Source organism: Burkholderia sp. SRS-25 (genome assembly GCF_004343765.1).
Taxonomy (GTDB): domain Bacteria; phylum Pseudomonadota; class Gammaproteobacteria; order Burkholderiales; family Burkholderiaceae; genus Burkholderia; species Burkholderia contaminans.
Window position 1 is genome coordinate 169,427 of the sequence record NZ_PTXM01000016.1, and the last position, 56,530, is coordinate 225,956.

The window sequence follows — 56,530 nt, forward strand, 5'->3', positions numbered from 1 at the left end:
CTCGGCGCCGGCGACGTGAACCAGGCGACGCTCGACCGCTTCGCGCGGCACGGCATCGGCGCGGACCGGCTGATCCTCGAAGGCGGTTCGCCGCGTGCGGAATACTTCGCCGCATACAACCGCATCGACGTCGCGCTGAGCCCGTTCCCGTATCCGGGCGGCACGACCACGGCCGAAGCGCTGTGGATGGGCGTGCCGGTGCTCGGGATGAAGGGCAGCCGCTTCGTCACGCACATTTGCGAGAGCCTGCTGCACGCGGCGGGCATGGGCGAATGGATCGCGGAGGACGAGGCGGCGTACCTCGCGAAGGCCGTCGCGTTCGCGCGCGACCGCGACGGGCTGGCGACGCTGCGTGCAACGCTGCGCGAGCGCGCGCTGGCGTCGCCGCTGTGCGATGCGTCGCGCTTCGCACGCAACCTCGAGGACGCGCTGCACGGCATGTGGGCCAGCTACGCGGCCGGAGACACGGCGCCCCGGGACGCGTGACGAGCGGGATCGCGCCATGGCTGGAAGCCGCGCTCGCGCATCGTCGGGCCGGCCGCCCGAGATGATCGAGGCGGCCGTCGAGTGCGCGACGCGGGCGTAGCCGGCGCGATCCGGCTCGCGCTCCCGCCTGCAGGCGAAAAAAAAGCCGCATTGAAGCGGCTCGACGGTACGGCGACAGCGGACCGCTCGACTGGCGGCGTCTTTTAATTCGAAATGCGCGGCGGGCAAGACGCCCGGCCGGTCACAGCATGCCGGCCTTCTGGTACTGGCTCGCGGCCTTGATCCGCTCCTGGGACTGCGCAAATTCCGCAGCCAGGCGGTCACGGTCGGTCTGCGCATGCTCCGTGATCGACGCGTCGATCGCCATGATCTGCCGCACGCGGTCCAGCGCCTCTGGCGTCTGCTCGCCGGACAGGTTCATCAGCAGCGGCGAGCGTTCGTCGACGAGGGCCGCGACGCGCACCCAGTCGCGCGCATCGGCAGCCGACTGCATGGCGCGGGTCAGGTCGAAGGCGCGGGACAGGGTGTCGTTCGTCATGGTCAGTTCCGTTCGGTGCGGTTGCGACTTACTTGTTGGTGGCCATCGCGCCGGCGCTGTTCTGGCCGCCGAACAGCTGGGTCAGGTAGCGGGTGTTGTTCGCCATCTGCGCCATCAGCGTGTTCAGCGCGGTGAACTGCGCGGTGTATTGCGTGGTCAGCTGGTTCGAGTAGGTCTGCAGTTGCGTGGCCTGATTCTGCACGCTCGTCAGGTCGGCATTGATCGCGGTGGTGCGCTGGTCGATCAGGCCGGACGTCTGCGTGTACGTGTTGATGTTCGCATTGAGCGCCTGGGCGATGCCGTTCGTCTGGTTGAAGATCGCCGCCACCGCGGAACCGTTCGACTTGAGCGCGGTGGTCAGCGCGGCGGTGTCGACCGACATCGCGCCGGTCGAATCCACGTTGATGCCGATGCTGCCGAGCGCATAGGTCGTGCCGCCCGTCGTGACGCCGCTGCTGAGCGTCGTCGCGAGCGTGTTCCTGATCGTGTTCATCATCGCGTCGCCGAGCAGCGGGCCGGCGGTCTTCGCGGTCGGGTCGTAGCTCGTCAGCGATTTCGCGGTATTCACGAAGTTGGTATACGCGGTCGCGAAATTGGTGATCGCGGTCGTTGCCGCGGCCGTGTCCTGCGACAGCGTGACGGTTTGCGTCGTGCCGACGGCGGCTTGCGACAGCGCCAGCGTGACGCCCGTCAGCGCGCCCGACACGTTGTTCGACGCGCTCGACACCGGCGTGCCGTCGATCGTCAGCTTCGCGTCGGCGGCCGGCGTGACCGTCGAGTAGCCCGACGTCAGTTTCGAATTGACGCCCGTACCCGAGATCGAAATCGTGTTGGCCGCGCCCGTGGCGTTCGACTGCATCACGAGATGCTGGCCGTCCGAACCGGTGATGACCGACGCGGTGACGCCGGCATTGCCGGATGCGGAATTGATCGACGACGCGATGTCGGACAGCGACGCGCCGGCCGCCACGTTGACGTTGAACGCGGGGTTGCTGCCGAACGTGATGCTCAGCGAGCCGGCCGAGATCGTGTCCGCCGACGTCACGCCGGCCGACGACAGCTTGTTGGCGGTCGCGAGCTGCGTGACATTGACCGAATACGAACCGGCCACCGCGCCGCTGCCGCTCGTGACCGTCGTCGCGATGCCGGTACCGCTCGCCGTCGCGGCCAGGCTGCCGAGCGTGGTGCCGTTCGAGAGGCCGGTGAGCGCGGTCTGCAGCGCGGACAGCGCACCCTTCAACTGGCCGATCGCGGACAGCTGCGTATTGTCGTTCGTCTGGCGGGTCTGCAGGGTCTGCAATTGCCCGGCCGTCTTCGCGTTCACCAGCGTCGTGACGAGCGTATTGACGTCGAGCGACGAATTGGTCGCGCCGCTGATGATCGACTGTCCGGCCTGCGACAGGAGGGTGCTGATGTCCGTGCTGCTGACGGGGGTCGTGGTGGCCATGCCGTTGCTCCGGTCGTCCGCGCAATCAACGTGCGCGATGCGGCGGGGCGCCGCGGTTCAATGCAAAGAGGGAGGCGTGCCTCCCTGGAGAATTCTGGTCCGGGCGGGTTCGGCGGCGTCGCGATGCGTCGCATGGTGACGCCGCCGTGCCCGGAGGCGGGCGGGCGCGTGGCCCGCCGCGCGTGCTGCTCGATTAGCCGAGGAGCTTCAGGACTTGCTGCGGCAGCGAGTTCGCTTGCGCCAGAACCGAGATACCAGCTTGTTGCAGCACTTGCGCCTTGCTCAGGTTCGCCGTTTCCGTCGCGAAGTCCGCGTCGGTGATCTGCGAGCGAGCAGCGGTCATGTTGGTTGCCTGGGTTTGCGTCGTCGAGATCGCAGCCTGGAACGTGTTCTGTGCTGCGCCCAGCGTTGCCTGGAACGTGTTGACTTGCTTCAGTGCCGCGTCGATCGCCGTGATCGCCGATTGCGCGCCCGACTGGGTGGCGACGCTCAGGGTGTTCACGCTCATGCCCGTGCTGTTCCAGTTCGCCGTGCCGAAGTCGACGGTGACGACCTGGTTCGCTGCTGCGCCGATCTGGAACGTGACGCTGCCCGTGCCGCCCAGGATGGTCTGGCTGTTGAACGTCGTTTGCGATGCGACACGGTCGATTTCGCCGAGACGCGTCGTCACTTCAGCTTGCAGGTTCGCGCGAGCGCTCGAATCCAGCGAGCCGTCGCCCGCTTGTTGCGCCAGCGTACGGATACGCTGCAGGTTGTCGACCGTCGATTGCAGCGCGCCGTTGGCGGTCTGGATCATCGAGATGCCGTTGTTCGCGTTTGCAACACCTTGCGTCAGCGCATTGATTGCCGCCGTTTGCGACGTCGAGATCGCCAGGCCTGCTGCATCGTCAGCAGCGGTGTTGATGCGCTTGCCCGACGACAGGCGGTTGATTGCTTGCGACAGTGCGCTTTGCGAGCCCGACAGATTCGTCTGCGTCGTCAGCGAAAGGATGTTGGTGTTGATGTTCAGCATTTGCTTCCTCGTTTTGGAAAATGGCTGGGATACAGACAGGTTCTGATTTCGGCGTTGCGCTTTATCGCGACTGGCGCTGCCCCGCCTTTCCTGGTTGACGGCGGCACCCGGCGAAAACTTTAGAGGGATGTTTGGGGAAATTCGGGACCGAAGGATCGCTGCCAGTCGAAAGGCCCGCCCGGCTTGGCCGGCCGGGCCGCGGGCGGGCGCCGCACGCGGCTCCGTTCGACGGGGCGATCGGCCGCGCCGCGCGGAGCGACGAACCGGGAGATGCAAAAGGATAGTTTTATCTGTGATTCTCTGCTATGATGGCGGGCTGAATTGAGATTTCTGTCAAGCCTCTGCCGTTTTCGGCACGTCTGCTGGCAGTCAAACGCGGCGCTGCACGCGGCTGTGAAGCGTACTCGCGGTGCTTTCCGCCTCTCTTTTCCGGCCTCCGAGGCCGTATTTCCGCTCGTTTCGCCTGTTTGTGGGGACGCTCGGATGGCCGGTGCGTGGCGCTTGGCCGCTACGTTTTTGACCGTTTAAGCAATTTAGGAACGACATGACGACGATTCTTCTGAAAGAAAACGAGCCGTTCGAAGTGGCGATTCGCCGCTTTCGCCGTGCTATCGAAAAAAATGGCCTGATCGCTGAACTGCGCGAACGCCAGTCCTACGAAAAGCCGACCGCAGTCCGCAAGCGCAAGAAGGCAGCAGCCGTCAAGCGCCTGCACAAGCGCCTGCGCAGCCAGATGCTGCCGAAGAAGCTCCACTAAGAGCGTCTTACGGTTCGCCGCGAAACGGCGGAGCGTGCTTCGAAAGAAGCCGCTCCGCCGTTTTGCTTTTGGGGTCCGGAAAATCCCGGTGCCTGGGCGAGCGGGGCGCGCTACCGGGCGGGCTACCGGCGGGCTCGCGACGTGGACTGACGCGAGGGCAGGTGAGGCCGACGGTCATGGCGGACAAACAATAATGAAACTAAGAATCATTCGCGATGACATAAAATGTCGCGCGTCGCATCAAAACCCGTCGGACGCGCAACTATTCCTCCATGCCGCGCGCAAGGGCATCCGGCCTCGCTAGCGGCGGCCGGCCCGCTCGTGCGCGGCGCCTGACCTCGAATGACCCGCATCCTGTTGAACCGGGGCCGCTCGCCGTCAGCCCGCCTTGCGCCGGCGTGCGGGCTGCTTGCCGCCGAGCGCCGCGCATTGCGCGTGGCACGGGCAGCCAGCTTCGTGATCGTTGACCATGCCGGTGGCCTGCATCAGCGCATAGCAGATCGTCGAACCGACGAACTTGCACCCATACGCCTTCAACGCCTTGCTGAGTGCATCGGACTGTTCGGTCGACGCGGGCGCGTCGCGGTACGACTGCCACGCGTTCTGGACCGGCGCATTGCCAACGAACGACCACAGGAACGCGGCGAGTGACCCGTGCTCTTCGCGGATGCGCTGCACGGCGCGCGCATTGGTGACCGCCGATTCGACCTTCGCGCGGTTGCGCACGATGCCGGGATTCTCCAGCAGCTTCTCGATGCGTTTCGGCGTGAAGCGCGCGACGGCATCGACGTCGAAATCCGCAAAGGCTTCACGGTAGCCTGCGCGCTTGTTCAGGATCGTCGACCACGACAGTCCGGCCTGCGCGCCTTCCAGGATCAGCATTTCGAACAGGTGGCGATCGTCGTGCGACGGCACGCCCCACTCGGTATCGTGATAGTGAGCATCCGCTTCCGTCTTCACCCAGTTGCACCGCTGCGACATCGCTTGCCTCGCTTTTCGTATCGATTCGATCGCGTCAGCATAGCGGAAGCCCTTTTCACGGAACAGCCGGCCGAACGGCAGATGGGCGCGCGGCGCCGATCCGGTTAAGCTTGGCGCCTGTTCGAATCAGCGGGATGAAGGCATGGCGGCACTACTTTTTGCGATCGGCATCGACGGAGGCGGCACGGGCACGCGCGCGGTGCTGGCCGACCGGCACGGGCGCGAGCTCGCGCAGGGGCGCGGCGGCCCGTCGGGGCTCGGGCTCGGTATCGAGCGCGCGTGGGCGTCGATCGGCGCGGCCTGCGCGGATGCGTTCACCCAGGCCGGTTATGCACTCGACTGGTCGCAGTGCGCGCTCGGCTGCGGGCTCGCAGGCGTCAACAATGCGGTGTGGCTGGCCGCGTTCCGCGCGCAGGCGCCGCTCGGCGCGCTCGCGGTCGAGAGCGACGCGTATACGACCGTCGTCGGCGCACACGGCGGCGCGCCGGGGCTGATCGTCGCGCTCGGCACCGGCAGCATCGCGGCGGCGCTCGATGCGGCCGGCGCGTGCCGGATCGCGGGCGGCTTCGGCTTCCCGTCCGGCGACGAGGCGAGCGGCGCATGGCTCGGCGTGCGCGCGCTCGCGTATGCACAGCAGGCGCTCGACGGCCGCGTGCCGCGCGATGCGTTCGCCAACGCGCTGCTCGCGGAAACGGGCGCGCAGGATCGCGACGCGCTCGTCCAGTGGTCGTGCGATGCGAACCAGACGATCTACGCGCGGTTGGCGCCGATCGTGTTCGCGCATCGTTCGCATCCGGTCGCGGGCGCGCTGATCGCGCAGGCGGGCGACGAGATCGGCAAGATGATCGATGCGCTCGATCCGCAGCAGGCGCTGCCGGTGGCGCTGTGCGGCGGATTGGCGGACGCCCTCGCACCGGCCGTGCCGGCGCGCCATGCCGCCCGGCTGCGCGCGCCGCTCGACGATTCCGCGCACGGCGCGCTGCGGCTCGCGCTGCAGGCGCTGCGGGCGGCGGAAGGGAACTGACGGCGTTTCGAGGCCGGAGGAAAGCACGCCGCAACCGCGCCGCTGGCGGCAGTCGACCGCGAACCGTCCGGCGGGCAACCGGGCACGACGTTAAAATGGCCGTTCCGCAGAGCCCTGAGCGCCACGCTTCCGTCCCATGTACAAAGTCATCGCCACCGATCTCGACGGTACCCTGCTGAACAGCGACCACCAGCTCGATCCTTACACGATCGACACCGTCCGCCGGCTCGACCGCGACGGCCTGCAGTTCGTGATCGCCACCGGGCGCCACTACGCGGACGTCGCCGGCATTCGCGACGTGCTCGGCATCCGGCCGTACCTGATCACGTCGAACGGCGCGCGCGTGCATGCGCCGGACGACACGACGATCCACGCGCAGGACATCGATCCGGCAATCGTCCGCGGCCTCGTGCAGCCCGATGTCGTCGGCGCGCACGGCCGCGTGATCGTCAACCTGTTCACCGACCAGGGCTGGCTGATCGACCGCGATGCGCCGCACCTGCTCGAATTCCACCAGGATTCGGGCTTCCGCTACGACGTGATCGACATGCCCGCGCACGACGGCGCGGATATCGCGAAGGTGCTGTACATCGGCGATCCGGCCGATCTGGCGGTCGTCGCCGAGCAGATGCGCGTGCGTTTCGGCGATGCGCTGTACGTCACGTACTCGCTGCCCGACTGCCTCGAAGTGATGACCGCGAACGTGTCGAAGGGCCGCGCGCTGCGCTCGGTTCTCGCACGTCTCGGCGTCGACACCGGCCACTGCATCGCGTTCGGCGACAACATGAACGATATCGACCTGCTCGAAACCGCCGGCCACGCGTTCATGATGAACAACGCGAATCCCGACCTGGTCGCGCGGTTGCCGCACATCCCGCGGATCGGCAACAACTTCGACGCGGGCGTTGCCCGCCACCTGCGCACGCTGTTCTCGCTCGAAGACAACGTCGCCGCATCCTGAATGTCCTGCCGGCGCGGAAATGAAAAACGGGCGCCAGTGGCGCCCGTCGAAATTACCTGCCTCGATCTTCTTTGACAGCGTGAGGCTCGCTGCTCTGCTCGCTTGACCCCGTAGTGTTTTATTCGATTGTGCGAGCCGATGCCGGCAGCAGGTCGACGGCGTTGTCACGCCCCGCGACCAGCGGGTAGATGATCCCGGCGAGTGCCGCGCCGATGATCGGCGCCACCCAGAACAGCCAGAGCTGACCGATCGCATCGCCGCCCACGAACAGCGCGGGGCCGGTCGAGCGGGCAGGGTTCACCGACGTGTTGGTGACCGGAATCGAGATCAGGTGGATCAGCGTCAGGCACAGGCCGATCGCGATCGGCGCAAAGCCGGCCGGCGCGCGCTTGTCGGTGGCGCCCAGGATCACGAACAGGAAGAAGCCCGTCATCACGACTTCGCAAATGAACGCCGAACCGAGTGCGTAGTGGCCGGGCGAGCGCTCGCCGAAGCCGTTCGTCGCAAAGCCGCTGCCGACGACGTCGAAGCCCGGCTTGCCGGTCGCGATCAGGTACAGCACGAATGCGCCGAGCGTCGCGCCGACCACCTGCGCGACGATGTACGGCACGAGATCGCGTGCGGGGAAGCGGCCGGCGACCGTCAGGCCGACGCTCACCGCCGGATTCAGGTGGCAGCCCGAAATGTGGCCAATTGCGAATGCCATCGTCAGCACAGTCAGGCCGAAGGCAAGTGCGACGCCGGCAAAGCCGATGCCGAGGCCCGGAAAGGCGGCGGCCAGCACGGCGCTTCCGCACCCGCCGAGCACCAGCCAGAACGTGCCGAATACCTCTGCAGCGAGACGCTGAGAAAGATTCATGTAAGGACCTCGTTCAAGTGGATTGAAGACAACCGGACGACGCGACGGATTTAAACCGTCACCCGGAATTGGTCTGGATTATAGGAAATGAATCGGGTGGGGGAGGGTCAACGATTGTTAAATTTGAATAGCTGACGAATGCCTTTTATTAGAATAAGTCCGCATTCTCGATATAGCCGAATCGGTTAAAGATGACAGCATTAATTTCGAAGGGCAGGGCGGCAGTGCGGATGGCGTAACGGATGTTGGTGTCCCGGCCGGATTCGCCGGGGCCGCATCATCAAAAGGGGAGTCGAAAAATGTCTCAATACGCGAAACTCAAGGCGCAGATCGCCGATCTGCAGGCTCAGGCGGACGATGTGCGCCGCCAGGAAGTGGCGGCGGTGATTGCGGAAGTCCAGCAAAAGATTGCCGAATATGGGCTGACTGCCCAGGATCTGGGCTTCGCGGAGCGAGCGAAGCGCGGGCGCCCGCCGAAGAAGGCGCCGCTGCCTCCGAAATACCGTGATCCGAAGTCGGGCGCGACCTGGAGCGGGCGCGGCAAGCCGCCGAATTGGATCGTCGGGAAAAACCGCGATCGTTTCCTCATCGAATGACCGAAAGCCCAAACAAAAGAGCCGCATCGAGATGCGGCTCTTTTGTTATCCGCGCCAATGTCGGCGCGGATTGGATTACGGAATATTTCCTTGCGGAATTCCGTGTCAGGCGCCGGCGACCCGGCGCAATGCCGGTTGACGGGCTCCCGTGCAAAGCGATTCGTAAGTTTCGACGTAGCGCTGCGCCATGGCCTTCGAGCTGAAGCGCGTATCGAAACGTTCGCGGATGGCGGTACGCGACAGGCTGTCGATCCGGTGCAGCGCGCCGACCGCGCCCTGCACGTCCTCGACGATGAAGCCGGTCACGCCGTCCTCGATCACTTCGGGCACCGAGCCGCGGTTGAACGCGACGACCGGCGTGCCGCAGGCCATCGCTTCGATCATCACCAGGCCGAACGGCTCCGGCCAGTCGATCGGGAACAGCAGCGCCTTCGCGCCGGACAGGAACGCGGGCTTCTGCGCCTCGTTGATCTCGCCGATGAATTCGACGTGCGCCTGGTCGAGCAGCGGCTCGATCACTTCCTTGAAATAGTCGGCGTCGGCCTTGTCGACCTTCGCGGCGATCTTCAGCGGCAGCCCGCTTTGCGCGGCGATCCGGATTGCGGTGTCGACGCGCTTTTCCGGGCAGATCCGGCCGAGGAACGCGAGGTATTCGGGCTTCACGCCCGGTTGCGGCGTGAGCAGCGTGTCGGGCAGCCCGTGATACACGGTGCCGGCCCATGCGGCCTGCGGCAGCGGCTTGCGCTGGTTGTTCGAGATCGACACGACCGGCGCGTCCGGGAACGCGTCGAACACCGGCTGCAGTTCCGGCAGGTCGAGACGGCCGTGCAGCGTCGTCACGTACGGCGTGTCGAGGCGCGACATCAGCGGGAACGGCAGGTAGTCGAGGTGGAAGTGCAGCACGTCGAATTCGTGCGCGACCCGGGCGACCTTTTCGAGGAGCCGCATATGGGGCGCCATCGAATCGCGGATCGACGGATCGAGCCGCAGCGCGCGCGGCCAGGCCGCCTCGAGTCGGGCCGACGTGACGGAGTCGCCGCTGGCGAACAGGGTCACGTCGTGGCCGAGATCGACGAGCGCCTCGGTGAGGTAGGACACGACACGCTCGGTGCCGCCGTAGAGTTTCGGCGGAACGGCTTCGTAAAGCGGCGCGATCTGGGCAATTCGCATGGATGCTCTCCTGTTTTGATCCGGGGGCGCGGTGGCGCCGATGCGGATCCCCTGCAAGGTTGCGAAACTCGCCGGCGTACGTGGTTGGCTGTACGTGGCCGTGCCCTGGGCGGGGTGCGCGGGGCGCCGGACGGCAAGCTGCGGGGCGGGCCGGCACGGCTCGCGCCGCCGCCCATTGGAGTCCATTATCGATATCGCCCTGCGGGGTTCGAGTGTTTTTTCAAACACTTAAGGCTTGTTACACGATGAAATACGCGAAAACCCCGAGAAAAAGGGCACGGAATCATGAATCGAGATAGCCACAACTATTGTTGCGCTATCGTGAAAAACCACTATAATTTTTACCGATCCGAATGTCGGCGGCCTTGCCGGCAAGCCTTTCGCCGCTTTGCGGAGGCCATCGGACACATCGCAGCCGGATCCGCGCTGTCACCCGCATTCCCCATTGCCCGCTTTCAATTCGCCTTGTCGGAAAAATTCCTACACGGTTTACAGACAAATCCTGCGTGGCATACGCCACTTCGCTGATACCGGCATAAATGCCGTTTAGCCAAAATTCGCCCTGTAAGACTATAAACGAGCCGACTGAGCGCCGAGGGCGCCCTGATCGAGCAAACGTTTTCATAACACGAATGGCCAAAGCAAAGCTCTTTAACGGGGGAATCATGAGCGCTACCAGCGAAATGCTCAGTGAGATCAAAGAGGTCAACCTGTCGTACCTCCTCCTCGCGCAACGCCTGCTGCGGGAAGACAAAGCGATGGGCATGTTCCGCATGGGAATCTCCCAGGAACTCGCCGACCTGCTCGCCAACCTCACGCTCGCACAGACCGTGAAGCTGGCTGCGTCGAACCAGATGCTGTGCCGCTTCCGCTTCGATGATCACGCGCTGCTCTCGTCGCTCGCCGACAAGGGCCGCAGCGATGTCGTCGCGCACGCCCACTCGGCCATCCTGATGGCCGGGCAGCAGGTCGAAGGCGTCCGCTGATCCATCCCGCCTTGCGTTTGTCCCGGCGTGCCGCGCCGGTGGGCAGCGTATTGGCCATCCATCCGAATCACGTCAAGCGGACGGTTATCACCATGGCAAGCAAAAGCGTCGTGATCGAGGTGAAGGAAATCACCCTCGCCATCGAACTGATCGAACTGGGCGCCCGGCTGCAGTTGCTGGAAGCGGAGACGAGCCTGTCGCGGGATCGTCTGATCAAGCTGTACAAGGAACTGAAGGGCGTGTCGCCGCCGAAGGGGATGCTGCCGTTCTCGACCGACTGGTTCATGACGTGGCAGCCGAACATCCACTCGTCGCTGTTCTACAACATCTACCGGTTCATGCAGGACCACGGCCGCTGCGAGCCGATCCAGTCGATCGTGAAGGCGTACCGGCTCTATCAGGAGCACGTGAACCTGTCCGGCGACGAGGCCGCGCTGAGCCTCACGCGCGCATGGACGCTCGTGCGCTTCTTCGATTCGGGGATGCTGCAGATGACCCCGTGCACGCGCTGCGGTGGGCACTTCGTCGCGCATGCGCATGATCCGCATCAAGGTTTCGTCTGCGGCCTTTGCCAGCCGCCGTCGCGCGCGGGCAAGACCCGCAAGGCCGCCGCCGCGCGCGCTGAACTGGCTGCCGCCGCGGCCTGAGCGCCATCTGGCGGGGCCGGGCGGGGCGTTCAGGCCGCGCCGGGCGGCGCGAATCGTCCGCGAATTGCTGGTAAACACCGTCGGGCCGCCGCCTGGCCGCCCGCGAAAGTTTTCCTGCCGACTGCCGTAAACCTGTTTAACGGCGGTCTCCCCGCCGGTCATTCGTGAGGGACAGGCAGTGCTGATTATCGTGGGAACACTCGTGACGCTGTTGTCCGTCTTCGGCGGTTATGCGCTGGCAGGCGGGCATCTGGGCGCCTTGATCCAGCCCGTCGAGATCCTGATGATCGTGGGCGCGGGTGTCGGCGCGTTCATCCTCGGCAACGGCGGCAAGACCATCAAGGCCACGCTGCGCGTGCTGCCGACGCTCTTCAAGGGCTCGAAATACACGAAGGATGTCTACATGGAGCTGATGGCGCTTCTTTACGTGCTGCTCGCGAAGGCACGCAAGGAAGGCACGCTCACGCTCGAGGCCGACATCGACGATCCGGAAAAGAGCCCGATCTTCACGCAATACCCGAAGATCCTCGCCGATCACCACATCGTCGAATTCCTGACCGACTACCTGCGCCTGATGGTGGGCGGCAACATGAATGCGTTCGAGATCGAGAGCCTGATGGACGAGGAGATCGAGACGCACCACGCGGAAGGCGAAGGCCCCGCGCATGCGCTGATGCGTGTCGGCGACGCGATGCCGGCGTTCGGTATCGTCGCGGCCGTGATGGGCGTCGTGCACACGATGGCGTCCGCCGACAAGCCGCCCGCGGTGCTCGGCGCGATGATCGCGCAGGCGCTGGTCGGCACGTTCCTCGGGATCCTGCTGTCGTACGGGCTGATCGGGCCGCTCGCGAGCCTCGCGGAGCAGCGCGTCGCCGAGTCGACCAAGATGTTCCAGTGCATCAAGGTGACGATCCTCGCGACGCTGAACGGCTATGCGCCGGCGATCGCGGTCGAATTCGGCCGCAAGGTGCTGTTCTCGACCGAGCGCCCGTCGTTCTCGGAGCTCGAAGAGCACGTGCGCCGCGTGAAGGCGAAGTGACGCGGAGCGCCCAATGAGCAAGAGCAAGGATCGCGCAATCGTCGTCAAGCGGGTGGCCCCGGCGAAGAAGGGCCACCACGGCGGCGCATGGAAGCTCGCGTACGCGGACTTCATGACCGCGATGATGGCGTTCTTCCTGCTGATGTGGCTGCTGAGCTCGGTCACGCCGGTGCAGCTGAAGGGGATCGCCGAATACTTCAACACGCCGCTGAAGGCCGCGCTGTTCGGCAGCGGCGACCGCAGCTCGCAGGATTCCAGCATCATCAACGGCGGCGGCCGCGACCTGTCGAGCGTCGACGCCGGCACGCTGCGCCGCACCGACGGCACGACGCAGCTCGCCGAGCGCCTCGCGAAGATGGGCGACGAGCATTCCCGCTCGCAGGCGCAGAACGCGCAGGCCGCGCAGGACCGGCTCGAGCAGGCCCGCCTGCACGACCTGCAGATCAAGCTGATGGCCGCGATCGAGGCCAACCCGACGCTGCGCCAGTTCAAGCAGCAGATCCGCATCGATTCGACGCTGATGGGGCTGCGCATCGAGATCGTCGATTCGCAGAAGCGGCCGATGTTCGCGATGTCGAGCGACCACGTCGAGCCGTACATGCGCGACATCCTGCGCGAGATCGGCAAGACGCTGAACGACGTGCCGAACCGCATCATCGTCCAGGGCCACACCGACGCCGTGCCGTACGCGGGCGGCGAGGGCGGCTACAGCAACTGGGAGCTGTCGGCCGACCGCGCGAACGCGTCGCGCCGCGAGCTGATCGCCGGCGGCATGGGCGAGGCGAAAGTGCTGCGCGTGCTCGGCCTCGCGTCGACCCAGAACCTGAACAAGGCCGACCCGCTCGATCCGGAAAACCGCCGGATCAGCGTGATCGTGCTGAACCGCAAATCCGAAGAGGCGCTGATGCGCGACGATGCGACGACCACGACGCTGTCGGCCGATGCGGCCGGCTCGCATCAGCTCGCGCAGCAGCTGGCCCCGGCGCCGGCCGTGCGCCCGGCGCTCGCGGCGTCCGCCGTCGCCGTGCCGAAACCCTGATATCGACAAGATTCCGAGACAGACATGATCCGAACGATTCTCGCCATCGACGACTCCGCGACCATGCGTGCGCTGCTGCAGGCAACGCTGATGCAGGCCGGCTACGACGTGACGGTGGCGCCGGACGGCGAGGCCGGCTTCGACCTGGCGGCCACCGTGCCGTACGACCTGGTGCTGACCGACCAGAACATGCCGCGCAAGAGCGGGCTCGAAGTGATCGCCGCGCTGCGCAAGCTCACTGCCTATACGGAAACGCCGATCCTCGTGCTGACGACCGAAGGCAGCGACGCGTTCAAGGACGCCGCACGCGACGCGGGCGCGACCGGCTGGATCGAAAAGCCGATCGACCCCGCCGTGCTGGTCGACCTGGTCGCGACGCTGTCCGAGCCGGCCGCTTCCTGACATTCACGCGACGCTTTCAACCCGGGACCGGGCATGACTCTCGACATCACTCAGTTCTACCAGACATTTTTCGACGAAGCGGACGAGCTGCTCGCGCAGATGGAGCAGTTGCTGCTGAACCTCGACGTCGGTTCGCCCGACCCCGAGGATCTGGCCGCGATCTTCCGCGCCGCGCATTCGATCAAGGGCGGCGCGGCGACGTTCGGCTTTTCCGCGCTGACCGATACGACGCACATCCTCGAATCGCTGCTCGACCGCGCACGCAACCATGAGCTGACGCTGACCAAGGAAATGGTCGACGCGTTCCTGGAGACCAAGGACGTGCTGTCCGACCAGCTCGTCGACTACCGCGCGAGCGCCGAACCGGACGCGGCTGCCGCCGCGACGATCTGCGCGAAGCTCGAACGGCTGAAGGCCGAGAGCGGCGCGGGTGCGCCGGCAGCTGCCGAGGCCGCGCCCGCGGCGCCGGTCGCTGCTGCCGTCGCACCGGCTGCGCCGGCCGCGGAACCGGCCGCCAGCGACGATCGCGTGCCCGACCACGTGATCGAGCAGGCCGTCGCAGCTGCCCATCCGGCGGCCGACGCCGGTGCGGACGAAGGCGGCCCGCACCTGAAGATCACGCTCGTGGGCGTCGATGCGAAGGATCGCGAACTGCTCACCGAAGAACTCGGCAACCTCGGCCGGATCGTGGGCCGCGAGGAAGTGGGCGCCGACCTGACGCTGTGGGTCGAATCGGACGTGCCGTCCGACGACATCGTCGCCGTGTGCTGCTTCGTGATCGACGAAAGCCAGATCCGCGTCGGGCACGGCACGGCGCCGGCCGCACCCGCTGCCGCGCAGGGCGCCGCGGCGCCGGCAGCAGAACCGGCCGCCGCCGCGCAACCGGTGCGCGCCGAGGTATTCGCGCCGCAGGCCGCGGCACCGCAACCGGCTGCATCGGCACCGGCCGCACCCGCGCCCGCCGCGCCCGCCGCCGCCGCGCAAGCGCAGCAGCCGGCTCCGCCGGCGCACGCCGACCACGCGCCGCAGGCCGCCGCGCATCACGACGACAAGCGCGCCCGCCCGGCCGCCGCTGCGGCATCGGGCGCCGAAGGCAGCTCGATCCGCGTCGGCGTCGAGAAGGTCGACCAGCTGATCAACCTGGTCGGCGAGCTCGTGATCACGCAGGCGATGCTGGCGGAAACCGCGAGCGCGTTCGATCCGGCGCTGCACGACCGCCTGTTCAACGGGATGGCGCAGCTCGAGCGCAACGCGCGCGACCTGCAGGAAGCGGTGATGTCGATCCGCATGATGCCGATGGACTACGTGTTCAGCCGCTTCCCGCGCCTCGTGCGCGACCTCGCCGGCAAGCTCGGCAAGCAGGTCGAGCTGGTCACGTTCGGCCAGGCGACCGAGCTCGACAAGAGCCTGATCGAACGGATCATCGATCCGCTGACCCACCTCGTGCGCAACAGCCTCGACCATGGGATCGAGACGGTCGACAAGCGCGTGGCCGCCGGCAAGGACGCGGTCGGCCAGCTGGTGCTGTCGGCCGCGCATCACGGCGGCAACATCGTGATCGAGGTGAGCGACGACGGCGCGGGCCTGAACCGTGAGCGCATCCTCGCGAAGGCCGCGAAACAGGGCATGCAGGTGTCAGACAACATCAGCGACGACGAAGTCTGGCAGCTGATCTTCGCACCGGGCTTCTCGACCGCCGAGACGGTGACCGACGTGTCGGGCCGCGGCGTCGGGATGGACGTCGTGAAGCGCAACATCCAGTCGATGGGCGGCCACGTGGAAATCACGTCGGTGGCCGGCCGCGGCACGACCACGCGGATCGTGCTGCCGCTCACGCTCGCGATTCTCGACGGGATGTCGGTGAAGGTCGGCAACGAGATCTTCATCCTGCCGCTGAACTTCGTGATGGAGTCGCTGCAGCCGTCGAACGACGACATCTACACGGTCGGCAACGGCGAGCGCGTGGTGCGCGTGCGCGGCGAATACCTGCCGCTGGTCGCGCTGCACGAGGTGTTCTCGGTCGACGATGCGCGCACCGACCCGACGCAGGGGATCGTCACGATCATGGAAACCGAGGGGCGTCGCTTCGCGATGCTGATCGACGAGCTGGTCGGCCAGCAGCAGGTGGTCGTGAAGAACCTCGAAACCAATTACCGCAAGGTGCACGGCATCTCGGCAGCGACCATCCTCGGCGACGGCAGCGTCGCGCTGATCGTCGACGTCGCGGCGCTGAACCGCGAAACCCGTGCGACGCACGGCGCCCGAGCCGGCGCCGAGCTCGCGATGTTCTGATGTCACTCGCCATTCAACCGATTGGGGGCAAACGTGTCTGCTGAAGTCCAAATGATCAATCCGGCCGCGGCGAACGCGGCAACGAGCCGCCGCGATGCAGAACAAGGCGACGCGACGGGCCAGGAGTTCCTCGTCTTCACGCTCGGCGACGAGGAATACGGGATCGACATCCTGAAGGTGCAGGAAATCCGCGGCTACGACAGCGTCACGCGCATCGCGAACGCGCCGGAGTTCATCAAGGGCGTGATCAACCTGCGCGGGATCATCGTGCCGATCGTCGACATGCGGATCAAGTTCCATCTCGGCCGCGTCGAGTACGACCACCAGACCGTCGTGATCATCCTGAACGTGTCGAACCGCGTGGTCGGGATGGTGGTCGACGGCGTGTCGGACGTGCTGACGCTGCAGACGGACCAGATCATGCCGGCGCCGGAATTCGGCGCGACGCTGACGACCGAGTACCTGACGGGCCTCGGCACGGTCGACGGCCGGATGCTGATCCTGATGGACATCGAGAAGCTGATGTCGAGCCGTGAAATGGCGCTGATCGAGACGCTCGGCGGTTAAGCGCGCCGCGCGCGCAGGAATTTCGGGAGAATCTGCAATGTTGCATAACTGGTCGATCCGCACGACGCTTACGGCGATCGGACTCATCCTCGTGGCGCTGGCCGCCGCCGTCGGCGGGCTCGGCCTCTACGCGCTCAATCACGCGAGCCGCTCGCTCGACGAGATCGCGCACGTCGACTTGCCGGCGATCCACGCGCTCGACGACACGGCCGCGCAGTTGCTGCGCTCGCGCGTGGCGCTCGATCGCTTCCGTACGCTGACCGAAGCCGGCAACGGGGCCGATGCCACGAAGGTGCTCGATCGCGCGCAGGAGCTGTTCGCGAAGTCGAACCAGAACTGGCAGGCGTTCCAGTCGCTGCCGAAGCTCGGCGTCGATCAGGCGCTCCTCGACGAGCTCTCCGCACGCTACACGACGATCGTGAAGGAAGGCGTCGAGCCCGAATTCGCGGCGGCGCGCGCGGGCGACATGGCGGCGTACCACGCGGTGGCCGACACGAAGATCAGCCCGATGTTCATCGCGTTCGACCAGACGGCGGCGGCCGTGATCGCCTCGCTGCAGAAGCGCGCGGAAGATCGCCAGGCCGCGACGCAGTCGCAGATCTCGCTGATGATCGGCCTGATCGCGGCCGGCATCGCGATCGCGTTCGTCGTCGTGATCGCGATCCGCTTTGCGCTGCGCGGCCTGATCGTGCAGCCGCTCGAAGACGCGATCGCGCACTTCGAGCGCATCGCCGGCGGCGACCTCACGCAGCCGGTGAACGTGTTCAGCACCAACGAGATCGGCCGCCTGTTCGGCGGCATCAAGCGGATGCAGGACGCCGTCACGACGATGGTGCAGGCCGTGCATCGCGGCACCGAGTCGATCGACGTCGGTGCGCGCGAGATCTCGACCGGCAACACCGACCTGTCGCAGCGCACCGAGGAGCAAGCCGCGTCGCTGCAGGAAACCGCGTCGAGCATGGAGCAGTTGACGGGCACCGTGCGGCAGAACGCGGAGAACGCACGGCAGGCCAGCCAGCTCGCGGTGAATGCATCGGACATCGCGACGCAGGGCGGCGAAGTGGTCGGCCAGGTCGTGTCGACGATGCAGGACATCGCGGCGAGCTCGGGCAAGGTCGTCGACATCATCGGCACGATCGAAGGCATCGCGTTCCAGACCAACATCCTTGCGCTGAACGCGGCGGTCGAAGCCGCGCGTGCGGGCGAACAGGGCCGCGGCTTCGCGGTGGTCGCGGGCGAGGTGCGCTCTCTCGCGCAGCGCAGCGCGAGCGCCGCGAAGGAAATCAAGCAGCTGATCGGCGATTCGGCCGAGAAGGTCGAAAGCGGGTCGGCGCTCGTGTCGCGCGCCGGCTCGACGATGGACGAGATCGTGCAGGCCGTGCGCCGCGTGACCGACATCATGGGCGAGATCAGCGCCGCATCGGACGAGCAGTCGACCGGCATCGAGCAGGTCAACCGCGCGGTCGGCCAGATGGATTCGGTCACGCAGCAGAACGCCGCGCTCGTCGAGCAGGCGGCGGCCGCGGCCGCGTCGCTCGAGGAGCAGACGCGCCAGATGAAGTCGATCGTGTCGGGCTGGCGCGTGGCGGGCGGCATCGTGCTCGCGCCGTCGCACAGTGCGGCGCGGCCGGCCGCGCCCGCGCTGACGTCCGAGGCGCGTTTCGAAGCGGCGCCAGTTGCCGCGCTGCCGTCTCCGCAAGCCAACGCCCAACCGGCACGGCGCGCCGCGCCGGCGCCGCGTGCTGCCGCTGCGGCTGCGGCGGCTGCGGCGGCTGCGGCGGGCACAGGCCATGAACCGAAGCGTGCGGCCGATACGGGCGCACACGCGCAGAAGGATGTACCGGCTTCCCGCGGCACGGCTGCGGGCGGCTACGGGCCGCGTCTCGCGAAAACCGCCGCGCCGGCCGACAAGCCGGCCGCGAAACCCGCGCTCGTGCGCCCGGCGCTGAACGGCGAGAAGCCGGCGCCGGCCACGGCCGGCACGTCCGATGACGATTGGGAGACCTTCTAAACCATGCCGCACGCGCGCGCGCCGTTTCGACCCGATGCACCGGATGCCTCGCCTCGCGCGGGCGAGCCGGGGCGCGACTTCGCGTTCACCAGCGCGGATTTCGCACGCATTCGCGCGCTGATCCATCAACGCGCGGGAATCTCGCTGTCCGAGCACAAGCGCGACATGGCGTACAGCCGTCTCGCGCGCCGCTTGCGGGCACGCGGCCTCGACACGTTCCGCGACTACCTCGACCTGCTCGAGCAGGAAGACGATCCGCTCGAGTGGGAAGCGTTCACCAATTCGCTGACGACGAACCTGACCGCGTTCTTCCGCGAGTCGCACCATTTCCCGATCCTGTCGGACTTCGTGAAGGGGCGGCCGGCGCCGGTATCGGTCTGGTGCTCGGCGGCGTCGACCGGCGAGGAGCCTTACTCGATCGCGATCACGCTGATCGAGGCGCTCGGCGAATCGGCCGCGCGCGGCGCGTCGATTCTCGCGACCGACCTCGACACGCAGGTGCTCGCGAAGGCGGAGGCCGGCATCTACACGTATGACCAGGTCAAGCACCTGGCGCCGGAGCGGCTGAAGCGCTTCTTCCTGAAGGGCACGGGCGCGCAGGCCGGCCGCGTGAAGGTGCGCCCCGAGCTGCGCGCGATGATCCGCTTCGAGCAGCTGAACCTGACCGATGCGGATTACGGAATCGCGAAGCCGTTCGACGCGATCTTCTGCCGCAACGTGATGATCTATTTCGACAAGCCGACGCAGGGGCAGGTGCTGTCGCGCTTCGAGCCGCTCGTGAAGCCGGGCGGGCTGCTGTTCGCCGGCCATTCGGAAAACTTCACGTATGTCACGCAGGCGTTCCGGCTGCGCGGGCAGACGGTGTACGAACTGACCCGCGACGCCGCACAGGGCGCGCGGCCGCGGGGCGCGCAGGCGCCTGCGATGCTGTCCGCCGCGCATGGGCGTGCCGCATCAGCTCCTGGAGTGCGCGGATGAGCGCCCTGCCGATCGCCACCAATCGCTACTTCGACAACCACTTCGGCCGTCCCGGCGTGAAGCTGCTGCCGAACGAGTTCTACACGACGTCCGAGGACATGGTGCTGATGACCGTGCTCGGCTCGTGCGTCGCCGCGTGCCTGCACGATCCGTACGCGGGCATCGGCGGGATGAACCACTTCATGCTGCCCGACGACGGCGCCGATCCGGGCGCGGCCGCGTCGGAATCGATGCGCTACGGCGCGTATGCGATGGAAGTGCTGATCAACGAGATGATCAAGGCAGGCGGGCGCCGCGAACGCTTCGAGGCGAAGGTGTTCGGGGGCGCCGCCGTGCTGGCCGGGATGACCACGATCAACATCGGCGACCGCAACGCGGATTTCGTGCGCCGCTACCTGGCGCTCGAGCGCATCCGCATCACGGCGGAAGACCTGCAGGGCGTGCACCCGCGCAAGGTCGCGTTCATGGCGGCCACGGGGCGCGCGGCGGTGAAGAAGCTGCGGCTGCAGGTGCCGGGCGTCACCGAACGCGAAGCCGCGCTCGCCCGCGAGGCCGATCGCGCCCGCAGCGCACGGCCGCGTCCGCAAGTCGAGCTGTTCGCGGCGAAGCGCCCGGCGCCGCCGCAGCCGGCGCGGCCGCGCATCGAGCTGTTCGGCGCGCGCAGCGCGGCGCCGGCCGGCGGCGTGCGGGCGGCGAACCTATCAAGAAAGCAGGAGGCATGACCGCAGTGCAGAAGATCAAAGTTTTGTGCGTCGACGATTCGGCGCTGATCCGCAGCCTGATGACCGAGATCATCAATAGCCAGCCCGACATGACGGTGTGCGCGACCGCGCCCGATCCGCTCGTCGCGCGCGAGCTCATCAAGCAGCACAACCCCGACGTGCTCACGCTCGACGTCGAAATGCCGCGCATGGACGGGCTCGACTTCCTCGAGAAGCTGATGCGCCTGCGGCCGATGCCGGTCGTGATGGTGTCGTCGCTGACCGAACGCGGCTCGGAAATCACGCTGCGCGCGCTCGAACTCGGCGCGGTCGATTTCGTCACGAAGCCGCGCGTCGGGATTCGCGACGGGATGCTCGACTACGCGGAAAAGCTCGCCGACAAGATCCGCGCGGCGTCGCGGGCGCGCGTGCGCCAGGCGCCGCAGCCGCAGGCCGCCGCGCGCACGGCGGACAGCCACTCGGCCGCGCCGATGATCAACAACCCGCTCGTCAGTACCGAGAAGCTGATCATCATCGGCGCGTCGACGGGCGGCACCGAGGCGATCCGCGAAGTGCTGACGCCGCTGCCGCCGGATGCGCCGGCCGTGCTCATCGCGCAACACATGCCGCCGGGCTTCACGAAGTCGTTCGCGCAACGGCTGAACGGCCTGTGCCGGATCGCGGTGAAGGAAGCCGAGCATGGCGAGCGCGTGCTGCCGGGCCACGCGTATATTGCGCCGGGCCACGCGCACCTGTTGCTTGCGAGAAGCGGCGCGAACTATATTGCGCAACTGTCGGACGAGCCGCCGGTGAACCGGCACCGCCCGTCGGTCGACGTGCTGTTCCGCTCGGCGGCGACGCATGCGGGCAAGAACGCGCTCGGGGTGATCCTGACCGGGATGGGCCGCGACGGCGCGGCCGGCCTGCTGGAAATGAAACGCGCGGGCGCTCACACGTTCGCGCAGGATGAAGCAAGCTGCATCGTGTTCGGGATGCCGCGCGAGGCGATCGCGCTCGGCGGCGCGGACGAGATCGTGCCGCTCGCCGAGATGAGCCGTCGCGTGATGGCGCGCCTGGCGACGATGGGCGACCGCGTGCAGCGCGTTTGAATGGAATGTCACGGGGCGCGTGCCACGATACGCGTCCCGACGAAAACGAATCTGGAAAGGAACGACGATGGACAAGAGCATGAAAATCCTGGTGGTGGACGATTTCCCGACGATGCGCCGGATCGTCCGCAACCTGCTCAAGGAACTGGGCTACTCGAACGTCGACGAGGCCGAGGACGGCGCGGCCGGCCTCGCGCGGCTGCGCGGCGGCGGTTTCGACTTCGTGATCTCCGACTGGAACATGCCGAACCTCGACGGCCTCGCGATGCTGAAGGAAATCCGCGCGGACGCGACGCTCACGCACCTGCCGGTGCTGATGGTCACGGCCGAGTCGAAGAAGGAGAACATCATCGCGGCCGCGCAGGCCGGCGCGAGCGGCTACGTCGTGAAACCGTTCACGGCCGCGACGCTCGACGAGAAGCTGAACAAGATTATCGACAAGATGGCGAAGACCGGGAGCTGACGTGAACGAGCCGATCCATGCCGCGCTGACCGGCGCCGGGTTCAGCGCCGACGGCCACGCCGAAGGCGCCGATTTCGCGAGCGACCGCATCCTCGCGCGCATCGGCCATGTCACGCGCACGCTGCGCGATTCGATGCGCGAGCTCGGGCTCGACAAGCATGTCGAGCGGGCGGCGGAAGCCGTGCCCGATGCGCGCGACCGGCTGCGCTACGTCGCCACGATGACCGAGCAGGCCGCCGTGCGCGTGCTGAATGCGATCGAGGTCGCGAAGCCGATGCAGGAGCGCATCCAGAACGAGGCCGAGGCGCTCGACGCGCGCTGGGCGCAGTGGTATGCGGCGCCGATCGAGCACGCGGAAGTGCGCGAGCTGATGGACGATACGCGCACGTTCCTGCGCACGCTGCCCGAGTCGGCTTCGGCCACCAGCGCGCAACTGCTCGAGATCATGCTCGCGCAGGATTTCCAGGACCTGACCGGGCAAGTGATCAAGAAGATCATGGACATGGTCTACCTGATCGAGCAGCAACTGCTCACGGTGCTCGTCGAGAACATCGCGCCCGAGCGGCGCGAGCAGTTCGCGGCCACCGCGGCCGCGCTCGCGGCCGAGCAGATCAGCTCGACCGGCAGCCCCGAGTCGCTGCTGAACGGCCCGCAGATCGCGCCGGAAGGCAAGACCGACGTGGTCCAGGACCAGGGGCAGGTGGACGACCTGCTCGCCAGCCTGGGCTTCTGACCCTGCCGCAGGCATCGGTGCGCCGCCTGTCGCGGCGGCGCCGATGCCCGCGCCACATCGTTCCCCGCACTGCTTCACCGCGCACGCGATTCCCGCGTGGCGCCGGGTCATCCTGCGTCAAATCGACACTTCGGCACGCTCAGCAGGCATACTACGCGTCAGCAGCAACGTAGCGTCATTCGTAGGATTTCATATGTTGGCCGGTGGCGCGGGCGCGATGGCCGCACCGCCGGCAACGAAGCCAGTCCCTTGGGGGGGAACGTGAAGCTGAAACGCTTGGGCTGGGCCGTCGCGCATGCGACGGCTGCAATGGGTGTGCTGTGGAGCGTCCACGCATACGCTGAACTGGGCGGCGCGCCGATGTCGCCGCCGGCGGACGATCAGGCCGCAACCGTGCGCGCCTTGCAGCGCGCGATGCGTTCGGCAGACGGCATGCAGACGAACACGGCCGCTTATACCGTCCGCGAGATCACGCTCGGATCGGGCACCGTCATTCATGAATACACGTCGGCCGCCGGCAGCGTGTTCGGCCTCGCGTGGCAAGGGCCGACGATGCCGGATCTCGCGTCGCTGCTCGGCAGCTATTTCCCGCAGTACACCGCAGGCGTCCAGGCGGCGCACAAGGCGCGCGGCTGGCGCGCGCCCGTGTCCGTCGACACGAGCGGCCTCGTGATCCGGACAGGCGGCCACATGGGCGCCTTCTCGGGCCAGGCGTGGCTGCCGGCGGCGCTGCCTGCCGGCCTGACCGGCACCGACATCCAGTGACAGCGGGAGAGCGATCTTGAGAATTCCTCGTACATTCAAGCGCTGGCTCGGCGTGCTGGGCCTCGCGGCGGCGACGGCCGTCCTCGTGACGGCATGCGGCGGCGGTGACGGCGGCGGCGGCAGCTCGGGCAACAACGGCAACAACGGTAACGGCGGCTCGGACGGCAATTCCGGGAACACGGCCGTCGTCACCGTCAACGCCGGCGTCGCGAACGTGATCAACATCCCGACCGTCAGCCTCAAGGTTTGCGTGCCGGGCACGTCGAACTGCCAGATCGTCAACAACGTGCTCGTCGATACCGCGTCCTACGGGCTGCGGCTCGTCGGCAGCGCCGTGTCGGGCGTGCTCGGCAGCCTCCCGCAGGTGACGAGCGGCGGCGCGCCGGTCGCCGAATGCGGCAAGTTCGTGTCGAGCTATACGTGGGGCTCGGTGCGCACCGTCGACCTGTCGATCGGCAGCGAGCAGGCAGCGTCGCTGCCCGTGCAGATCATCGGCGACCTCGGCACGACGAACGTGCCGAGCTCGTGCACGAACGGCGGCGCGTCGGCCAACTCGGCGAGCGCGCTCGGCGCGAACGGGATCCTCGGCATCGGGCCCGCGCCGGTCGACTGCGGTACGACCTGCGCGACGTCGACGTCGACGAACAACAACTATTACGCATGCCCGAACGGCAGCAACGCGAACTGCACGGTCGCGCTCGTGCCGGTGGCGCAGCAGGTGGCCAACCCGGTGCATCGCTTCGCCGACAGCAGCGGGGTGAGCGTGACGATGCCGAGCATCTCGAACAACGGACAGGCGAGTGCGACCGGGACGCTGACGTTCGGCCTGCCCGACCTGACCGGGAAGACGGTGATGACGTCGACCACGACGGGCGACGTCAGCGCGACGTTCCAGGGGCGCAACGTGACCGCGTTCTTCGATACGGGTTCGAACGCGTACTTCTTCAACGATTCGTCGGGCACGTTGCCGGCCTGCTCGAAGAACACGCAGTTCTACTGCCCGTCGACGACGACCAGCAATTCGGCGACGCTGACCGGCCAGAACGGCGTGAGCGGCACGGTGACGATGCCCGTCGTGAACGCGGATTCGCTGTTCTCGAACCCGTCGACGTTCGCGTTCAACGACATCGCGGGCCCGTTCGGTTCGTCCAGCTGGCTCGATATCGGCATGCCGCACTTCTACGGCAAGACGATCTACTTCGGGATGGACAAGACCGCGAGCGGCGGCGCGGCGCCTTTCGTCGCGTTCTGACGCAGCACGGCGGGATGCAGGAACAAGGGGGCGAGCGATCGCCCCCTTTTTTTATGCGATGGCCGCGTGCGGCACGACGGGTCCGACCGGCGGCCCGCCGCGCGCGGGCATAGCGCCTACGATGTAATACCGGCACCCATGCCGGCACGACATCGAGGAGGCAGCGCCATGAAGCCGCGCATACAACGCATCACGCCGTTCCTGTGGTTCGACCGCGACGCCGAGGCGGCCGCCGGTTTCTACGTATCGGTGTTCGACAACGCGCGCATCGTGCACGTCGCGCGCTACGGCAAGGCCGGCGCGCACGCGTCCGGCAGCGCGGAGGGCGCGGTGATGACCGTCGCGTTCGAGCTCGACGGGCAGGCATTCGTCGCGCTGAACGGCGGCCCCGTGTTCCAGATCACGCCGGCCGTGTCGTTCGTCGTCAATTGCCGGGACCAGGACGAAATCGACCGCTACTGGGCGCGCCTGTCGGAAGGCGGCGACGAGCGTGCGCAGCAGTGCGGCTGGCTGCGCGACCGTTTCGGCGTGTCGTGGCAGGTCGTGCCGGTGCAGATGAGCGAGCTGATGACGGGCGATCCGGCGCGCGCGGAGCGCGTGATGGCGCAGGTGATGACGATGAAGAAGCTCGATCTCGACGCGCTGCAGCGCGCGGCGGCGGGCTAGGGGCCGGGAGCCCGTTGCAGGCGTGAACCGGCGCCAGGAGCCGTGCAAGCCCGTGAGCGGCCGGAACGGGCGCTAGCCCGGTGGCCGGCCGTCGCGCATCAGGCGCGAGTGGTCGAGGAAACGGTGGCCGGGCCCGTACGCTGTGCTTTCGATCCGGACGGCGTCGGCTGGCGCGACCGGGCGCCCGGCGGCATCGACCGAAATCGATTCGATCTCGACGACCGGCACGCACCAAGCCGCGCGGGCGTGTTCCGCCGGCTCACCGCGCGTGTCGACGCAGCGGAAGGTGAAGCTCGCGGGGAAATCCTGCGCGCGCAGGGTTTGCGTCGATCCGTTCCACGCATGGTGCAGTGCGATCGCGCCGGGGTGCGGCGCGTCAGGCGCCTGCGCGCCGGGCGGCAGGGCCGGCGTGCCCGCGCAGCCGGCGGTCAGCGCGCAGGCAAGCGACAGCAATGGCGCGAGCGGATGACGAAGCATGGTGCGGTTCGACCGGAATCGGCAAGTCATGGCGAAGCGTAGCGCGCTTTGCACGCCCGCGTAATGCCGGCCGGTTAATCGAATGCGGCACATGGGCCGTCGATTATCGATTGCGCTCGATTTCATCTGGATGTAATCAAATGCTGGATTATCGGGGGCTGTCGTTTCCGTCAGGTCTTCAAGATTATTAAAATGACGCGGCATGCAAGCCGAGGGCGCCGCATTCCGCTGTTGCAGCCATTCCCGCGCCATTCCACCGTGGCGAGGGCCGGCGAGACGGCCGGTGCGCGCACTTCCCGGTATGCGAAAAGGAATGGAGTCCGTCGACATTCAAACATATAATGCCGGCGTAGTTTCCGGGGTCGTCTATATAAAACATGAGGGTAATAAAATGAATTTTTCCGAAGCCGTTCGTTCCGCACTCAATAAATACGCGACATTCGAAGGCCGCGCGCGTCGTGCCGAATACTGGTATTTCGCGCTGCTGACCTGCGTGCTGTCGATCGCCGCGCAGGTCATCGGCGCGGCCGGCCGTGACGCGGGCCTGATCACGCTGCTGCTGCTCATCGTGATCGGCCTGGTTTCGCTGGCGCTGATCATTCCGAGCATCGCGGTCAGCGTGCGCCGGCTGCACGATACGGGCCGCTCGGGCTGGTTCCTGCTGCTCGCGCTGATCCCGATCGTCGGCGGCATCCTGCTGCTCGTGTGGATGTGCTCGCGCGGCACCGAAGGTCCGAACCGCTTCGGCGCGGACCCGATCGTGGCGGCCTGACCGACGCCTGCCCCGACGCGCGCCGCCGCCGCGTCGGGGCCCGATTTCGTGCCGCATCCGCTTCACTGCTTCACCGTTTCCTCGCCTTTTCTTCGCCGCTTCTTCGCCTTTTCCCCGCTTCACGTCGTCGTCGCTCCGTCCGGAGCCGGCACCCCGCGTGTCGCACCGATTCGCACCGATCGGCGCGTTTTTCCGCCGCACCGTACACCGTTCCGCCCCCCGTCCGGCCCCGTTCGCGCCGGCTCTCCCGATTCCCCGAAATACCCCCCTTTCCCGGCTTTGCTCGACCGATCGGCGTTTGACGCCTCCATGAATAATCGGTGTCACTGGAAAGCGGCATTCCGCCGTACCCGACTGGAGGCCCCGTGGCAGACGAGAGCGATCTCGACAAGACCGAAGCCGCCACTCCCAGGCGCCTCGAGAAGGCGCGTGAGGAGGGGCAGGTCGCGCGTTCGCGCGAGCTGGCTTCGTTCGCGCTGCTCGCGGCCGGGTTCTACGGCGCGTGGCTGCTCGCGGGCCCGACGGGTGGGCATCTGCAGGCGATGCTGCGCGGCGCGTTCACGTTCGATCGCGCGATCGCCTTCGACACGAACCGGATGCTGTCGGCGGCCGGCAGCGCGAGCCTCGAAGGCTTCGCCGCGCTGTTGCCGATCCTCGCGCTCACCGGCGTCGCCGCGCTGCTCGCGCCGATGGCGCTCGGCGGCTGGCTGATCTCGTCGAAGACGTTCGAGCTGAAGTTCGACCGCCTGAACCCGATCTCGGGCCTCGGCCGGATTTTCTCGATCCAGGGGCCGATCCAGCTCGGGATGTCGTTCGCGAAGACGCTGGTCGTCGGCGGGATCGGCGGCATCGCGATCTGGCGCAGCAAGGACGAGCTGCTTGCTCTCGCGACGCAGCCGCTCCGCGTGGCGCTGCCCGATGCGATGCACCTGATCGCCGTGTGTTGCGGCACGACGGTCGCCGGGATGCTGGTGGTCGCCGCACTCGATGTGCCCTACCAAATCTGGCAGTACAACAAGAAGTTGCGCATGACGAAGGAAGAAGTGAAGCGCGAGCATCGCGAGAACGAAGGCGACCCGCACGTGAAGGGGCGGATCCGCCAGCAGCAGCGTGCGATCGCGCGCCGCCGGATGATGGCGGCCGTGCCGAAGGCCGACGTGGTCGTGACGAACCCGACGCACTTCGCCGTCGCGCTGCAATACACGGACGGCGAGATGCGCGCGCCGAAGGTCGTCGCGAAGGGCGTGAACCTCGTCGCCGCGCGCATCCGCGAACTCGCGGCCGAACACAACGTGCCGCTGCTCGAAGCGCCGCCGCTCGCGCGTGCGCTGTATCACAACGTCGAACTCGAGCGCGAGATTCCCGGCTCGCTGTACTCGGCCGTCGCCGAAGTGCTCGCGTGGGTCTATCAGCTCAAGCGGTTCCGTTCGGAAGGCGGCGCGTTCCCGGCGATGCCGGTCGATCTGGAGGTGCCGGCCGAGCTCGACAAGGGCGCGTCGGTGTCCGCCGAAGACGAGCGCGAAGAACAGGAAGACACGCTCGGCAAGGGAGGCACGGCATGAGCACCCCGACCGGCCTGTTCGCGAAGCGCCCGAACATGCTCGCGGGTACCAACCTGCGCGCGCTCGCGGGCCCGATCCTCATCTGCATGATCCTGGGGATGATGATCCTGCCGCTGCCGCCGATGCTGCTGGATCTGCTGTTCACGTTCAACATCGCGCTGTCCGTGATGGTGCTGCTCGTCAGCATGTACACGATGAAGCCGCTCGACTTCGCGGCGTTCCCGAGCGTGCTGCTGTTCTCGACGTTGTTGCGCCTGTCGCTGAACGTCGCATCGACGCGCGTCGTGCTGCTCGAAGGCCACACGGGCCCGGACGCGGCCGGCCAGGTGATCGAGGCGTTCGGCCACTTCCTGGTCGGCGGCAACTTCGCGGTCGGCATCGTCGTGTTCGTGATCCTGATGATCATCAACTTCATGGTGATCACGAAGGGCGCGGGGCGGATCGCCGAAGTGTCCGCGCGCTTCACGCTCGACGCGATGCCCGGCAAGCAGATGGCGATCGACGCCGACCTGAACGCGGGCCTCATCAACGAAGAGCAGGCGCGCAAGCGCCGCCTGGCCGTGTCGCAGGAAGCCGAGTTCTACGGGTCGATGGACGGCGCGTCGAAGTTCGTGCGCGGCGACGCGATCGCCGGCCTGATCATCATGGCGATCAACGTGATCGGCGGGCTGATCGTCGGGATGGTCCAGCACGACATGTCGTTCGCCGCGGCCGGCACCAACTATACGCTGCTGACGATCGGCGACGGCCTCGTCGCGCAGATCCCGTCGCTGGTGATCTCGACCGCGGCCGGCGTGATCGTGTCGCGCGTCGCGACCGACGAGGACATCGGCACGCAGATCACCGGCCAGCTGTTCACGAACCCGCGCGTGCTGAACATCACCGGCGCGATCATCGTGCTGATGGGGCTGATCCCGGGCATGCCGCACTTCGCGTTCCTCGCACTCGGCGGCGGCGCGATCTGGCTGGCCCGCACGCAGACCAAGCGCGCGGCGGCCCGCAAGGCGGCCGGCGACCTGACCGACATCGCGCCGCCCGCGGTGCTGCCGTCGGACAGCCACGAGGCGACCTGGGACGACGTGCAGCTGATCGACCCGCTCGGGCTGGAAGTGGGCTACCGCCTGATCCCGCTCGTCGACAAGAACAGCGACGGCGAACTGCTCAAGCGCATCAAGAGCATCCGCAAGAAATTCGCGCAGGAAATCGGCTTCCTGCCGCCGGTGATCCATATCCGCGACAACCTCGAGCTGCGGCCGAACGCGTACCGGATCGCGCTGAAGGGCGTCGAGATCGGCGTCGGCGAAGTGTTCCCGGGCCAGTGGCTCGCGATCAACCCGGGCCAGGTGACGGCTGCGCTGCCGGGCGCCGTCACGCAGGATCCCGCGTTCGGGCTGCCGGCCGTGTGGATCGACGTCGCGATGCGCGAACAGGCGCAGGTGTACGGCTACACGGTGGTCGACGCGAGCACGGTCGTCGCGACGCACCTGAACCATCTGGTCGTCCAGCACGCGGCCGAGTTGCTCGGCCGCCAGGAAGTGCAGTCGCTCGTCGAGCACACCGGCAAGGACGCGCCGTCGCTCGTCGAGGACCTCGTGCCGAAGACGATCTCGCTGACGACGCTGCAGAAGGTGCTGCAGAACCTGCTCGAGGAAGGCGTGCCGATCCGCGACATGCGCACGATCCTCGAAGCCGTGTCCGAACATGCGGGCCGCGGCGATGCGTTCGAGATCACGGCCGCGGTGCGGCTGTCGCTCGGCCGCGCGATCACGCAGCAGTGGTATCCGGGCGCCGGCGAGATGCAGGTGATGGGCCTCGACTCGAATCTCGAGCGCGTGCTGTCGCAGGCGCTCGCCACCGGCGCGAACCCGGGCCTCGAACCCGGCCTCGCGCACAACCTTCTGACCGGCACGCAACAGGCGATGCTGCGTCAACAGAATCTCGGGCTGCCGCCCGTGCTGCTGGTGCAGCACGCGCTGCGCGCGATGCTCGCGCGTTTCCTGCGCCGCAGCCTGCCGCAATTGAAAGTGCTGTCGTATGCCGAAGTGCCGGACACACGCACGATCAAAGTCGTTAACGTCATCGGGGGTTCCGCTTGAACATTCGCAAATTCACCGGCGCAACGAGCCGCGACGCACTTCGTCTCGTGCGAGAGGCGCTCGGCGCCGACGCGGTCGTGCTGTCGAACCGCACGCTCGATGACGGCAGCGTGGAAATCGTCGCCCTGGCAGATTCGGACCTGGCCGCCGTGACGCCGCCGGCCGCGGCGCGCCCGCGCGTCGCGGCGTCGCGCACGCCGGAATCCGTGCCGGCTGCCGCCGTGCCGGGCATCGTGTCGCGCCCGGGTGCGCCGCTGGGCCGCCCGACGGTCAATCCGTATGCAGCAGGCGAAGGCGGGCTGCCGGACGTGTTCTCGTCGGTGTTCGGCGCAAGCGCCGACGCGGAAGAGGCGACGGCGCAACCTTCGGCGATCGATGACGAAACGTCGGCCGCGGCAGCGCCGTATCCCGCCGCCCCCGCTCCGGCCGCCACCGCACCAGCCGCTGCCTCCGAACCCGCGCCGTGGCTCGTCGAGCACGCGAAGCGCCTGACGCAGCAGCGCGACGCGCTGATGGCGCGTGCGCAGGCGACGCCCGCCGCGCCGCAAGCGAGCGCACCTGCCCCGCAGGCCGCCGCGAGCGCGACGCCGCCCAACTGGGCACGCGACATCGTGCGCGACGCCGAACGCCGGATGCCGGCCGCCGCCACCCGCGCGCCCGACACGAACACGAGCGCCGCGCATGCCGCGAAGGCGGCCGAGCGCACGCGCCTGTCCGCCGACGCAGCCGCCGCGGTGGCCGACGCCGTGAAGTCGCGCATCGAGCGGATCGTCAACGATACGGTGATGCAGGAGCTCGGCGAACTGCGCGGGATGATGGCAGAGCAGTTCGACAGCCTGATGTGGCACGACCGCCAGCGTCGCAGCGCCGTGCATGGCGCGCTGACGAAGCACCTGTTCGCGGCCGGTTTCTCCGCGCAGCTCGTGCGGATGCTGGTCGACAACATGCCGGCCGGCGATGGCGCGCAGACCTTCGAACAGGCCGCCGAATGGGCGCAGTCGGTGCTCGCGTCCAACCTGCCGGTGCTCGACAGCGAAGATGCGCTGATGGAGCGCGGCGGCGTGTTCGCGCTGATGGGGCCGACGGGCGTCGGCAAGACGACCACCACCGCGAAGCTGGCCGCACGCTGCGTGATGCGCTTCGGCGCGAGCAAGGTCGCGCTGCTGACCACCGACAGCTACCGGATCGGCGGCCACGAGCAGCTGCGCATCTTCGGCAAGATCCTCGGCGTGCCGGTGCATGCGGTGAAGGATGCGGGCGACCTCGCGCTCGCGCTGTCCGAGCTGCGCAACAAGCACATCGTGCTGATCGACACGATCGGCATGAGCCAGCGCGACCGCGCGGTATCCGACCAGATCGCGATGCTGCACGGGGCAAACGCGCCGGTGCAGCGCCTGCTGCTGCTCAACGCGACGAGCCACGGCGACACGCTCAACGAAGTCGTGCAGGCGTACCGCAGCGCGGGCGAGCATCCGGACCTGGCCGGCTGCATCCTCACGAAGCTCGACGAGGCGACCCACCTCGGCGGCGTGCTCGACACGGTGATCCGCTACAAGCTGCCGATCCACTACGTGTCGACCGGCCAGAAGGTGCCGGAGAACCTGTACGTCGCCTCGACCAAATTCCTGCTGAAAAGCGCGTTCTGTGTCCCGCGCGACGGCTCGCCCTTCGTGCCGCAAGACGAGGACATGCCGACGCTGCTTTCCGCACTGACCGCACGTTCCACCGCCGAGCTTCACGAGGTGCGATTTGGATAAACGAATCATCGACCAGGCCGAAGGGCTGCGGCGCCTGCTGGCCGGGCGCGCATCACGCATCGTCGCCGTGGCGGGCGGGCCGGCGGGTGTCGGCTGCACGTCCGCCGTCGTGAATCTGGCGGCGGCGCTCGCGTCGCTCGGCAAGGATGTGCTCGTCGTCGACGAGCGTGCCGACGTGCATTCGGCCAGCGCGACGCTGGCGGGCGCGTGGCTGCGCGACGGCGAGCGCATGCGGGTCGCGGCCGGCTTCGGCCTGTGCGCCGCGGCGCGGCTCGCGCGCACCGGCTACACCGACGCGCAGCTGAGCGATTTCATCGACGGGCCGGCCGACATCGTCCTCGTCGACGCGCAGCTCGGCGCCGACGGTTCGTTATCGGCGCTCGCACGCGAAGCGCACGACGTGCTGGTCGTCACGCGGGTCGCCGCGCAGGCGATCACCGAGGCGTATGCGTACATGAAGCGGCTGCATTTCGCGCACGCGTTCGCGCAGTTCCGCGTGCTGACCAATCACGTCGGCAGTCATGCGGACGCGAAGGTCGCGTTCGACAACCTCGCGGGCGTCGCGAGCCGCTACCTGACCGTGTCGATCGCCGACGCGGGCTGCGTGAGCGCCGATCCGCTCGTCGAGCATGCACGCGAGCTGACGCGTGCCGCGGTCGACGCGTTCCCGTCGTCGCCCGCCGCGCGCGACTACCGGCAGATTGCCGCCGACCTGCTGTACTGGCCGATGCGCCCGCGTTCGGGTGCGGGTGCGGGCCGCGCCGTGCACGCGGGCGGCAAGCCGTCGTATGAGGCGGGCGCGGCACACGCCGCGTGAGCGCCATCGGAAGGAGAGAGCCATGATGTACAACGCTCAAGGAAAGATGTCCCAGGCCGACGTGCTCGCGCAATATGCGCCGCTCGTGCGACGCCTCGGGCTGCAGCTCGTCGCGAAGATGCCGGCGAGCGTCGACCTCGACGACCTGATCCAGGCCGGCATGATCGGCCTGATGGACGCGGCCGGCCGCTACAAGGAAGACCAGGGCGCGCAGTTCGAGACCTACGCGACCCAGCGCATCCGCGGCGCGATGCTCGACGAACTGCGCAGCAACGACTGGCTGCCGCGCAGCCTGCGCAAGACGTCGCGCGAGGTCGAGCACGCGGTGCACCAGGTCGAGCAGCATCTCGGCCGCTCGGCGAGCGAGACCGAGATCGCGCAGCACCTGAACATGCCGCTCGACGAATATCAGGGGATGCTGCAGGACCTGCACGGCAGCCAGCTGATCTACTACGAGGATTTCGACCGCGCGGCCGACGACGAGCCGTTCCTCGACCGCTACCGCGTCGATCACGCCGATCCGCTGTCGGCGCTGCTCGACGAGCACCTGCGCGAAGCGCTCGTCGAGGCGATCGAGCGGCTGCCGGAGCGCGAGAAGCTGCTGATGTCGCTGTACTACGAACGGGGTCTGAATCTGCGCGAGATCGGCGCGGTGCTCGAAGTGAGCGAATCGCGCGTGTGCCAGCTGCACAGCCAGGCCGTCGCGCGCCTGCGCGCACGGCTGCGCGAACAGGCGTGGGTCGGCGCGGAGTCCTGACCCTTTCCTGACGGCCGCGCGCACCGACGCCGCGCGTTTGCGCCGTCGGTGCGCCGTGCTTGCGCATTCTGCGCGCCGATTTGCTACAATCCTCTCCGCTTTCCGAGGAGCGTTGCGACGGGCCACTCTGTGTCCGCCAGGCTCGGAAGGCTTCACCAAGCAGCCGTGCGGCACAACCGCGTCGGCCCCGCTTCCTGAACGGCGCTCACGTCACCAATCTAGAAACTTTTTAGAAAGGAGGGCGTGATGAACGCCATTATCGATTCCAAAGCTACCCACGATTACGTCGTCGCCGACATGGCGCTGGCCGGCTGGGGCCGCAAGGAACTGAACATCGCCGAGACCGAAATGCCGGGCCTCGTGCAGATCCGTGACGAATACAAGGCACAGCAGCCGCTGAAGGGCGCGCGCATTGCCGGTTCGCTGCACATGACGATCCAGACGGGCGTGCTGATCGAGACGCTGAAGGCGCTCGGCGCGGACGTCCGCTGGGCCTCGTGCAACATCTTCTCGACGCAGGACCACGCCGCTGCCGCGATCGTCGAAGCCGGCACGCCGGTGTTCGCGTTCAAGGGCGAATCGCTCGACGAATACTGGGAATTCTCGCACCGCATCTTCGAATGGCCGAACGGCGAATTCGCGAACATGATCCTGGACGACGGCGGCGACGCAACGCTGCTGCTGATCCTCGGCGCGAAGGCCGAGAAGGACCGTTCGGTGATCGCGAAGCCGACCAACGAGGAAGAGGTCGCGCTGTACAAGTCGATCGCGAAGCATCTCGACGCGGACCCGACCTGGTACTCGACGCGCCTCGCGCACATCAAGGGCGTGACCGAAGAAACCACGACCGGCGTGCACCGCCTGTACCAGATGGAAAAGGACGGCCGCCTGCCGTTCCCGGCGTTCAACGTGAACGATTCGGTCACGAAGTCGAAGTTCGACAACCTGTACGGCTGCCGTGAATCGCTGGTCGACGGCATCAAGCGCGCGACCGACGTGATGATCGCGGGCAAGGTCGCGGTCGTCGCGGGCTACGGCGACGTGGGCAAGGGCTGCGCGCAATCGCTGCGCGGCCTGGGCGCGACCGTGTGGGTCACGGAAATCGACCCGATCTGCGCACTGCAGGCGGCGATGGAAGGCTACCGCGTCGTGACGATGGAATACGCGGCCGACAAGGCCGACATCTTCGTGACGGCCACCGGCAACTACCACGTGATCAACCACGATCACATGAAGGCGATGCGCCACAACGCGATCGTCTGCAACATCGGTCACTTCGACTCGGAAATCGACGTCGCGTCCACCCGCCAGTACCAGTGGGAAAACATCAAGCCGCAGGTCGACCACATCATCTTCCCGGACGGCAAGCGCGTGATCCTGCTGGCGGAAGGCCGCCTCGTGAACCTCGGCTGCGCGACCGGCCACCCGTCGTTCGTGATGTCGAACTCGTTCGCGAACCAGACGCTCGCGCAGATCGAGCTGTTCGTGCGCGGCAACGAGTACGAGAACAAGGTGTACGTGCTGCCGAAGCACCTCGATGAAAAGGTCGCACGTCTGCACCTGGCGCGCATCGGCGCGAACCTGTCCGTGCTGTCGGACGAGCAGGCTTCGTACATCGGCGTGCAGAAGGACGGCCCGTTCAAGCCGAACCACTACCGCTACTGATCCGATGCGCCGCTGCCGCGGTGCCGTGCGCGCGTCACTCGCGCGCACCCGGTACGGCGGCACGGCGCGGGATCGCCGGCTGCCGCGGCGCGCCTTCGGGCACCCGCGGCGGCCGGCGGCGGCCACTGATCGTACCGATCGACAACCGAACCGGAGCACTCCATGAGCGTCATCCTCACCTGGGTCATCAACGCGCTCGCGCTGCTGATCATCACGTACCTCGTGCCGTCGATCCACATCAAGAGCTTCGGCACGGCGCTGATCATCGCGGTCGTGCTCGGCCTGATCAACACGGTGATCCGTCCGGTGCTGATCCTGCTGACGCTGCCCGTCACGATCGTCACGCTCGGGGTGTTCATCCTCGTCGTGAACGCGTTGTGCTTCTGGTTCGCGTCGTCGCTGCTGAAGGGCTTCGAGGTGTCGGGCTTCTGGTCCGCGTTCTTCGGTTCGATCCTGTACAGCATCGTGTCGTGGCTGCTGTCCGCCCTGATCTTCGGTCAGCGCGACATCGGCTGAGGCACCAGGGCCTGTTCCATCAGAATCATGAAAACGATCGAACTCTCGTTTGAATTCTTCCCGCCGAAGACGGCGGAAGGCGTCGAGAAGCTGCGCGCCACGCGTGCGCAGCTGCTGCCGCTGAAGCCGAAATTCGTGTCCTGCACGTTCGGCGCCGGCGGTTCGACGCAGCAGGGCACGCTCGATACGGTGCTCGACATGCAGAAGGACGGCCTCGAGGCCGCGCCGCACCTGTCGTGCATCGGTTCGTCGCGCGACAGCCTGCGCGCGATCCTCGACCAGTACCGCTCGTACGGCATCCGCCACATCGTCGCGCTGCGCGGCGACCTGCCGTCGGGAATGGGCGAAGTCGGCGAACTGCGCTATGCGTCGGAGCTCGTCAGCTTCATCCGCGCCGAGCACGGCGACTGGTTCCACATCGAGGTTGCCGGCTATCCGGAGTACCACCCGCAGGCGCGCTCGCCGAAGGCCGATCTCGAGAATTTCGCGCGCAAGGTGAAAGCCGGCGCGAATTCCGCGATCACGCAGTACTTCTTCAACGCCGACGCGTATTTCCGCTTCGTCGACGATGCGCGCAAGCTGGGTGTGGACGTGCCGATCGTGCCCGGCATCATGCCGATCACGAACTTCTCGCAGCTGATGCGCTTCTCCGAGATGTGCGGTGCGGAAGTGCCGCGCTGGGTCGCGCGCCGGCTCGAGAGCTTCGGCGACGATCGCGAGTCGATCCGCGCGTTCGGCGCGGACGTCGTCACGAGCCTGTGCCAGCGTCTGATCGACGCGGGCGTGCCCGGGCTGCATTTCTATACGCTGAACACGGCGGCCGCGACGCGGACGATCTGTGAACGGCTCGTCATGTAAGCGCGCTCACGCGATTGCATGCGTCAAAGCCCTGCCGGCTGCGCCGGCGGGGCTTTTTTACGATGACGGCGGCGCGCGGCCGCGTGCGTCAGCGCTGCGCCTGCATCAGCGGCGGCCGGCGCTCGAACCACGGCCGCGCCTGTTCGAGCTGCCGGGCGAGCCGGAGCAGCAGCGCGTCGTCGGCGTGACGCGCGGCGAACTGCACGCCGATCGGTAGCCCGCGCGCGTTCCAGTAAAGCGGCACCGACATCGCCGGCTGGCCGGTCAGGTTGAACAGCTCGGTGCAGCCGGCCCACGTGAACGCCTTTTCCGACGACTTCGCGAGCATTTCCTTCAGCAGCGGCTTCACCGGCAGCGCGGCGAGCACTTTCATCTGCGCCGCTTCGAACGGCGTCGGCTGCAATTCGCCGATCTTCACCGGCGGGCCCGCGAGCGACGCGCACAGGATCGCGTCGTAGCGCGACACGAGGCCGGCCACCTGCACGGTGAGCTGACGCTGCCATTCGAGCACGTCCGGCAGGCGCGTGCGCGCAAGGCGCCGGCCGACCACGGCCATCGCCCACGTCGCGGCCTCGAATTCGCCGCGCTTCGGCGTGCGGCCGGTCAGCGCGCGCGCGCCGAACACCATCTCCTCGGCGATCGTCGCCCACAACGTGAGGAAGGTTTCGGCCGCACGCGCGTAGTTGACCTGCAGCGTCGCCGGCTCGACATGGTGGCCGAGCGATTCGAGCAGCGCAGCCGCGTCGTCGAGCGCCGCGCGCGTGTCGTCGGCCAGTGCCGGCGCGAGCATCGGGTCGAGCACGAGGCCGATCCGTAGCGAGCCGGGCGGCGTGTCGAGCTCGCCGAGGAACGTGCCGGGCGCGCCGGCCGGCAAGGTCTGGCCGGTCGTCACGTCGAGCAGCAGCGCGCTGTCGCGCACGCTGCGCGTGACCGCATGCTGGACGACCAGTTCGCCGTTCGACGGCAAGTCGACGAGTACCGGGTTGCGGCTCGGCTTCAGGCCGAACAACCCGCAGCACGACGCCGGAATGCGGATCGAGCCGCCGCCGTCGGACGCATGCGCGATCGGCACGATGCCGGCCGCGACGGCCGCCGCCGCACCGCCGCTCGAGCCGCCGGGCGTGTGATCGAGATTCCACGGGTTGCGGCACGCGCCGAACAGTTCGGGTTCCGTGTACGGCATCTGGCCGATCTCCGACGTGTTGGTCTTGCCGAACACGTTGAGACCGGCTGCGCGGCTGCGCGCGATCACCGGCGAATCGTCGTCGGGCACGAAATACCGGTAGTGCCGGCTACCCATCGACAGCGGCAGCCCGGCGACCGCCGCGCCGAGATCCTTCACGAGATAGGGAACGCCGGCGAACGGCGTGCCGGCGCCGCCGTCGGGTGTGGCGGCCGCACGCTGGCGTGCGGCTTCGTAGTCCTGCAGCACGATCGCGTTGATCGCGCCGTTGACCGCTTCGGCCTGGCCGATCGCGGCGTCGAGCAGGTCGCGCGGGCTCGCCTTGCGTTCACGTACCAGTGTGGCAAGGCCGATCGCGTCGTGCGCGAGATAGTCCGAATGCATCGCTGTCATCCCCGTTGTGACTCGTGGCGATGACAGCAGCATAACGCGGGCCCGGTGCGCAGGGGCCCGCGGCCGGCCGTTTTTAGAGGTGCTCGGCGAGGAAGGTCAGCGTGCGGCCGTGCGCGAGCGCCGACGCGCGCTGGTTGTACGACGCGCGGTCCGTGCAGTTGAAGCCGTGCTCGGCGCCCGGATACACGTGGAACGACGCATCGCCGTGGCGGGCGAATGCGGCCTTCACCTGGTCGACGGCCGTGAGCGGGATGGCGTGGTCGTCTTCAGCGTAGTGGAACAGGATCGGCTGCGTGATCTTGCCGGCGAGGTCGAGCGCGTTCTGGATGCCGCCGCCGTAGTAGGCCACGGCCGCGTCGATCTTGCCGGTCGCGGCCGCGCGGTACGCGAGCTGGCCGCCGAAGCAGTAGCCGATCGCGGCGATCTTGCCGGCCACTTCCGGGCGCGCGCGCAACGCGTCGGCGGCCGCGCCGATATCCGCGACCGCGAGACCCACGTCGGTCTTTTTCATCAGCTCGATGCCTTTGTCGCGATCCGCGCCTTCGTAGGTCAGCTCGACGCGCGGCTGCGTGCGCCAGAATACGTCCGGCGCGAGCGCGACGAAGCCGTCGGACGCGTACTGGTCGGCCACCGCGCGGATGTGCGAGTTCACGCCGAAGATCTCCTGGATGATGATGACGGCAGGGCCTTTGCCGCGCTTGGGCAGCGCGAGATAGCCGCCGAAGCTGTCGTTACCGGCGGGGATGTCGATCCATTGGGCAGTCACGTTCTGAACTCCTGGCGAACGGGGTGCGCGATGCGCGCCCCGGGGTGAAAGAGGGCGGCCTAGTGTGCCACCGATCCCGTGTCATTGCAGCGGACGCGCCCGCTTCTCGCGCAGCGATCGTTTCGATCTCGATTATTCATTTTTCGGCGCTGCGCCGCTTCGATAGAGTCGATGTGCCGGCCTTTACAAAGCGCTTTCGCGCATCGACATCGAAGGATTCGCCATGTCTGCCCGTCTGTTTTCCACGCCCTTTTCCGAACGCTTCGGCCTGCGCCTGCCGCTCGTGCAGGCGCCGATGGTCGGCGCGACCACGACCGCGATGGTCGCTGCCGCCTCGAATGCCGGCGCGCTCGGCAGTCTCGGCGCCGCCGCGTTCGCACCCGAGCGCCTCGCGACCGAAGTCGAAGCCATCCGTGCGGCAACCGATCGTCCGTTCGCGGTCAACCTGTTCGTGCTGCCCGATGCCGCGCCCGACGCGGCGACCGTCGCCCGCGCGCTCGCCGCGATCGACCCGCTGAATGCAGCGCTCGGGTTGCCGCCGGGCACCGCGCCCGCACGCTATGCGCCCGACTTCCGCGCGCAGCTCGACGCACTCGTGGCGTTGCGCGTGCCCGTTGCGAGCTTCACGTTCGGCGTGCTCGATGCGGCCGACGTCGCGCGCCTGAAGGCGGCCGGCACCTACGTGATCGGCACGGCGACGCACGTGGCCGAGGGCCTCGCGTGGCAGTCGGCCGGCGCCGACGCGCTGTCCGCGCAGGGCGCCGAGGCGGGTGGCCATCGCGGCACGTTCATCGGTTCCGCCGACGATGCGCTGATCGGCACGCTCGCGCTCGTGCCGCAGCTGGTCGACGCGACCGGCCTGCCCGTGCTCGCCGCGGGCGGCATCATGGACGGCCGCGGGATCGCGGCCGCGCTTGCGCTCGGCGCGCAGGGCGCACAGCTCGGCACCGCGTTCCTCACCTGCACGGAAAGCGCGATCGCGGCGGACTGGAGGGCGCGGCTGCTCGCGAGCGCCGACACGTCGACACAGGTCACGCGCGCGATCACCGGCCGCCACGCGCGCGGGCTGCGCAACACGTTGATGGCCCGGCTCGGCGAACGCGTGGCCGACGCCGCGCCGTACCCGGTGCAGAACGCGCTGACGCAGCCGCTGCGCCAGGCCGCCGCGCGTGCCGACGACGGCGACTACCTGTCGCTGTGGGCCGGACAGGGCGCACCGCTCGCGCGGCGGCGCGGCGATGCGTTGACGACATCGCAGCTCGTCGCCGCGCTCGATGCCGAATGGCGTGCGGCGGCTGCCTGAATCGTTCATGTCCGACGACGAAACGCGCGTTGTCACGCGCGTTTCATTCAATGATCACGGGCACAAAATACCGAATCGAAATGCCCCCGGAATGTTTTAAAACGACCTTTCAGGAAGTCGTCTGGAATTAGCGGAAACCCTTATCTGGCGGGGCTCGCAGCGATACTCGAGTAGTCGTTCCAAAGTGCGCATATCGGTAGTGTTACCACTACCCCAAAAAAGTCCCACAAATTAATTTGATCACCTACACTTGCGCGCAAGTACGGACGGGCGGCTGCTAAAAGCGGCGGTTTTCACGTGCTTGAGGCCAAGTGCATGAACGATGCAACCGGCGAATCGTCCAGTGATTGCAAACACAGGGATGGCAGCGGGGCACCGGGCGATGGCGTTTATTGGGACCGAAACTGGAGACTTACATGAATATCAAGATGCAAAAGCTGTTGCCGATCACCGCGGCCGCGATGCTGTGTGCTGCAGCTGCGGGCAACGCAGCGGCCGATCAAGTCGTCAAGATCGGCCACGTCGCGCCCTTGACGGGCGGCATTGCACACCTGGGCAAGGACAACGAAAACGGCGCACGTCTCGCAGTCGAGGAGATCAACGCCAAGGGTCTCACGGTCGGCGGCCAGAAAATCACGCTGCAACTCGACCCGCAGGATGACGCGGCCGACCCGCGGCAGGCCACGCAGGTTGCGCAGAAGCTCGTCGACGACAAGGTCGTCGCGGTGGTCGGCCACCTGAACTCGGGCACGTCGATCCCGGCCTCGAAGATCTACAGCGATGCGGGCATCGTGCAGATCTCGCCGTCGGCGACGAACCCGGCCTACACGCAGCAGGGCTTCAAGACCACGTACCGCGTGGTGGCCACCGATGCGCAGCAGGGCCCGGCACTCGCGAACTACGCGCACTCGAAGGGCATCAAGAGCGTGGCCGTGGTCGACGATTCGACCGCGTACGGCCAGGGTCTCGCGAACGAGTTCGAGAAGAAGGCGAAGGCGCTCGGCCTGAAGGTGATGTCGCATGACGCGACGAACGACAAGGCGGTCGACTTCCGCGCGATTCTGACCAAGATCAAGGGCGAGAATCCGGACGCGATCATGTACGGCGGCATGGACGCAACGGGCGGTCCGTTCGCGAAGCAGGCGAAGCAGCTCGGCCTGCGCGCGAAGATCTTCGCGGGCGACGGCGTGTGCACGGAAAAGCTGGCCGACCTGGCCGGCGACGCGACCGACAACGTAGTGTGCTCGGAAGCCGGTGCTTCGCTCGAGAAGATGTCGGGCGGCGCAGCGTTCAAGGCGAAGTACGAGAAGCGCTTCGGCCAGCCGATCCAGATCTACGCACCGTTCACGTATGACGCCGTGTACATCATCGTCGATGCGATGAAGCGCGCGAACTCGACGGATCCGGCGAAGATCCTCGCTGCGATGCCGGCGACGAACTACTCGGGCGTGATCGGTACGACGACGTTCGACTCGAAGGGCGACCTGCAGCACGGCGTGATCTCGCTGTACAACTACAAGGGCGGCAAGAAGTCGCTGCTCGACGAAGTGAAGATGTAACGATACAAGCGGTCAACAGAAGGGGTGAAAGCGCGCATGCGGCAACGCATGCGCGCTTTCTTTTTGGCCGGCGCCGGCCGTGCCGTCAGATCTTCAGCCGCGCCAGCACTTTCGGCGCGACGGCCGCGACGAGCGCCGCACACAGCGCGACGACGGACAGGCCGATCGTCAGGTTCGAGGCTTGCGCGACGGCGCCGATCACGACCGGACCGAACAGCATGCCGAAATACGCGAGGCCGGCCACGTGTGCGAGCCCTTCGGCCGCATGGATGCCTTTCACGCGCGCGGCGGCCGCGAACAGCACCGGCATCATGTTCGCGAGGCCGATGCCCATCAGCGTGAAGCCGGTCAGCACCGTGGCCGGATACGGCAGCAGTAGCGCGCCGATCATCCCCGCGCAGGCGAGCGACGCGCTCGCGAACACGAGCTGCGGTGCGCCGAAGCGGGCACGCACGGCGTCGCCCGCGAAGCGCGCGATGGCCATCCCGCCCGAGAACGCGGCATAGGCGGCGCTCGCGAGCGCGGGGCTCGCCACGACGACGTCGCGCATGTAGACCGTCGCCCAGTCGTACATCGCGCCTTCGGCGATCAGTGCGACGAGCGCGATGCCGCCGAGCATCCACAACGCCGGCGAGCGCCAGCGGTTGCCGCCGTCGTGCGCGTGCTCGTGGTGCGGCACATGCGGCAGCACGGCCGGGCTGGCGGCCACGAGCACCGTCGCGCTGGTCGCCGCCGCGAGCGCGAGATGCACGGCCGGCGCCATGCCGGCCGACAGCAGCGCGCCGCCGGCGGCCGCCCCCGCCATCCCGCCGATGCTGAACATGCCGTGCAGCGACGACATGATCGGCCTGCCGATCGCAATTTCGACCGCGCTGGCCTCGGCGTTCATCGCGACGTCGAGCGTCGCCATCGAGAAGCCGAACAGCGCGAGCACGGCGAGCAGCATCGGGTAATCCGGCACGACGAGGATCAGCGCCGCGCAGGCCGACATCACGAGCCCGCCCGCGAGGCACGCGGTGCGCGAGCCGACCCGCGCGATCCAGCGCGCGATGGTCAGCATCGCGGTGATCGAGCCGACGGCGACCGCGAACAGCGCGATCGACAGCAGCCCGGGGCTCAGCGCGAACTTGTCGCGCACGGTCGGCACGTGCACGCCCCACGACGCGAACATCATGCCGGCGACGAAGAATAGCGCCATCGACGCCGCGCGCGCCCGCTGGCGGGCCGGCAGCGGCAGCACGCGATGCGCGTCGGGCGGCACGGCGAACGGAGACGACGATTCGGAAGAGGAGGATTCGGACACGATGACGCTCGTCAAAAGAAATGCTCGGACGCACGCGGCGCCCGTCGGATCCGTCCGATTCTATCGAACCGCTTACGATCGTGCCGGCCGCTGGCCGTTCGGTCGATGATCCGGCGATTAGCCGGTGACCCGCGTTCGGTCGCATCGACTGCACTGGCCGTTCGGCCGATGCGCGGCGCGGCGCGCCCGCGAGTAACATCGGAGCGCATGGCGTGCCCGGCGCGCCGCCCTTCGACCGCAGGAGTCCTCTTGAACATCGATCCCGCTTTCGCCGTGCATCTGCTGCACCGCTGCGCGCTCGGCACGCTCGCCACCCATTCGCGCGATCCGCAGGGTTTCCCGTATCCGACGGTCGTCCCGTTTGCACCCGATGCAAGCCATCGTCCCGTGATCCTCGTGAGCGGCCTCGCGGAGCACACGCGCAATCTGGCCGCCGATCCGCGCGCGGGCTTCCTCGTCGTCGACGCGCCCGGCGGCGACGTGCTGAACGCCGAGCGCGCGACGCTGCTCGGCCGGTTCGTGCCGCTCGGCGACGATCCGCACGTCACCGCGCGCTACTGCCGTTATGAGCCGGATGCCGCGCGCTATCTCGCGCTCGGCGATTTCACGTTCCGGGCACTCGACGTCGAGCGGTTGCGCTATATCGGCGGGTTCGGGCGCATGGGCTGGGTCGACGGCGCGCATCTCGATGCGCTGCCGCCGCTCGCGTTCGACGAGGAACAGGCGTTATGGGACGCGTACGACGCCGGCGCCGCGCGCCGCGACGGGCTCGAATTGCTCGGTGTCGATCGCCACGGCGCCGACTGGCGACATGACGGCCGCCGCGTGCGCACACCGTTTGATGCGCCATTGGCCGACGCGGGCGAATTGCGCGAGCGGCTGATTGCGTGCGCGCGGGATGTGACGTGACGTGACGTCGCGGATACCGGCCGGTCCTCGCTTTGCCCGTTTAGCGAGTCGCGCCATCCGATTTTCGTAAAACTGTCGTCCGATGAAAGCTTCTATTTTTCAAATGCAGGGTAATTGCGTATGTTGATAGACCTAATAGGCAATCGCTAATGTCCTAATCTCTGTGTAGGAACGTAAAAATTTGAGAAAAGGCCGCGACCGGTCAAAATGACACACGTGAATTTCAATTGATCTCGGGATTTTCATGAATCTCGCTTCTATCAAATCTTTTTTGTGCTAATCTCTGCCTTCGAAAATCCGAGGCACATATATTTCATGAATGGTGAGCTGGCAGCAGACCGGCGCCATTGGTCAGATAGAAAGGGAAACTATGTCTTCTTACAAGGACCTGCTGGCCCAGCGGGAGAAGCTGGAGAAGCAAATCGAAGAAGCAAAGTCGCGTGAATACGCTGAAGTGCTGAATGACGTGAAGCAGAAAATTGCCGACTATGGCTTTTCGCTCGCCGAACTCGGTCTCAGCCGCGCGAAGGCAGGTAAGGTTGGCCGTCCGCGCGCAGGCGTTGCCGCGAAATATCGCGATCCGGAAACGGGCGCGACGTGGTCGGGCCGCGGCAAGCCGCCGCGCTGGATCGCAGGCAAGAACCGCGAACAGTTTGCGATTTAAACGCCTGTTTAAGTAGCCTGCTCTTCAAAAGAGCCGCGTATCCGTCAAGGAGCGCGGCTTTTTTGTTTTCAGCGGTCGCCGGTTACATGTTGTTGTCATGAAAATGTAATAATCCGGCGTGAATGAAAATGCGACACGTTCGCATAAGCGATTGATTTAAATAAGAAATTTGTGGGTATTGGCGGGGTTTGCGGGGCGCCCTTGATAGAATCGGGTTTCGCACACCGATATCTCATATTTCATGTCCACGTTTTCCGGCGACGCGCAGAGCGCAGATAAGCACGCGGTTGCACGCAAGAGCACGTTCGTCAGTATTGTGCTGAATGTCGTGCTTGCGACATTTCAGATCGTCGTCGGCGTGATCGCACATTCGCAGGCATTGATTGCCGACGGCGTGCATTCGATTTCCGATTTGATCTCGGATTTTGTCGTGCTGGTTGCGAATCGGCATAGCGGCGCATCGCCGGATGCCGACCACAATTACGGCCACAGCCGCTACGAGACCGTCGCCTCGCTGTTTCTCGGCGCGATCCTGATTGCGGTTGGCGTCGGCATGCTCTGGCGGGCCGGCGACCGTCTCGTTAATCTCGAAAACATTCCGGCGGTACATTTTTCCGCGCTGCTCGTCGCGTTGACGGTGCTCGTGTCGAAGGAAGCGCTGTTTCGCTACATGCTGCGCGAAGCGCGGCGCGTCCGTTCGGCGATGCTCGTCGCGAACGCATGGCATGCGCGTTCGGATGCCGCATCGTCGCTCGTCGTTGCGATCGGCATCGTCGGCAGCCTCGCCGGCGTGCGGCTGCTCGACCCGATCGCGGCGGCGATCGTCGGCTTCATGGTCGCGCGCATGGGCTGGACGTTCGGCTATGACGCGTTGCAGGACCTCTCCGATCGCGCGCTCGATACGACCGATACCGCCGAGATCCGCGCGCTGCTCGTGGCGACGCCGGGCGTGCGCGACGTGCACGACCTGCGCACGCGCAAGATGGGCGATGCCGCGCTCGTCGACGCGCACATCCTCGTCGATCCGAAAATCTCCGTTTCCGAAGGGCACTACATTGCCGAGACCGCGCGTGCGCGCGTGCTGACCGACCCGCGCGTGCTCGATGCGCTGATCCATGTCGATCCCGAGAACGACGCGGCGCGCCGTCCGGCGCTCGCGCTGCCGCCGCGCGGCGAGATCGTGACACGGCTCGAGGCCGCGCTCGCGCAGCGCGGGCTGCATGCGGCGGCCATCGACCTGCATTACCTGAGTACGGGGCTCGAGATCGACGTGACGCTTGCCTGCGATACGCACGATACCGACGCGGCGCTGGCCGGCCGGCTCGACGCCGACGCGCTGAAGCGCGAGTTCGGTGCGCACCGGATCGGCTTCACGCGCACGGTGCCCGCGCAGGCGTGACCCGCCGCGGGCTCACGGGATGGAAGGCCGCCGGCGCGTTACAGCGGCAGTTGCGTGTCGAACTTGATCTCGCGCAGCACGACGCTCGTGCGCACTTGCGACACGGCGGGGATCTTGAAGATGCGTTCGTGCAGGAACACGTCGTAGGCCTTGATGTCCGGCGCGACGATCTTGAGGATGTAATCGGCTTCGCCGGTCGTGCTGTAGCACTCGGTGACTTCCGGGCAGGTCGAGATCTCGCGCTCGAACTGCTCGACGCCGCCTTCGTTGTGGCGGGTCAGGTGCACGTGCGCGAGCGCGCAGACGTGCAGGCCGAGCTTCTCGCGATCGAGCAGCGCCGTGTAGCGCTGGATCACGCCCGACTGTTCCATGTCCTTGATACGGCGCCAGCACGGCGTGCTCGACAGGCCGACCTGGTCCGAGATTTCCTGGACCGAGCGGCGCGCGTCGAGCTGCAACAGGCGAAGGATTTTTTGCGAAAAGGAATCGAGCGTCACCTGCGCCTCCATGCGGCAGCTACAACACGCTGAATGTTAGAGGGCCGGGAAAGGAAAGGCAATCTGGCGTCGCGTTGTTGAGCGGGATTCGCTAATTTGCTCGCGGATCCGTGGGATTTTGTCCCGCGCCTGCATTTTCCGAACGATCGGTGTCCGACACCGCGAGGCCGGCGAGCGCAGCCTGCTGGCGGCGCAGGTCGGCAAGCATGTTGCAGAACAGCGCGCCTTGCTCGATCGCGTCGTCGAGTGCGACGTGCGTGTGCGGATGGTCGTCGAACCAGTGCTTCGGAAACCGCGGCTTGATCGCCTTGCGGTACGGCAGGCCCGTCATCGCGAACGCGAGCGTCTTGATGTCGAGCGCCGACCACGAGAACGGGCAGCGTCCCGCGAAGCGCATCATGTACCAGAACATGAACGTGAAATCGAAGCCGGCCGGCATCGCGACGAACACCGGCTTGCCGGGCAGCGCCTCGACCCAGTCGACGTACGCGAGCAGCGCCGCTTCGGGCGCCTGCAGATCCTTTCGGCACGCGGCCCATGCTTCGGGCTCGGTCTTCCACCATGCTTCCTGCACCGGGTGCGCCTGCGCGCCCGGCAGTGTTTCGAGGTTCGCCGAGAACGTCGCGATCAGCTGCTTGTCCTCGGTATAGGCGGCCGAGGCAAAGCTCAGCATCGAATGCGGACCGGGAATCGGGCCGTCGGCCTCGACATCGGTGCTGACGTAGATTTCCGGGATGGCGGTCTGGTTCATCCGAACACCTTGTCGGACACGAACGGGTTCGTGCGGCGCTCGTCGCCGAACGTCGACACCGGGCCATGGCCCGGCACGAACGTCACGTCGTCGCCGAGCGGCCACAGCTTCTCCTTGATCGACCGGACGAGATCCTCGTGATTGCCGCGCGGGAAATCGGTACGACCGATCGAGCCGGCGAACAGCACGTCGCCGACGATCGCGACGCGATGCGCGCGGCTGAAGAACACGACGTGGCCGGGCGTGTGGCCCGGGCAGTGATAGACCTCGAGCGTCTCGTCGCCGAACTGCACGGTGTCGCCGTCGTTCAGCCAGCGATCCGGCTCGAAGGTGTCGGCGGCCGGAAAGCCGAAGCGTTCGCTCTGCATCGGCAGCTTCTCGATCCAGAAGCGCTCTTCTTCCTGCGGCCCCTCGATCGGCACGCCGTAATGCGTCGCGAGCGTCTTCGCGCCCGCGCAGTGATCGATGTGCCCGTGCGTGAGCAGCACCTTCTCGACCTGCACGTTCTGCCGCGCGACTTCCTGTTCGATCCGGTCGAGATCGCCGCCCGGATCGACGACGGCGGCGCGGCCCGTTTTTTCGCAAACGAGCAGCGAGCAGTTCTGCTGGAACGGCGTGACCGGAATGAGCGTGACTTTCATGGAGGCACCGGCGGCTAAAAGGAGCGATTGTACCGGTCGCGCGTGCCGCCTGCCGGTCGCGCGACATGCGTCACGGTGGACGCCTCCGGGCATTCCCGGAGCATGTCGATTGTTACACCCATAGTGAGAATCAATGGTCTGCCGGGGGTGCTTTTCGAGATGACCTTTTGGTTTATGTATAATGCGCCCCATTGAGCGTGAATTTCACGCAATTCGCTGGTGTTTCGGCCCCGTTAAAAGAGGGCGTCGGAGGCACCGTCAAGCATCAGCCGCCGGGGAGTCCGGCGGTGTATCCAGCACCGAATATTCGGTGCTCACGTCTTGTCCGGCCGGGTGCTGCGCGCCCGCCTGCGGCCCTGCTGCCGCGCCGCCGGATGAGGCCTGTGCCGCCGTTCCTGTGAGTCGGTCGTTTCGACGCGCGCGAACGTGGAGCCATGTTCGATGGCGGCATGTGGGGTCTGGTCAGGCTGTTGGGGACAGGTTGCGCCAGACGTGAAAACTAATCAGGACGGTTGCGGCCTAGACGAAAGCCGCGCCCATGCAAGCCGCCTGCTCGCATCCGAGCGGGGCGTGCACGCATTTGCCGTCCGGGCCGCATGTCTGCGCTGTGAATCGGCGTGACGACGGAGCGGCCCGAACCAGAAGGCGACACGTCGATGAATTTACGTTTTCCGAGTCGATTCGGGACCATTGCATTGTTTTTTGCGCTGACGGGCTGCGCGGTGCCACCCAGCCAGACCACCAGCAGCGCGAACCAGAAGAAGGCGGTCGACAAGACGGCCGCTGCCGCGAAGGCGGACGACGACAAGCAGCAACTCAGTTTTGATTCCGCGCTGGCGTCGATGCCGGCTGGCGACAGCAAGGACGCGAAGAAGTCGTCGCTGGCGGACGCCGAGCCGATCGATGGCAAGGATGTGTCCGATTTCCGCCAGACGGGCCGCGCATCGTGGTACGGGCGGGATTTCCACGGCCGCCGCACCGCGAACGGCGAGCGCTTCAACATGAACGCGCTCACCGCCGCACACCGCACGCTGCCGCTGTCGTCGTACATCAAGGTGACGAACGCGTCGACCGGCAAGTGGGTCGTCGTGAAGGTCAACGATCGCGGGCCGTTCAAGCGCGGCCGCGTGCTCGACTTGTCGTATGCGGCTGCCAAGATGATCGGCCTCGTGCACGCCGGCACGGGCCGCGTGAAGATCGAAGGGCTGTCGCCGCAGGAAGCGCGCGAGGCGCGCGACGAAATGTTCGCTTCGGTCTCGGCGAAGTAACGCAGCGGCTCGACCGCTCATGCAAAAGGGCTGCCCGCGGGCAGCCCTTTGTCTTATCTGCGCGGCGCGATGCCGGCGCCGGCTTCCCGGTGCCGGCCGCCTCGCGCGTCAGCTTTCGTCCTTCAGCACGAGCGCGCGCGCATAGAGCGTGTTGCGCGACGCGCCCGTCAGCGCGGCCGCGAGCTTGGCCGCGCTTTTCACCGGCACCTCTTCCAGCAGCAGCTTGAGCAGCGCGTCGTGTGCGGTGTCGTCGGCTTCGCCGCTCGTCGCCGGTGCGCCCTCGACCACCAGCACGAACTCGCCGCGCTGCCGGTTCGCATCGCCGGCGAGCCAGGTCTGTCCTTCGGCCAGGGTGCCCTGGAACAACTGCTCGTGTAGCTTGGTGAGCTCGCGCGCAATCAGCAGCCGGCGCGCGGGGCCGAATGCGTCGGCGAGTGCGGCGACGGTTTCGGCGATCCGGTGCGGCGCTTCGTAGAACACCAGTGCATACGGGTGCGATACCAGCGCCTGCAGCGCGGTCGCGCGTTGTTTTGCCTTCGGCGGCAGGAAGCCCGCGAACGTGAACGCGCCGGCCCAGCCGCCGGCCACGCTCAGCGCGGTCACCGCCGCGCTCGCGCCCGGCAGCGGGATCACCGCGAAGCCGGCGGCGCGCACCGCGTCGACGAGCCGCGCGCCGGGGTCCGAGATGCCGGGCGTGCCGGCGTCCGAAACATAGGCCACGCGTTCGCCGCCGCGCAGCAGTTCGATCACGCGTTGCGCGGCTTCGCGTTCGTTGTGCTCGTGCACGGCGACGAGCGGTTTCGAGATTCCGTAGCGGGCGAGCAGCTGGCCCGTGTTGCGGGTGTCTTCGGCCGCGATGCGGTCGGCGAGGCCGAGCACGTGCAGCGCGCGCAGCGTGATGTCGGCGGTGTTGCCGATCGGCGTGGCGACCACGTAGAGCGCGGCGTCCGGGTAGTGCTGCGTGCGGGCGAGTTCGAGGAGGGCAGTCATGGCAGGCAATGCGCGCAATCGCGGCGCAAGCGGAACAAGGACGGCATTGTGCCACGCGGCGCCGGCCCGGCCGGGCGGCGGGCGCGGTTTGGTACGCGCCGGCGACAACTTTTCGGATGCGGCGCGATCCAAACCGGTCGGCGCGGCGTTCGAGCTCCGTGCGCGGCAGTTTCTCGAACGCCGCGGCCTCGTGTTCGTCGCGGCGAACGTGACGATGCGCGGGGGCGAGCTCGATCTCGTGATGCGCGAGCCCGACGGCATGCTCGTGTTCGTCGAGGTGCGCGCGCGGCGCAGCGTCCGGCATGGCGGCGCGGCCGCGAGCGTCGGCTGGCGCAAGCGGCGTCGGCTGGTGGCGGCTGCGCTCCAGTTCTGGGCGCGGCACGGCGCCGGCGCCGCGTGCCGCTTCGACGTCGTCGCGTTCGAGGCCGGCCGGCTCGTGTGGTTGCGCGACGCATTTCGTGCCGACGATGCGTAGCCGCGAGCTGTGACGAGATGTAAAGAGTTCTTGCCGGACCCCCGGAGAGGGTGCCGGAGTACGGTAAACTCGCCGCACCCACGATGTCGCGCGATGCGTGCCGCGCGCCCAGTTCACCAGGAATCGATGTCAGTCGAACGTATTCAGCAACATTTCCGCGACAGCGCCGCGCTTCACGCCGAAGCTGCCGACGCGCTGTCGCTGCCGATCGCAGCCGCGGTCGATGCGATGTTCGCCGCGCTGGCGAACGGCAACAAGATCGTCGCTTGCGGTGACGGCCCGTCGGCCGCCGCCGCGCATTACCTCGCCGTATCGCTCGTCGGCGGCTTCGAGCGCGAGCGCCCGGGCCTGCCCGCGATCGCGCTGGCCACCGATGCGTCGCAGGGCGGCCTCGCGGGCGCGGTGTCCGCCGATCAGCTGTTCGCGCAGCAGGTGCGCGTGCTCGGCCAGACCGGCGACATCCTGCTGGTGCTCGATCCGGCCGGCGCGTCGCCGCGCGTGCTGGCGGCGATCGACGAAGCGCACGAGCGCGAGATGACCGTCGTCGCGCTGACGGGCGGCGAAGGCCACGCGGTCGCCGCCGCACTGTCCGATACCGATATTCCGATCAGCGTGCCCGCCGTTCGCGCGGCGCGCATCCACGAAGTCCATCTGCTGACCATCCACTGCCTGTGCGACGGCATCGACGCGATGCTGCTGGGTGAGGATTGAACGAAGGAGAGCCGTCGATGAATCAAAGCCGCGTCAAACAGACGCTCGTCAGAACCACGCTGCTCGCTGCGTTGACGGCGGGCCTCGCCGTGTCGCTGCAGGGTTGTGTGCTCGGGGTCGTGGGCGCAGCGGCCGGCGGCGGCGCGCTGATCGCGACCGATCGCCGTACGCTCGGTGCGCAGACGGAGGATCGCGAGATCCAGGTCAAGTCGCTCTCGCAGATCAACAACGGGCTGCCCGACCAGTCCCACGTGAACGTGACGGTGTTCAACCGCCGCGTGCTGCTGACGGGTGAAGTGCCGAACGATGCATCGAAGCAGCGCGCCGAGGAAATCGTGCGCGCCATCAACAACGTGAACGGCATCGTCAACGAGCTGTCGGTCGAGCCGGCGTCGTCGCTGTCGTCGCGCGCGAACGACTCGTACCTCGAAGGGCGCGTGAAGTCCGAGCTGATCGCGACGAAGGGCATCTCGGCGAACTACTACAAGGTCGTCAGCGAACGCGGCAACCTTTACCTGATGGGGCTCGTGACGGTCGACGAGGGCAATCGCGGTGCGGAAGCCGCCAGCCAGGTGCCGGGCGTCGAGAAGGTCGTGAAGGTGTTCCAGTACGTGAAGCCTCAGGACGCGCAGGCGCTGCAGAACGCATCGCCCGCAAGCGGCGCATCCGGCGCGCAGGCCGCCGCCGCGCCGGCGGATACCGCGACGGTGGGCGCCGTGCCCGACGCGTCGGTGCAGTCCACGCCGCTGCAGCCGCCCGCACCGATCTCGAATTCGTCGAACGTGCACCCGGGCAACCCGAAGGCCCCGTCGCAATGAAGAACAGGCAGATGAAGCAGATGAAACAGTGGACGGTGCAGGGCGCCGCAATCGCGGCGCTCGTGGTTGGCACGCTGGGCGTCGCGCACGCGGATGTCGGTGACGGCCTGAAGGTCGCGCGCGGCAACGCGTGCATGGGCTGCCACGCGGTGGACCGCAAGCTCGTCGGCCCGTCGTTCAAGGATATCGCCGCCCGCTACAAGGCTGATCCGCAGGCCGTGGCCAAGCTGTCGAAGAAGGTGAAGGAAGGCGGCTCGGGCGTCTGGGGCGCCATTCCGATGCCCGCGCACCCGCGCATGAGCGACGCCGACGTGCGTTCGGTGGTCGAATGGGTGCTGGCTGGCGCGCCGTCAAAGTAAGGTTCGAGGGGCGATTCAACCCCTATTGCCAAGCGCAGAAATGCGTGTGTATGATTGTTGACTGTTGGGGCGGTAGCTCAGCTGGGAGAGCGTCGCGTTCGCAATGCGAAGGTCGGGAGTTCGATCCTCCTCCGCTCCACCAACGGGATTCGAAGGGCCGATCGCGTCTTGAGGCAGGAAGGGTAATGCTGCACCGGGTGCAGCGTTGTGCTTCCCCCGGGCGTACAGCCTTATGTATCGCAAACAAAAAGCCGGCCTCGTGTCGGCTTTTTGCTTTTCTGCTCGACATCGGCGTGTGTGCACGTTGCTTCGTCGACTTCCTCTTCAGCCGCGTGTTTTTCCGCGCGAATCGCTCGATCCCCTCGGGCTGCGGTCGGCGCCGCCCCCGCGTGATGCCGGAATCCGTCATTTTTCGTCAGATTGTGTCGGCAGCCGGCATGGATACACGTAGGGTGCCGAAATATTTCCGTTAATTTGATATGCTCGCTGTCACAAATCGGTAGTGTGACCGCGCGATGACGCGCGTCGCGAAGCCGAAGCCAACAGGTCGACAACAATATTGAGAGAGCGGCTGTGTCGATAAACGAAACAATAAGCAGCTTTGCATCGGGGGTGGTCGACTGGAACCGTCGACCAGTCGCCTTGAATTTCGGCAAGGCGCAAGACGCACTGGGGCACTTGCTTGCGCTGCAGCACGCGCACGTGCACGAAGGGTTGATGACCGGCATTCGCGGGCATCTGACCTGCGTGTCGGCGCGCCACAACCTGCCGCCGCGGCTGTTTCTCGGCGTCCCTGTCTCGATCCGGCTCGTCACCGATCGGGGGCAGTTGCACTTCGTCAACGCGATCATCCAGGACGTGCAGATCGGCCAGAGCGACGGCGAGCTGTGCGTGTACCAACTGACCGTATGCGATGCCCTGTCGTTGATGGACAAGCGCACGAATTCCCGCGTATTCCGTCAGAGCAGCGTCGTCGACATCCTCTCGACACTGTTTACTGAATGGCGTCAGCGCAGCCCGGCGCTGGCGGCGGCCTTTGAGTTCGACCTGTCGGGCTTGAGTCGCGACCGATATCCAGCGCGCGAACTGACACGCCAGGTCAACGAATCGGATGCGAAGTTCGTGCGCCGCCTGTTGCGACGCGAGGGCATTACGGTGTTTGCCAAGGCCGGCGCGGGCAAGGGCAATAGCCACGATGACACGCCCGCGCATACGCTCGTGTGCTGTGACGATCCGATGTCGTTGCCCCAGGCGCCGGCCGGTACGGTGCGGCTGCATCCGCGCGACGCCGCGACCGAGGAGCGTGACACCGTCACGTTGTTCGCCCTGCATCAGCGTCTGACACCCGGTCAGGTCGGTCGCCCGTCGTGGGACTACAAGAAAGCGCGTATCGACGAGTCGATGGTCGCGGCGAGCCTCGACCAGGGCGAGGCCGGCAACGACCTGGCGCAATTGCTGACCGACGTCGCGATCGACATCCCGCATGCGGGCGACTCGTGGAGCGATCACGAGCGCCTCACGCGCGCCCGGATGCTCGCGCATCAGTTCGAAGCCGAGCGTTACGACGGCGTGAGCAGCGTACGCGACCTTGCCGTCGGCACATGGGTCACGCTGACCGGGGATCCCGAACGGGACATGCAGCCCACCGACCAGCGGCAGTTCGTGATCACGTCGATCGACCACGACGTCTGGAACAATCTGCCGAAGGGGCTGACCGACCGCGTGCAGGCGCTGTTTGCGGCGAGCCGGCACCTGGCTTATCCGTCGCCATTGCAGCAGCCTGCCGCAGCGACCGAGCCCGACACGCGCTACGAGAATCATTTCACCTGCGTGCGGCGTGGCGTACCGCTGGCGCCCGCATACGACCCGAAGATCGACCTGCCGCCCGTGCATCTGCTGACCGGCACGATCGTCGGCCAGCAGGGCGAGGAAGTGTTCTGCGATGCCGATGGCCGCGTCCGCGTACGGATTCACGGGCTCGATCCGGCCGACCATGCACACGCGCAGGGCGCGGGCACGAACGACAACGCCGGCGACAGCGCGCCGATCCGTGTCGGGGCGAGTCTCGCCGGCGGAAGCTTCGGCGCGCTCTTTCTGCCGCGTGTCGGCATGGAAGTCCTGATCGGCAGCCTCGGCGGCGATCCGGACCGGCTGGTCATCATCAACGTGCTGAGCAACGGCGTGAATCCGCCGGCGGCATTCACCCATATCGGCAATCTCCCCGGCAACCGCTATGTGTCGGGGATCAAGACCAAGGAAATCAAGGGGAGCCGGTATAACCAGCTGCGTCTCGACGATACGCCGGGACAGATTTCCAGCCAGCTGGCGAGCGAGCACGCGCACTCTCAACTGAATCTGGGGTACCTGACGCAGCCCCGCCAGGACGGCCGGGGCCAGGACCGTGGAGAGGGCGCGGAATTGCGTACCGACGCGGCTGCCGCGCTGCGGGCCGCGCAGGGGATTCTGCTGACGACCTATGCACGCTCGCAGGCGAGCGGCGGGCAGCTCGATCGTGACGAGTTGTTGCGACTGCTCGGCGAGTGCACCGAGTTGTTCAAGTCGCTGGGCGACTACGCCGGTCAGCATGGCGGTCAGGCCGCCGATACGGCGGGCCAGCAGGCCGTTGCCGCTGCGTTCAAGGGGTGGACGCCCGGCAGCGGCGCGTCGGGCACCACCGGCACTGGCGATGCGGCCGGGTCGCAGGCGCTGATGGCGTTCGGCGCGCAAGCCGGTTCGGTTGCGATCACGCCGAAGACGCACGTGACCTACGCCGGCGAGAACATCGACCAGGTCGCGCAGCAACATGTCCAGCTGACGAGCGGGCAGCGCATCGCGTTGCACGGCGGGCGCGGCGTTGCGATGTTCGCCCACAGCGATGGCGTGTCGGCGATCGCGAATCAGGGCAAGGTGACGCTGCAGAGTCAGAACGACGACACGCAGATCGATTCCGCGAAGAACATTCAGTTCACGGCGGCCGGCGGCAAGCTCGCAGGCATGGCGAGCGACGAGGTGGTGTTCACGACGTCCGGCGGCGCGTACCTGAAACTGCACGGCAGCGATATCGAGCTGGGGTGCCCGGGCAGTTTCACGGTGAAGTCCGCTGGGCACTCGTGGCAGGGGCCGGCGAGCATGAGCACGGACATGCCGAAGTTCGATCATGCGCCGCTCGGGCGTGTGCCGAAGCTCGTGCGGGCGACCGATGGGCAGGCCGTCGAGGGCATGCAGGCGGAAATCACGAAGGCGTCGGGCGAAGTGATCAAGGGGCAGTCCGATGCCGCGGGCAAGCTTGCTCCTATCCAGAGCAACCAGTTCGAGCCGTTCGTCGTGAATTTCTTCAAGAACAAGATCTGACCGGGGATAAAAGTAATCATGGCAGACACAGCCGATACTGCACCGGCTAGTCCGGGTGCATCTGAAAACAATCCGCCGGCGCAGGATGCAGCGAGTGGCGGTGGCGGTCTCGATCCGCGTACGCCTGCGGGCGGGGGAACGTCGGGAGGCGGTGACGATTCGCAGAATCGCTATCTGGTCGCCAACGGCAATGGCGTGGTAACGCTCAACCAATCCGACTACCTGTGCGTGATGCAGATGCCGTTGCCGGGCATCGTGATTTTCGTGCACGGGGTCAACTCGGAAGGGGAGTGGTTTGAGCCGGGTGAGGAGGGGCTTTGTGCGGGCTTGAACAAGCGCCTTGGGCGTGAGGAAGATCAGTTGACGCACCGCGGGCCGCAGGGCGGCCAGATGGGTCCGATGCATTACACGGCGAGCCTAACGGATGATGGA

The 56,530-nt window shown here is 67.0% G+C and carries 56 protein-coding genes, 1 tRNA gene and 1 riboswitch (2 of these 58 cut by a window edge); of the genes, 43 read left to right on the plus strand and 14 right to left on the minus strand.

Annotated features, from left to right (window positions below):
• Positions 1–486, plus strand: the end of a protein-coding gene (locus C5O79_RS22815) for a tetratricopeptide repeat protein (RefSeq protein WP_131931779.1). It extends 2,001 nt beyond the left edge of the window; 486 of the gene's 2,487 nt are visible here — the last part of the coding sequence; the start codon falls outside the window, past its left edge; it ends in the stop codon at positions 484–486.
• A 241-nt stretch (positions 487–727) separates the two neighbouring features.
• On the opposite strand, the gene C5O79_RS22820 is transcribed toward C5O79_RS22815, so the two are convergent.
• The 3 genes from C5O79_RS22820 to C5O79_RS22830 all read right to left on the minus strand — a co-directional run bounded on the left by C5O79_RS22820 (position 728) and on the right by C5O79_RS22830 (position 3,483).
• Positions 728–1,024 (minus strand): flagellar protein FliT, encoded by a 297-nt coding sequence (locus C5O79_RS22820; protein ID WP_039346848.1) that lies wholly within the window; start codon positions 1,022–1,024, stop codon positions 728–730.
• 28 nt (positions 1,025–1,052) lie between these two features.
• Positions 1,053–2,471, minus strand: coding sequence for a flagellar filament capping protein FliD (gene fliD / locus C5O79_RS22825; protein WP_047851464.1), 1,419 nt, complete (start codon positions 2,469–2,471; stop codon positions 1,053–1,055).
• Positions 2,472–2,664: 193 nt separating this feature from the next.
• A complete protein-coding gene (locus C5O79_RS22830; protein WP_011350581.1) occupies positions 2,665–3,483 on the minus strand; it encodes a flagellin domain-containing protein in 819 nt (272 codons plus the stop codon).
• Between the two features lie 544 nt (positions 3,484–4,027).
• Here C5O79_RS22830 and rpsU point away from each other — a divergent pair.
• Positions 4,028–4,240 carry a 30S ribosomal protein S21 gene (rpsU, locus tag C5O79_RS22835; protein ID WP_006401410.1) on the plus strand — a complete coding sequence of 71 codons (213 nt, stop codon included), beginning with the start codon at positions 4,028–4,030 and terminating at the stop codon, positions 4,238–4,240.
• A gap of 378 nt (positions 4,241–4,618) precedes the next feature.
• On the opposite strand, the gene C5O79_RS22845 is transcribed toward rpsU, so the two are convergent.
• Positions 4,619–5,221, minus strand: coding sequence for a DNA-3-methyladenine glycosylase I (locus C5O79_RS22845; RefSeq protein ID WP_105815110.1), 603 nt, complete (start codon positions 5,219–5,221; stop codon positions 4,619–4,621).
• A 142-nt stretch (positions 5,222–5,363) separates the two neighbouring features.
• On the opposite strand from C5O79_RS22845, the gene C5O79_RS22850 reads away from it, so the two are divergent.
• Together C5O79_RS22850 and C5O79_RS22855 are read left to right on the plus strand one after the other, a co-directional pair.
• Positions 5,364–6,245, plus strand: a complete 882-nt coding sequence (locus C5O79_RS22850; RefSeq protein ID WP_124496018.1) for a BadF/BadG/BcrA/BcrD ATPase family protein — start codon at positions 5,364–5,366, stop codon at positions 6,243–6,245.
• 136 nt (positions 6,246–6,381) lie between these two features.
• Positions 6,382–7,206: a Cof-type HAD-IIB family hydrolase gene (locus C5O79_RS22855; protein ID WP_089460305.1), complete on the plus strand. Its 825-nt coding sequence runs from the start codon at positions 6,382–6,384 to the stop codon at positions 7,204–7,206.
• A gap of 118 nt (positions 7,207–7,324) precedes the next feature.
• Here the strand turns inward: C5O79_RS22855 and aqpZ are convergent, their stop codons facing one another.
• Entirely contained in the window at positions 7,325–8,065 is a 741-nt protein-coding gene (gene aqpZ, locus C5O79_RS22860; protein WP_046547454.1) for an aquaporin Z, read from the minus strand.
• Between the two features lie 299 nt (positions 8,066–8,364).
• Here aqpZ and C5O79_RS22865 point away from each other — a divergent pair, with 299 nt between their 5' ends.
• The gene (locus C5O79_RS22865; RefSeq protein ID WP_021162849.1) at positions 8,365–8,661 is read left to right on the plus strand and encodes an H-NS histone family protein; all 297 of its coding nucleotides are present in this window, start codon (positions 8,365–8,367) and stop codon (positions 8,659–8,661) included.
• 105 nt (positions 8,662–8,766) lie between these two features.
• On the opposite strand, the gene C5O79_RS22870 is transcribed toward C5O79_RS22865, so the two are convergent.
• On the minus strand, positions 8,767–9,831 hold the full coding sequence (locus C5O79_RS22870; protein ID WP_046547453.1) for a glycosyltransferase family 4 protein: 1,065 nt from the start codon (positions 9,829–9,831) through the stop codon (positions 8,767–8,769).
• A 665-nt stretch (positions 9,832–10,496) separates the two neighbouring features.
• Here C5O79_RS22870 and flhD point away from each other — a divergent pair.
• The 16 genes from flhD (at position 10,497) to C5O79_RS22955 (ending at position 25,481) form a co-directional block, all read left to right on the plus strand.
• Positions 10,497–10,817 (plus strand): flagellar transcriptional regulator FlhD, encoded by a 321-nt coding sequence (gene flhD / locus C5O79_RS22880; protein WP_039346834.1) that lies wholly within the window; start codon positions 10,497–10,499, stop codon positions 10,815–10,817.
• Positions 10,818–10,909: 92 nt separating this feature from the next.
• Positions 10,910–11,464 (plus strand): flagellar transcriptional regulator FlhC, encoded by a 555-nt coding sequence (gene flhC, locus C5O79_RS22885; protein WP_011350591.1) that lies wholly within the window; start codon positions 10,910–10,912, stop codon positions 11,462–11,464.
• A 178-nt stretch (positions 11,465–11,642) separates the two neighbouring features.
• Positions 11,643–12,503, plus strand: a complete 861-nt coding sequence (gene motA, locus C5O79_RS22890) for a flagellar motor stator protein MotA (protein ID WP_011350592.1) — start codon at positions 11,643–11,645, stop codon at positions 12,501–12,503.
• A gap of 13 nt (positions 12,504–12,516) precedes the next feature.
• On the plus strand, positions 12,517–13,542 hold the full coding sequence (motB, locus tag C5O79_RS22895; protein ID WP_046547452.1) for a flagellar motor protein MotB: 1,026 nt from the start codon (positions 12,517–12,519) through the stop codon (positions 13,540–13,542).
• Positions 13,543–13,566: 24 nt separating this feature from the next.
• A complete protein-coding gene (locus C5O79_RS22900) occupies positions 13,567–13,944 on the plus strand; it encodes a response regulator (protein WP_011350594.1) in 378 nt (125 codons plus the stop codon).
• Positions 13,945–13,977: 33 nt separating this feature from the next.
• Complete coding sequence (cheA, locus tag C5O79_RS22905; RefSeq protein ID WP_122473476.1) at positions 13,978–16,236, plus strand: chemotaxis protein CheA; 2,259 nt, start codon at positions 13,978–13,980, stop codon at positions 16,234–16,236.
• Positions 16,237–16,287: 51 nt separating this feature from the next.
• Positions 16,288–16,803, plus strand: a complete 516-nt coding sequence (gene cheW, locus C5O79_RS22910; RefSeq protein WP_006486165.1) for a chemotaxis protein CheW — start codon at positions 16,288–16,290, stop codon at positions 16,801–16,803.
• Positions 16,804–16,840: 37 nt separating this feature from the next.
• Positions 16,841–18,814 (plus strand): methyl-accepting chemotaxis protein, encoded by a 1,974-nt coding sequence (locus C5O79_RS22915; RefSeq protein ID WP_131931781.1) that lies wholly within the window; start codon positions 16,841–16,843, stop codon positions 18,812–18,814.
• Between the two features lie 3 nt (positions 18,815–18,817).
• Positions 18,818–19,792, plus strand: a complete 975-nt coding sequence (locus C5O79_RS22920; RefSeq protein WP_047851457.1) for a CheR family methyltransferase — start codon at positions 18,818–18,820, stop codon at positions 19,790–19,792.
• Entirely contained in the window at positions 19,789–20,514 is a 726-nt protein-coding gene (gene cheD / locus C5O79_RS22925) for a chemoreceptor glutamine deamidase CheD (protein ID WP_046547448.1), read from the plus strand. The genes C5O79_RS22920 and cheD overlap by 4 nt, the downstream gene beginning before the upstream one ends.
• Positions 20,511–21,602 (plus strand): chemotaxis response regulator protein-glutamate methylesterase, encoded by a 1,092-nt coding sequence (locus tag C5O79_RS22930; RefSeq protein WP_039346820.1) that lies wholly within the window; start codon positions 20,511–20,513, stop codon positions 21,600–21,602. The genes cheD and C5O79_RS22930 overlap by 4 nt, the downstream gene beginning before the upstream one ends.
• Before the next feature lie 67 nt (positions 21,603–21,669).
• On the plus strand, positions 21,670–22,065 hold the full coding sequence (gene cheY, locus C5O79_RS22935) for a chemotaxis response regulator CheY (RefSeq protein WP_039346818.1): 396 nt from the start codon (positions 21,670–21,672) through the stop codon (positions 22,063–22,065).
• A 1-nt stretch (position 22,066) separates the two neighbouring features.
• The gene (gene cheZ, locus C5O79_RS22940) at positions 22,067–22,798 is read left to right on the plus strand and encodes a protein phosphatase CheZ (RefSeq protein ID WP_039346817.1); all 732 of its coding nucleotides are present in this window, start codon (positions 22,067–22,069) and stop codon (positions 22,796–22,798) included.
• 261 nt (positions 22,799–23,059) lie between these two features.
• Entirely contained in the window at positions 23,060–23,563 is a 504-nt protein-coding gene (locus C5O79_RS22945) for a DUF2844 domain-containing protein (protein WP_122473478.1), read from the plus strand.
• A 16-nt stretch (positions 23,564–23,579) separates the two neighbouring features.
• Positions 23,580–24,815 carry a DUF3443 family protein gene (locus C5O79_RS22950; RefSeq protein ID WP_122473479.1) on the plus strand — a complete coding sequence of 412 codons (1,236 nt, stop codon included), beginning with the start codon at positions 23,580–23,582 and terminating at the stop codon, positions 24,813–24,815.
• Positions 24,816–24,983: 168 nt separating this feature from the next.
• Positions 24,984–25,481, plus strand: coding sequence for a VOC family protein (locus C5O79_RS22955; protein ID WP_039346812.1), 498 nt, complete (start codon positions 24,984–24,986; stop codon positions 25,479–25,481).
• Between the two features lie 72 nt (positions 25,482–25,553).
• On the opposite strand, the gene C5O79_RS22960 is transcribed toward C5O79_RS22955, so the two are convergent.
• Positions 25,554–26,210 carry a hypothetical protein gene (locus tag C5O79_RS22960; protein ID WP_131931783.1) on the minus strand — a complete coding sequence of 219 codons (657 nt, stop codon included), beginning with the start codon at positions 26,208–26,210 and terminating at the stop codon, positions 25,554–25,556.
• A gap of 139 nt (positions 26,211–26,349) precedes the next feature.
• Here C5O79_RS22960 and C5O79_RS22965 point away from each other — a divergent pair, with 139 nt between their 5' ends.
• The 9 genes from C5O79_RS22965 (at position 26,350) to metF (ending at position 36,758) form a co-directional block, all read left to right on the plus strand.
• The gene (locus tag C5O79_RS22965) at positions 26,350–26,730 is read left to right on the plus strand and encodes a DUF805 domain-containing protein (protein WP_046547443.1); all 381 of its coding nucleotides are present in this window, start codon (positions 26,350–26,352) and stop codon (positions 26,728–26,730) included.
• A 365-nt stretch (positions 26,731–27,095) separates the two neighbouring features.
• Complete coding sequence (gene flhB, locus C5O79_RS22970) at positions 27,096–28,292, plus strand: flagellar biosynthesis protein FlhB (protein WP_046547442.1); 1,197 nt, start codon at positions 27,096–27,098, stop codon at positions 28,290–28,292.
• Positions 28,289–30,388: a flagellar biosynthesis protein FlhA gene (flhA, locus tag C5O79_RS22975; RefSeq protein ID WP_046547441.1), complete on the plus strand. Its 2,100-nt coding sequence runs from the start codon at positions 28,289–28,291 to the stop codon at positions 30,386–30,388. The genes flhB and flhA overlap by 4 nt, the downstream gene beginning before the upstream one ends.
• Complete coding sequence (gene flhF, locus C5O79_RS22980; RefSeq protein ID WP_047851454.1) at positions 30,385–32,145, plus strand: flagellar biosynthesis protein FlhF; 1,761 nt, start codon at positions 30,385–30,387, stop codon at positions 32,143–32,145. Before flhA ends, flhF begins: the two co-directional genes overlap by 4 nt.
• A complete protein-coding gene (locus C5O79_RS22985) occupies positions 32,138–32,962 on the plus strand; it encodes a flagellar biosynthesis protein FlhG (protein WP_046547439.1) in 825 nt (274 codons plus the stop codon). The genes flhF and C5O79_RS22985 overlap by 8 nt, the downstream gene beginning before the upstream one ends.
• Before the next feature lie 22 nt (positions 32,963–32,984).
• Positions 32,985–33,719: an RNA polymerase sigma factor FliA gene (locus C5O79_RS22990; protein ID WP_006484033.1), complete on the plus strand. Its 735-nt coding sequence runs from the start codon at positions 32,985–32,987 to the stop codon at positions 33,717–33,719.
• Between the two features lie 98 nt (positions 33,720–33,817).
• Positions 33,818–33,933, plus strand: a riboswitch (S-adenosyl-L-homocysteine riboswitch).
• 32 nt (positions 33,934–33,965) lie between these two features.
• Positions 33,966–35,384: an adenosylhomocysteinase gene (gene ahcY, locus C5O79_RS22995; RefSeq protein ID WP_039346797.1), complete on the plus strand. Its 1,419-nt coding sequence runs from the start codon at positions 33,966–33,968 to the stop codon at positions 35,382–35,384.
• A gap of 162 nt (positions 35,385–35,546) precedes the next feature.
• Positions 35,547–35,900 (plus strand): phage holin family protein, encoded by a 354-nt coding sequence (locus tag C5O79_RS23000; RefSeq protein ID WP_006477367.1) that lies wholly within the window; start codon positions 35,547–35,549, stop codon positions 35,898–35,900.
• 27 nt (positions 35,901–35,927) lie between these two features.
• Entirely contained in the window at positions 35,928–36,758 is an 831-nt protein-coding gene (metF, locus tag C5O79_RS23005; RefSeq protein WP_047851453.1) for a methylenetetrahydrofolate reductase [NAD(P)H], read from the plus strand.
• A gap of 88 nt (positions 36,759–36,846) precedes the next feature.
• On the opposite strand, the gene C5O79_RS23010 is transcribed toward metF, so the two are convergent.
• Entirely contained in the window at positions 36,847–38,325 is a 1,479-nt protein-coding gene (locus C5O79_RS23010; protein WP_047852582.1) for an amidase family protein, read from the minus strand.
• A gap of 82 nt (positions 38,326–38,407) precedes the next feature.
• Positions 38,408–39,100, minus strand: coding sequence for a dienelactone hydrolase family protein (locus C5O79_RS23015; protein WP_047851452.1), 693 nt, complete (start codon positions 39,098–39,100; stop codon positions 38,408–38,410).
• A 223-nt stretch (positions 39,101–39,323) separates the two neighbouring features.
• Between C5O79_RS23015 and C5O79_RS23020 the strand changes: the two genes are divergently transcribed.
• On the plus strand, positions 39,324–40,403 hold the full coding sequence (locus C5O79_RS23020) for a nitronate monooxygenase (RefSeq protein WP_047851451.1): 1,080 nt from the start codon (positions 39,324–39,326) through the stop codon (positions 40,401–40,403).
• A 416-nt stretch (positions 40,404–40,819) separates the two neighbouring features.
• Positions 40,820–41,962, plus strand: coding sequence for a branched-chain amino acid ABC transporter substrate-binding protein (locus tag C5O79_RS23025; protein WP_046547437.1), 1,143 nt, complete (start codon positions 40,820–40,822; stop codon positions 41,960–41,962).
• Between the two features lie 85 nt (positions 41,963–42,047).
• Here the strand turns inward: C5O79_RS23025 and C5O79_RS23030 are convergent, their stop codons facing one another.
• Complete coding sequence (locus C5O79_RS23030) at positions 42,048–43,160, minus strand: MFS transporter (protein WP_276321195.1); 1,113 nt, start codon at positions 43,158–43,160, stop codon at positions 42,048–42,050.
• Positions 43,161–43,514: 354 nt separating this feature from the next.
• On the opposite strand from C5O79_RS23030, the gene C5O79_RS23035 reads away from it, so the two are divergent.
• From C5O79_RS23035 to C5O79_RS23045, 3 genes are all read left to right on the plus strand, one after another.
• Positions 43,515–44,174 (plus strand): pyridoxamine 5'-phosphate oxidase family protein, encoded by a 660-nt coding sequence (locus C5O79_RS23035; RefSeq protein ID WP_047851450.1) that lies wholly within the window; start codon positions 43,515–43,517, stop codon positions 44,172–44,174.
• 370 nt (positions 44,175–44,544) lie between these two features.
• On the plus strand, positions 44,545–44,838 hold the full coding sequence (locus C5O79_RS23040) for an H-NS histone family protein (RefSeq protein WP_006491875.1): 294 nt from the start codon (positions 44,545–44,547) through the stop codon (positions 44,836–44,838).
• A 241-nt stretch (positions 44,839–45,079) separates the two neighbouring features.
• Positions 45,080–46,237, plus strand: a complete 1,158-nt coding sequence (locus C5O79_RS23045; RefSeq protein WP_046547435.1) for a cation diffusion facilitator family transporter — start codon at positions 45,080–45,082, stop codon at positions 46,235–46,237.
• Positions 46,238–46,275: 38 nt separating this feature from the next.
• Here the strand turns inward: C5O79_RS23045 and C5O79_RS23050 are convergent, their stop codons facing one another.
• The 3 genes from C5O79_RS23050 to C5O79_RS23060 form a co-directional block, all read right to left on the minus strand.
• Positions 46,276–46,746, minus strand: coding sequence for an Lrp/AsnC family transcriptional regulator (locus tag C5O79_RS23050; protein ID WP_011882933.1), 471 nt, complete (start codon positions 46,744–46,746; stop codon positions 46,276–46,278).
• 79 nt (positions 46,747–46,825) lie between these two features.
• Positions 46,826–47,485 carry an exonuclease gene (locus C5O79_RS23055; RefSeq protein ID WP_039346779.1) on the minus strand — a complete coding sequence of 220 codons (660 nt, stop codon included), beginning with the start codon at positions 47,483–47,485 and terminating at the stop codon, positions 46,826–46,828.
• A complete protein-coding gene (locus C5O79_RS23060) occupies positions 47,482–48,126 on the minus strand; it encodes an MBL fold metallo-hydrolase (protein ID WP_039346776.1) in 645 nt (214 codons plus the stop codon). Before C5O79_RS23060 ends, C5O79_RS23055 begins: the two co-directional genes overlap by 4 nt.
• A gap of 656 nt (positions 48,127–48,782) precedes the next feature.
• Between C5O79_RS23060 and C5O79_RS23070 the strand changes: the two genes are divergently transcribed.
• Positions 48,783–49,394 (plus strand): septal ring lytic transglycosylase RlpA family protein, encoded by a 612-nt coding sequence (locus C5O79_RS23070; protein WP_046547434.1) that lies wholly within the window; start codon positions 48,783–48,785, stop codon positions 49,392–49,394.
• Between the two features lie 108 nt (positions 49,395–49,502).
• Here C5O79_RS23070 and rsmI read toward each other — a convergent pair whose 3' ends face one another.
• The gene (rsmI, locus tag C5O79_RS23075) at positions 49,503–50,384 is read right to left on the minus strand and encodes a 16S rRNA (cytidine(1402)-2'-O)-methyltransferase (RefSeq protein ID WP_047851449.1); all 882 of its coding nucleotides are present in this window, start codon (positions 50,382–50,384) and stop codon (positions 49,503–49,505) included.
• Positions 50,385–50,430: 46 nt separating this feature from the next.
• Here rsmI and C5O79_RS23080 point away from each other — a divergent pair, with 46 nt between their 5' ends.
• From C5O79_RS23080 to C5O79_RS23110, 7 genes are all read left to right on the plus strand, one after another.
• Complete coding sequence (locus tag C5O79_RS23080; RefSeq protein WP_174242112.1) at positions 50,431–50,859, plus strand: YraN family protein; 429 nt, start codon at positions 50,431–50,433, stop codon at positions 50,857–50,859.
• A 126-nt stretch (positions 50,860–50,985) separates the two neighbouring features.
• The gene (locus C5O79_RS23085) at positions 50,986–51,570 is read left to right on the plus strand and encodes an SIS domain-containing protein (RefSeq protein ID WP_039346770.1); all 585 of its coding nucleotides are present in this window, start codon (positions 50,986–50,988) and stop codon (positions 51,568–51,570) included.
• A 17-nt stretch (positions 51,571–51,587) separates the two neighbouring features.
• The gene (locus C5O79_RS23090) at positions 51,588–52,388 is read left to right on the plus strand and encodes a BON domain-containing protein (RefSeq protein WP_047851447.1); all 801 of its coding nucleotides are present in this window, start codon (positions 51,588–51,590) and stop codon (positions 52,386–52,388) included.
• Entirely contained in the window at positions 52,385–52,747 is a 363-nt protein-coding gene (locus C5O79_RS23095; protein ID WP_047851446.1) for a c-type cytochrome, read from the plus strand. The genes C5O79_RS23090 and C5O79_RS23095 overlap by 4 nt, the downstream gene beginning before the upstream one ends.
• A gap of 66 nt (positions 52,748–52,813) precedes the next feature.
• Positions 52,814–52,889: transfer RNA gene (locus C5O79_RS23100), tRNA-Ala, on the plus strand.
• A gap of 431 nt (positions 52,890–53,320) precedes the next feature.
• A complete protein-coding gene (locus tag C5O79_RS23105; protein ID WP_131931785.1) occupies positions 53,321–56,098 on the plus strand; it encodes a type VI secretion system Vgr family protein in 2,778 nt (925 codons plus the stop codon).
• 18 nt (positions 56,099–56,116) lie between these two features.
• On the plus strand, positions 56,117–56,530 hold the start of the coding sequence (locus C5O79_RS23110) for a hypothetical protein (protein WP_226237381.1). The gene runs 1,929 nt beyond the window's last position; only the first 414 of its 2,343 coding nucleotides appear in the window; its start codon is at positions 56,117–56,119; its stop codon lies beyond the right edge, outside the window.

Excerpts from the sequence above, each read along its gene's own strand:
- C5O79_RS23040 (WP_006491875.1), top strand. The coding sequence starts at position 44,545 with ATGTCTTCTTACAAGGACCTGCTGGCCCAGCGGGAGAAGCTGGAGAAG.
- flhD (WP_039346834.1), top strand. The coding sequence starts at position 10,497 with ATGAGCGCTACCAGCGAAATGCTCAGTGAGATCAAAGAGGTCAACCTG.
- C5O79_RS22820 (WP_039346848.1), bottom strand. The coding sequence starts at position 1,024 with ATGACGAACGACACCCTGTCCCGCGCCTTCGACCTGACCCGCGCCATG.
- C5O79_RS23070 (WP_046547434.1), top strand. The coding sequence starts at position 48,783 with ATGAATTTACGTTTTCCGAGTCGATTCGGGACCATTGCATTGTTTTTT.
- C5O79_RS23060 (WP_039346776.1), bottom strand. The coding sequence starts at position 48,126 with ATGAAAGTCACGCTCATTCCGGTCACGCCGTTCCAGCAGAACTGCTCG.
- motB (WP_046547452.1), top strand. The coding sequence starts at position 12,517 with ATGAGCAAGAGCAAGGATCGCGCAATCGTCGTCAAGCGGGTGGCCCCG.
- C5O79_RS23010 (WP_047852582.1), bottom strand. The coding sequence starts at position 38,325 with ATGCATTCGGACTATCTCGCGCACGACGCGATCGGCCTTGCCACACTG.
- C5O79_RS23095 (WP_047851446.1), top strand. The coding sequence starts at position 52,385 with ATGAAGAACAGGCAGATGAAGCAGATGAAACAGTGGACGGTGCAGGGC.
- cheD (WP_046547448.1), top strand. The coding sequence starts at position 19,789 with ATGAGCGCCCTGCCGATCGCCACCAATCGCTACTTCGACAACCACTTC.
- C5O79_RS22965 (WP_046547443.1), top strand. The coding sequence starts at position 26,350 with ATGAATTTTTCCGAAGCCGTTCGTTCCGCACTCAATAAATACGCGACA.
- C5O79_RS23030 (WP_276321195.1), bottom strand. The coding sequence starts at position 43,160 with ATGGCGCTATTCTTCGTCGCCGGCATGATGTTCGCGTCGTGGGGCGTG.
- C5O79_RS22850 (WP_124496018.1), top strand. The coding sequence starts at position 5,364 with ATGGCGGCACTACTTTTTGCGATCGGCATCGACGGAGGCGGCACGGGC.
- flhA (WP_046547441.1), top strand. The coding sequence starts at position 28,289 with ATGAGCACCCCGACCGGCCTGTTCGCGAAGCGCCCGAACATGCTCGCG.
- rsmI (WP_047851449.1), bottom strand. The coding sequence starts at position 50,384 with ATGACTGCCCTCCTCGAACTCGCCCGCACGCAGCACTACCCGGACGCC.
- C5O79_RS22915 (WP_131931781.1), top strand. The coding sequence starts at position 16,841 with ATGTTGCATAACTGGTCGATCCGCACGACGCTTACGGCGATCGGACTC.
- cheW (WP_006486165.1), top strand. The coding sequence starts at position 16,288 with ATGATCAATCCGGCCGCGGCGAACGCGGCAACGAGCCGCCGCGATGCA.
- C5O79_RS22930 (WP_039346820.1), top strand. The coding sequence starts at position 20,511 with ATGACCGCAGTGCAGAAGATCAAAGTTTTGTGCGTCGACGATTCGGCG.
- C5O79_RS23090 (WP_047851447.1), top strand. The coding sequence starts at position 51,588 with ATGAATCAAAGCCGCGTCAAACAGACGCTCGTCAGAACCACGCTGCTC.
- C5O79_RS22865 (WP_021162849.1), top strand. The coding sequence starts at position 8,365 with ATGTCTCAATACGCGAAACTCAAGGCGCAGATCGCCGATCTGCAGGCT.
- cheY (WP_039346818.1), top strand. The coding sequence starts at position 21,670 with ATGGACAAGAGCATGAAAATCCTGGTGGTGGACGATTTCCCGACGATG.
- rpsU (WP_006401410.1), top strand. The coding sequence starts at position 4,028 with ATGACGACGATTCTTCTGAAAGAAAACGAGCCGTTCGAAGTGGCGATT.
- C5O79_RS23000 (WP_006477367.1), top strand. The coding sequence starts at position 35,547 with ATGAGCGTCATCCTCACCTGGGTCATCAACGCGCTCGCGCTGCTGATC.
- C5O79_RS23045 (WP_046547435.1), top strand. The coding sequence starts at position 45,080 with ATGTCCACGTTTTCCGGCGACGCGCAGAGCGCAGATAAGCACGCGGTT.
- cheA (WP_122473476.1), top strand. The coding sequence starts at position 13,978 with ATGACTCTCGACATCACTCAGTTCTACCAGACATTTTTCGACGAAGCG.
- C5O79_RS23085 (WP_039346770.1), top strand. The coding sequence starts at position 50,986 with ATGTCAGTCGAACGTATTCAGCAACATTTCCGCGACAGCGCCGCGCTT.
- C5O79_RS22955 (WP_039346812.1), top strand. The coding sequence starts at position 24,984 with ATGAAGCCGCGCATACAACGCATCACGCCGTTCCTGTGGTTCGACCGC.
- C5O79_RS22845 (WP_105815110.1), bottom strand. The coding sequence starts at position 5,221 with ATGTCGCAGCGGTGCAACTGGGTGAAGACGGAAGCGGATGCTCACTAT.
- C5O79_RS22830 (WP_011350581.1), bottom strand. The coding sequence starts at position 3,483 with ATGCTGAACATCAACACCAACATCCTTTCGCTGACGACGCAGACGAAT.
- C5O79_RS22870 (WP_046547453.1), bottom strand. The coding sequence starts at position 9,831 with ATGCGAATTGCCCAGATCGCGCCGCTTTACGAAGCCGTTCCGCCGAAA.
- C5O79_RS23020 (WP_047851451.1), top strand. The coding sequence starts at position 39,324 with ATGTCTGCCCGTCTGTTTTCCACGCCCTTTTCCGAACGCTTCGGCCTG.
- C5O79_RS23050 (WP_011882933.1), bottom strand. The coding sequence starts at position 46,746 with ATGGAGGCGCAGGTGACGCTCGATTCCTTTTCGCAAAAAATCCTTCGC.
- fliD (WP_047851464.1), bottom strand. The coding sequence starts at position 2,471 with ATGGCCACCACGACCCCCGTCAGCAGCACGGACATCAGCACCCTCCTG.
- C5O79_RS22960 (WP_131931783.1), bottom strand. The coding sequence starts at position 26,210 with ATGGCGCGGGAATGGCTGCAACAGCGGAATGCGGCGCCCTCGGCTTGC.
- C5O79_RS22855 (WP_089460305.1), top strand. The coding sequence starts at position 6,382 with ATGTACAAAGTCATCGCCACCGATCTCGACGGTACCCTGCTGAACAGC.
- C5O79_RS22990 (WP_006484033.1), top strand. The coding sequence starts at position 32,985 with ATGATGTACAACGCTCAAGGAAAGATGTCCCAGGCCGACGTGCTCGCG.
- C5O79_RS22920 (WP_047851457.1), top strand. The coding sequence starts at position 18,818 with ATGCCGCACGCGCGCGCGCCGTTTCGACCCGATGCACCGGATGCCTCG.
- C5O79_RS22900 (WP_011350594.1), top strand. The coding sequence starts at position 13,567 with ATGATCCGAACGATTCTCGCCATCGACGACTCCGCGACCATGCGTGCG.
- flhC (WP_011350591.1), top strand. The coding sequence starts at position 10,910 with ATGGCAAGCAAAAGCGTCGTGATCGAGGTGAAGGAAATCACCCTCGCC.
- ahcY (WP_039346797.1), top strand. The coding sequence starts at position 33,966 with ATGAACGCCATTATCGATTCCAAAGCTACCCACGATTACGTCGTCGCC.
- C5O79_RS23055 (WP_039346779.1), bottom strand. The coding sequence starts at position 47,485 with ATGAACCAGACCGCCATCCCGGAAATCTACGTCAGCACCGATGTCGAG.
- aqpZ (WP_046547454.1), bottom strand. The coding sequence starts at position 8,065 with ATGAATCTTTCTCAGCGTCTCGCTGCAGAGGTATTCGGCACGTTCTGG.
- metF (WP_047851453.1), top strand. The coding sequence starts at position 35,928 with ATGAAAACGATCGAACTCTCGTTTGAATTCTTCCCGCCGAAGACGGCG.
- C5O79_RS23025 (WP_046547437.1), top strand. The coding sequence starts at position 40,820 with ATGAATATCAAGATGCAAAAGCTGTTGCCGATCACCGCGGCCGCGATG.